Raw genomic sequence first — 57671 nt, forward strand, 5'->3', positions numbered from 1 at the left:
GACACGGAAACGTTACTCGCCAACGCCAGCGAAACCTTGAACAGTGCCCGTGAAATGGCCAGCAGCCTGGCTTTTGAGCTTGAGGGCCCACAGCGCAGTTTGCTTCTGGCGATCCATCAACTGCTCGAAATGAGTGGGTTATTGGTCGATCAGGCGTTGGATCAAGTCGCCCCGACCTGACCTAAATCACCCGGTCACCTGGATCGTTCCCACGCTCTGCGTGGGAATGCATACCGTGACGCTCCGCGTCACCCCTACCCGAAACCATAGGGCATGGGACGCGGAGCGTCCGGGGCGGCATTCCCACGCAGAGCGTGGGAACGATCATCAAGCAGCAAGATAAGTGCCTCATATCACCCCGCCACCATCTCACTTCCTGTTCCCTGGCCTTTTTTCTGCATGCAGAGAAACCGTCACGTCCAACCCGCATTATCCGGTCGAGCCGACCTAAGGAAGCATCATCGTGAAAATCAACTGGGCTGAAAACCTGCGCAAGACCGTGCACCAACTGGCCGAGTCCTTGGGAAATCTGTTCGTCGAGACGTTCCACTACCTGGCGTTGTTCGCCATTGGTGCGGTGACCGCCTATGCCGCGGTGATGGAATTTCTGGGGATGCTGGAGACGGGGCACATCAAGATCGATGACATCTTGCTGCTGTTCATCTACCTGGAACTGGGGGCGATGGTCGGGATTTATTTCAAGACCAACCACATGCCGGTGCGTTTCCTGATCTACGTGGCGATCACGGCGCTGACCCGTCTGCTGATTTCCAACGTGTCCCACCACAACCCGCCCGACATCGGCATCATCTACCTGTGCGGTGGGATTCTGCTGCTGGCGTTCGCGATTCTGGTGGTGCGGTATGCGTCGTCGGCATTTCCGTCGGTGAAGGTCGAAGGCCCGCGCCGCAAGGGTGAAGCGAGCCTTGAAACAGAGAAGGGCGAGCTCTAGAACCCTGCGTTGAGCGGCGGCCTGCTGACCGGCGGCCGCTGCAGTACCTGGTGGCTGTCCCCATCGGTCATCACCGCCAATATCTCCATCGCGCTGTGCCCCTGCTCGATCGCAATCCCGAATTGCACACTCTGCACCAGCCGTTTCAGGCGCTGGGGGTCGTTGCGTTGTTCGGCGCTGATCATGCGTTTGGCCACGACGCCGTCTTCATCGGACAGGGTCAGCATGATGCTGCCGTCCAGCCGCTGGATGCTTAAATTGACCCGGTATTTCGGGGCGAAGGTGTCGGTGATGATCTGAAAAGGGTTGTCCATGGTGCGTTACCGCCTGATAAGAACATGCAGTCATTGACGACCGGTGTCGGGATTAGTTCGCGTTTCCTGACCACCGGCCATTCGCTCGCTGAGGTTTTCACAAGGTCCGTTTTCCTCAAGTGCTGTACAGCAAGGGGCGTGCCGTACAGCAATCTGCCTGCCATCAAATTTCCACTGTGGGAGCGGGCTTGCTCGCGAATGCGGTGTGTCAGCCAATGATTACTCGGCTGAACGACCGCTTTCGCGAGCAAGCCCGCTCCCACAGTGGGTGGGTGGTGTTTTTGAGTTCGGTGATCCGTTTCAGGGCATGACCGAAAAAACGATCGCAGACAGCGCAATCAAACCGATCAACACCACAAACACGTTGGACGCCTGGCCCGAGTACTGGCGCAGGGATGGCACTCGGCGGATGGCGTACATCGGCATCAAGAACAACAGGCAGGCGATGATCGGCCCGCCCATGGTTTCGATCATGCCGAGGATGCTCGGGTTGAAGGTGGCCACGGCCCAGCAGGTGAGCACCATGAACAGCGCGGTGCAGCGCTCCAGCCACTTGGCCGACATGCTGCGGTTGCGCCCGCGCAGGGATTTGACGATCAGGCCCTGGAAGCCTTCGCTGGCGCCGATGTAGTGGCCCAGGAAGGATTTGGTGATCGCCACCAGCGCGATCAACGGTGCGGCGTAGGCGATGACCGGGGTCTGGAAGTGGTTCGCCAGGTACGACAGGATCGAGATGTTCTGCGCCTTGGCGGCGGCGAGGTCAGCCGGCGACAGGGCCAGCACGCAGCTGAAGCAGAAGAACATCACCGTCAGCACCATCATGCTGTGGGCCATGGCCAGGATGCCGCTGCTTTTGCGTTCGGCTTGCGGGCCGTACACGCGTTTCTGGTCGACGGCGAAGGCGGAGATGATCGGCGAGTGGTTGAAGGAAAACACCATCACCGGGATCGCCAGCCACAGGGTCTTGAAGAAGGCCGGCAGGGGCATGCCTTCGCTGGCGGAGGCGAAGAACGCACCGTTCCAGTTGGGGATCAGGCTCACCGCCAATAGCAGCAGAGCGGCGACGAAGGGGTACACCAGCACGCTCATGGCCTTGACGATCACGCCCTGGCCGCAGCGCACAATGGCCATCAGGCCGAGGATCAGCACCAGCGACAGGATTGCCCGGGGCGGTGCAGCCAGGTGCAGTTGGTGTTCCATAAAGCTGGTCAGGGTGTTGGTCAGCGCCACGCTGTACACCAGTAAAATCGGGAAGATCGCGAAGAAGTACAGCAGGGTGATCAGCTTGCCGGCGCCGATACCGAAGTGTTCTTCCACCACTTCGGTGATGTCGCCGGATTTGCCCGACAACACAAAGCGCGTCAGCCCACGGTGGGCGAAGAAGGTCATAGGGAAGGCCAGCAGCGCCAGCACGATCAACGGCCAGAAGCCGCCCACGCCAGCGTTGATCGGCAGGAACAAGGTGCCGGCACCGATGGCGGTGCCGTAGAGGCCGAGCATCCAGGTGGTGTCGTGTTTGTTCCAGCCTTGTGTAACGGTGGTCGGCGTCAGGTCTACAGCGGGATTTTCGGCAGCAGGTGTACGTACATCGGTCATCGTTATTGCCTCGTTATTATTTTTGCGCGGGCTCACGTTGGGGCGATCAGGGAATGCTCCTCAGCACTCCACCCAGCTAACGGCCAGGCCGCCCCGTGAAGTTTCTTTGTATTTGTCGTGCATGTCGGCGCCGGTGTCGCGCATGGTGCGGATCACCCGGTCCAGGGAGATGAAGTGTTTGCCGTCGCCGCGCAGGGCCATTTGCGTGGCGTTGATCGCCTTGACCGCGGCGATGGCGTTGCGCTCGATGCACGGCACCTGGACCAACCCGCCAACCGGGTCGCAGGTCAACCCCAGGTTATGTTCCAGGCCGATTTCGGCGGCGTTTTCCAGTTGCTCCGGGGATGCGCCGAGCACGTCTGCAAGGCCGGCAGCGGCCATGGCGCAGGCGGAACCGACTTCGCCCTGGCAGCCGACTTCGGCGCCGGAGATCGAGGCGTTTTTCTTGCAGAGGATGCCGACGGCGGCGGCAGCCAGGAAGAAATTCACCACGTCATCGTCGGACGCGTCCGGGTTGAACTTCATGTAGTAGTGCAGCACCGCCGGGATGATTCCCGCCGCGCCATTGGTCGGCGCGGTGACCATGCGCCCGCCGGCGGCGTTTTCTTCGTTGACGGCGAGGGCGAACAGGTTGACCCATTCCATGGCCGACAAGGTCGAGGTGATGACGTTGGGTTTGCCGATTTCCAGTAGGCTGCGGTGCAGTTTCGCCGCGCGCCGTGGCACATCCAGACCGCCGGGCAGGATGCCTTCGTGGCGCAGGCCTTGTTCGACGCATTCACGCATCACCGACCAGATATGCAGCAGGCCGCTGCGGATCTCGGCATCGCTGCGCCAGGCCCGCTCGTTGGCCATCATCAGCTCGGAAACCCGCAGGCCGTGCTTGTTGCACAAGGCCAGCAGTTCGACGGCGCTCGAAAAGTCGTAGGGCAATTGCACTTCGCTGGTAGGCGCGATACCGGACTCGGCTTCTGCCGCTTCGATGATGAAACCGCCGCCCACCGAGTAGTACGTTTGCTCGCTCAACGGGCCGTTTTCGCCGTAGGCATGCAGGGACATGGCGTTGGGGTGGTAGGGCAGGCTTTCGTCCAGCAGCAGGAGGTCGTGTTGCCAGTTGAAGGCAATCGACGTGCGGCCGCCGAGCAGCAATTGGCCGGACTCGCGCAGTTGCTGGATGCGTGGGCCGATGCTGGTGGGGTCGATGCTGTCTGGCCATTCGCCCATCAGGCCCATCACACAGGCGCGGTCGGTGGCGTGGCCGACACCGGTGGCGGACAGCGAGCCGTACAAACGCACCTCTACGCGACGGGTTTCGTCGAGCAATTGCTGGTCGATAAGCGCTTGGACGAAGGTCGCCGCGGCCCGCATCGGGCCGACGGTATGGGAGCTGGAAGGACCAATGCCCACTTTGAATAGATCGAAAACACTGATAGCCATGCTAAACCCTTACAAGCAATGGAGTAGGAATCGCTGCCATGTTTTGTAGGACAAGCGGAATTGGCGCGATACTGAGCCTCTGGATCGGCACTGACCAACGAATTATCCTAAGACACCCTTTAGCAGGACTAAACCCTATGGCTCGCCCGCTTCATGGCCAGACCTACGTCTGGTTGCACGTTTTTTCCTGCGCGGCACGGCATTTGTCGTTCACCCGTTGCGCCGAGGAACTGCACATCACCCCGGGCGCGGTCAGCCAGCAAATCCGTCAGTTGGAGGAGCGCCTGGGCTTTCGCCTGTTCCATCGGCGCGCACGCGGGGTTGAGCTGAGCGCAGAGGGCCAGCGGTTGGCGATCACCGTGGGCGAGGCCTATGGCAGCATCGATGCCGAGTTGCAGCGGCTGGACGCCGGGATGATCAGCGGCACCTTGCGCCTGCGCTCGATCCCGTCGTTTCTCGGCAAATGGCTGACCCCGCGTTTGCCGCGTTTGCAGCAGCGCTTCCCGGATATCCAGCTGCGCATGGTTGCCGAAGACAGCAGCGTCGCCCTGCACGAGGGCGACTTCGACCTGGCCATCGACCTTAACGACGGCAGCTATCCCGGCTTGTTATCCACAGCCTTGCTGGACGAGCAGATTTTCCCGGTGTGCGCACCGAGCCTGCTGCGGGGGCGACCGCCACTGCATGGCCCCGCTGACCTGGTGCATTTCCCGCTGCTGCACGACATCACTGCCTGGCGTGGGAGTTATGAGTACGCAGAGTGGGAGTTCTACCTGAACGCCATCGGCTATGACGCCGCCGACGTACGGCGCGGGCATACCTTCAACCGCAATCACCTGACCATCGAGGCGGCGATTGCGGGCATGGGCGTGGCGATTGCCCGGCGAACCTTGCTCAATGACGAACTGGAACGCGGCACCTTGATCGTGCCATTCGGCCTCGCCGTTCCCAACCACAAACGCTATGTGCTGCTGTACGCGCCGGGTGCGTTGAGCCATCCGGGCGTGCGGGCGGTGCATGACTGGCTGGTGGAGGAAGCGGAGATTTTTCGCGGATTGCACCCGTTGGGAGAGGGGCAATTGTAAGGAAGTTGGCGGTAAGAAGATGTAACCAACTCCCCACCCTAACAGCGTTTTTGGTTGTAGTCAGGGTTAATTTGTAATGTGGGATTTATCTTTGCAAAGGGGTTGAAATGTTCCTCTGTCTGCTCAATTGTGTAATCAGGAGGTCATGGTTTTCACCCATCCGGTGAAGCAGGAATGGCCTTCGGCGAGCTAGCTGAAATAAGGGAAAACTATGCAAATCCAAGTCAATAGCGATAACCATATTGAAAGCAGCATCCGACTGGAGGAGTGGGTACGTACCACCATTGAGAGCACGCTCGAACGTTACGAAGAAGATCTGACCCGCGTCGAGGTTTACCTGCGGGACGAGAACGGTGACAAGCCCGGCCCACACGATCTGAGTTGCCGACTGGAAGCACGGCCAAAAGGCCATCAACCGCTTTCGGTCCTCCATAAAGCCGATACGCTGGAACAGGCGATCGATGGCGCAGCGACCAAGCTGGAGCATGCCCTGGAGCATCTGTACGGCAAACTGCGCGGCAAACCACGCGCCGCGGGTCAAAGCCTGCCCAATACCAAGGCCGACGAGGCCGAGCTAGAAGAGGAATTCCTGGAAAACGAACAGGCTGCGCTTAACGGCTGATAGCTGATACTTTTTCAACCCCACTGAAAACGGGCCTGCAGATGCAGGCCCGTTTTTTTATGCGCAAAAGGTCAGCGCGGGCTGCGCCGGAAAAAACAGGCGCTCAAGGCCGCCAGTGCGCACGCTCCAACGCCGGCATACAACATGGCCCAGCCCGCACCGTTGCGCAGCGCGGCCTGGGCGATCAGTGGGCCCTGCGGCAACACGTCCAGCTTGCCGGCGGCGATGTCCTGACTGAGGGTGGCCAACTGTGCCGTGCCAGGCAATATGCCAGCCAGGTAATGAGCGATCCCGAGTATCAACACCAACCCCATCAACGCGATATTCAGCGCCAGGGTGATCAGCCGTGCACTGAAGTCGATGCCCGAGGCCATGCCCGCGCGGTCGGATGAAACTGATCCGGTAGTGGTGTTGGTGGTGGGCGAGTTGGTAAACGCCAAGCCGCTGCCGGCAATCCCACAGGCGATCAGGACCCATACCACACTGGGCTGGCCGCTATGATTGATCGCCGCCATTGTCACAAATCCCACGCCCATCAGGCCCAGGCCCAATGGAATGATGCGTTCGGCGCCATAGCGCAGGGCCAGGCGTTCAGCCAGCGGCGGCACCACCAACGTGGGCAGGGTATAGGCGAGCAGGGCGAGCCCGGTGAGCATGGTGTCGTAGCCCAGGCCGGCCTGGAAATACAGCGGCAGGTAGATCATGAAGGGCCAGAAGCTGAAGTTCATGCCGATCGAGCCCATCAGCGCGCCGTTGAAGCGCGGGATGCGAAACACCGAGAAGTCGAACATCGGGTGCGGGCTGCGCCGCTCGACAACCACGAACAACAGCAGGCTGGCCACCGACAACCCGGCCCAGCCGAGCATGGCCGGGGTGGCAAAGCCGCTCTCGGTGCCCTGGGTGATGAAATAGACCAGGGCGAACACTGCCAGGGTGAGGGTGGCCATACCGGCTATATCGAGGCGATGGGCCGCCGGGTCACGGGATTCCTGCACGCTGATGCGCAGCAACACCAGGGTGAACAAGGTCAACGGCACATGCACCAGGAACACCCAGCGCCAATCCGCCACCGCCAGGATCAATGCCCCCACCATCGGCCCGAAACCCAGGCCCACCCCGGCGATCACGCCCCACACCGCAAAGGCCCGGGCCCGGGCCGCCGGCTCGCGGAACTGGTGCGAAAGGATCGCGAACTGGCAGATCATCATCGCCCCGCCTCCCACGCCCTGGACAAAACGCGCCGCGATCAGCGTGGACGCATCGTTGGCCAGCCCGCAGGCCAGCGAAGCCAGCCCGAATACCCACAGGCACAGCACCAGCATGCGTCGGCGGCCAAAACGATCGGCCAATGTGCCGGCGGCCATCAGCACGCTGGTGCAGGCCAGGGTGTAGGCGTTCATGATCCATTGGGCGTCCTGGAAGCCGGTGCCCAGTTGCTGCTCAAGGGTGGGCAGGATGACCGGCACGCTGGAAATCTCCAGCCCGAACATCAGCGCCACCAGGCACACGGCGGTGAGCGCAAGGCCGTCCCGGGCGGTACGTGGCGGGTTGATGGCGGATACAACGGCGTCGGGTGGCATGGCCTCTTCCTTTCAATGGGGGAAGGTGTCATTTTCACGGGAATCTGATTCTTTATTAGCGATACTTCTTCCTGTGATAAGGGAATATAGGGCGACAAACGATCATGGCCACTCCGCGTTTTGATGGTGTTGAACTGTTTTTGCAGATCGTCGAGAGCGGCAATCTGACGGAGGCCGCCGAACGGCTGAACCTCACGCGCTCGGCGGTGGGCAAAGGCCTGGCGCGGCTGGAGGCGCGGTTGGGGACGTCGCTGTTGCAACGCTCCACCCGGCGCCAGCGTTTGACCGAGGACGGGCAGGCCTATTACGAGCATTGCCTGCGTGCACTGGCAGAGCTGGAAGCGGCTGAATCCGTGCTGGAAAGTGGCCGCCAGCAGCCACGAGGGCGGTTACGGGCGAGCCTGCCTTTGGCATTCGGCCACCACTATGCGGCGCCTGCGTTGTGGGGGCTGATGGACCGTTTTCCACAACTGGAGATTGAAATTTCCTTTTCCGACCGACTGATCGACCTGGTCCAGGAAGGCTTCGACCTGGCGGTGCGAATTGGCGTATTGCCTGACACCGACCGCTTGAGTGCACGTCGCCTCGGCGAACAGGCGATTGCCTTGGCGGCGTCACCCGCGTACTTGCAGCGCACACCTCGGATTGACTCCATCGACGACCTGGCCGGGCACCGGGGCATTGCCTATCGCAGCAATGCCCCGCACCGCGAGCGAGTCGCCTCGCCGTTGATCCTCGATGACCTGCAGGCCGTGGCCGATGCCGCCATCGCCGGGGTCGGCCTGGCCTGGTTGCCCAGTTGGCTGATCGCCCACTACGTGTTGCGCGGGCAATTGCAGGCGGTGCTGCCGGGCCACCGCGAGCAACCGATGCCGATCCATGTCATCTGGCCCACGGCGACGCACATGCCGGCCAAGACCCGGTGCGCCATCGACGCGTTGGTGGCCGGCACACCGTCGTGCCTGGCGGGCAGTTGATCAGAACGCGATGGACGTCTGCACATACAGCGTGCGCGGCTCGCCGACGTATTTGCCCTTGTTGTTATCGTCAAACGAGCGGGTGTAGTACTGTTTGTTGAAGATGTTTTTCACACCCACCGCCACGTTCAAATCCGACAGCTGCGGGCCAAAGTCGTACGCCGCGCGGCTGCTGAACAGCATGTAGCCAGGAATGCGTCCGGTGCTGCCATCAGCACTTTCTGCTTCAGTGTTGGCGTTGTCGGCAAACTGGCTGCTCTGGTAGCTGCTGTCCACGTTCAACTTCCAGCGACCTTCGGTGTAACCCACACCCAGGGTGCCCTTGTGCTTGGAGGAGAAGGGTACGCGGTTGCCTTTGTTCGGGCCGTCTTCGCGGATGGTGGCGTCGACGTAGGCGTAGGTGGCGTACACATCAAAACCGGCGAGCGCCGGGCTCAAGCCGTCGAGGGCGTAGTTGATGCTGGACTCGATGCCCTGATGGCGGGTTTCGCCGCGGGCGATCACGGTGTCGTTGGTCTGGTTGCTGTCGTACTGGTTGTCGAAGTTGATCAGGAACGCGCCGATTTCGGCCCGCAGGGTGCCATTGTCGTAACGGGTACCGAGTTCCCAGGTGCGGGCTTTTTCCGGCTTCACTTCGCCACTGGTCACGCGGTTGGGCATCTGGCTGTACTGCACGCTGCCGAACGAACCTTCGGTGTTGGCGTAGAGGTTCCAGTCGTCGGTCAGGTGGTAGAGCACGTTCAGCGCCGGCAGGGCGGTGTTGTAGTCGCCTTTGTATTTGACGTTGCTGAGGTTGTTGGTCTGCTGGGACTCGATCATCTCGTAGCGGATGCCCGGAGTGATGGTCCACTTGCCGATATCTATCCGGTCGTCGACGAAGAACGCATTGGCTTCGGTGCTGCCTCGGGTGTCGCGGTCGTTGCGGCTGTCGGTGGTCGGCAGTTGCTGATTGGCGGAAATCGGCGTGCGGTAGCGCAGTTCGTGGCCGGCCTCGTTGATGTAGCGGTAGCCCACGCCGACTTCGTGGCTGGTTGGGCCGAGGTCGAAGCCTTGGGCGAAACGGGTTTCCAGGCCGCGTACCCAATACTCGCGGGGCGACAGGGAGAGGAAGTTGCCCTGGTCCAGGTAACCGCTGCGCAGGGTGGTGGTGAAGAAGCTGTTGACCGTGAATTCCCGGCGATCTTCCTGGTAGCGATAGCCCGCGTTGAACATGGTACGCCGGCCCCAGAACTGGTCGTAGGGGCGGGTGGACTGATACGGGTCGGCCTTGTAGGCCGCAGTGCTCAAACCACCGGGCATATCGGCTTTGCCTTCGTAGTACTGCGCCATGGCGTTGAAGCTGTTGGCGTCGTCCAGCTGGTATTTGCCCTTGAGGATCAGGTCGTCGATGCGGGTGTCGCTGTTCTCGCGCCAATCACCACCACGGGTGCCGGAATACAGGATCGCGCCGCCCAGGCCGTTGTCCGCCGTGCCGCCGGCCAGCAGGTTGCCGGTGGTCTTGAAGCCATCGTGGCTGGAAGACGGGCTGGTTTCGGTTTGCAGGCCGCCTTTCACCGTTGGCGCATCGGGAATCGCGCGGGTGACGAAGTTGACGATGCCGCCGACGTTCTGCGGGCCATAACGCACTGCGCCGCCGCCGCGTACCACGTCCACGGCATCCATGTTGCCCATGCTGATGGGCGCGAACGACAACTGTGGCTGGCCATACGGTGCGAACGGCACCGGGATGCCGTCCATCAATACCGTGGAGCGTGAGGCCAGGCGTGGGTTGAGCCCGCGAATGCCGAAGTTCAGCGCCATGTCGTGGCTGCCGGTGCCGTTGTTTTCCGGGGCGTTGACCCCGGGAATGCGGTTGAGCACATCGCGAGCCTGGGTGGCGCCCTGGCGTTCGAATTCTTCGCGGCGGATCACGTCCCGCGCGCCCGGGTGTTCGAAGACGTTGGTTTGCGCCGCGTCCCCCAGCCAGTCGCCGACCACGTTGGAGGTGCCCAATTCGAGGGTGGCCGGAGCATTCGCCGGTTGCAGGCTGAAGGCGTTGTTGCCCTCGGCGCGGGCTTGCAGGCCGGTGCCTTTGAGCAACGCATTCAAGCCTTCTTCAGCGGTGTAGTTGCCCGACAGGCCTTGGCTTTGCACGCCGGCGGTCACGTCGGAGCCAAACGAAATCAGCACGCCGGCTTCACGGCCAAACTGGTTCAACGCCGCTTCAAGTGATGTAGGGGCGATGCGATAGGGTTTGGCATCGGCCGCCATCACGTAGGGCACGGCGCTGAAACTGAGGCTGGCCCCCAGCAACAAGTGGCGCAGGGTGCGGGCGAGGGGCGTCAGGCGAGTCGATTGCTGGGGCATGAAGTGCGGTCCTGAGAAGGTAGGATCAAGGTGGCTTTCCTTCTCTGTCACGCGAGGTGCGGAAAACGGCTCACGGGGTTTGAAAATATTTCAGGCACGGGCTTCGACAGTGACCCAGTAGCGGGTAAACCGCCGGACCCTGACCGGCAGGCTGACTTGCAGCAGGTCCAGGATTCGTTCGCTGTCGTCCAGCGGGTAGCTGCCGGAAATCAGCAGGTTGGCCACCTGCGGGTCGCAATTGAGCTGGCCACGGCGATAACGGCTCAATTCGGCGAGGAAATCTTCCAGGCGCATGTGGGCCGCCACCAGCATGCCGTCGGCCCAGGCGCCGCTGCCGGCGTCGGTGGGGCGGGCGGTGTCCCAGCCTTTGCGGGTGAAATTGACCTGATGGGCTTTCTCCACCGACAACGGCAAACCGCTATAGGTGTTGGGCATCACGTCAACGTGCCCATCAAACACCGCCAGTTGTGTGTGATCGTTGAATTGCCGCACGTTCAGCCGCGCGGCCTGGGCGCTGAGCAGGCCCTGGGAAGTGATGACCCGCAGCGGGGCGTTGCCGGGTTTGGCGGTCAGCAGGATTTCGCCTTCGAGCAGGCGGATCAAGCGTTGTTGACCCTCAAAATGCACATCCACCGCACTGCCGGTGTTGAGCTGCAACTGGCTGCCATCCGCCAGCTGGAACTTGCGCCGTTGGCCGATGGGGCTGCGGTAGTCGGCACTCAACGGCGGCAATATATGTTGCTGGCGCAAACCCCAGGCCGCTGCCGACCCGGCGCCGAGTATCAGCAACAACTTCAGGGCCTGACGACGACTGTTGGATTTCGGTGCATTCAAGGCGGCGTGGGCCAGGGGTGATGGCATCCCGCGCAAGCGCTGGTTCACTCGCTGGATGTGCTCCCAGGCCCGCTGATGTTCGCTGTGGGCGTCCAGCCACTGTTGCCAGGCCGCCTGTTTGCGTGGGTTGAGCGGGCCCTGCTGCATTTCCATCAGCCAGTGCACCGCTTGTTCGGCGACTTGCGTTGAGAAACTCATAGGGCGAAGTAGCAGCGCATCGCCGCTTTATTCAGATGGCGCTTGACCGTGGCGATGGAGATGCCCAGTTCCGCGCCGATTTGCGCATAGGTCAGGCCGTCGAGCTGGGACAGCAGGAACGCGCGTTTGACCAGGGGTGCCAGGCCATCCAGCAACTGGTCCAGCTCCATCAGGGTTTGCAGGATGATTGCCCGCTCTTCCTCCGACGGCGCCACGTGTTCGGGCATTTGCGCCAGGGCGTCGAGGTAGGCGCGCTCCAGGTCCTGGCGGCGGTAATGGTTGCACAGCACACGCTTGGCGATGGTGGTGAGGAAGGCGCGAGGTTCGATCAGTGTCGGTGTTTCCCGTGCGGTGAGCACGCGGATGAAGGTGTCCTGGGCCAGGTCGGCGGCGCTTTCCGGGCAGCCGAGCTTGCGTCGCAACCAGCCGGTGAGCCAGTGGTGATGGTCGTGGTACAGGACTTCGACGGTGTTGGACGGCTGCAACGCGCACACTCCGGCAGCATGGGCATGCTTTAGAGAACAAGAATTGTTCGCATTGTAGGGCGCGCAGGCGGGTTCGGCAATTGCCAGTGATGCGTTCTCTTTTGCTTATGAGAACCTTTATCATTAATATTGCGCACTGACGAACCTGGCGCCTTGTGCATGAAACGCAAAACCTCACTTCCCGTTTCCTACCGTCTTGCCGTGACTTCGCGGGTGCTGGCGGCTGTGGTCGGCGGTTACCTGCTGGCCTCGCTGGCCAGCGTGTGCATGACGCTGTGGCTGCCCACCAGCCGCGCCGATGCGGTGATCAGCGGCATGCTGAGTTCGTTTGTGTTCTACCTGTTGGCGGTCATCTGGTGCTTCGCCTGCCGCACGGCCTGGCGCGCCTGGTTTGGCGTGTTGCTGCCCAGCGCGATAATGGCCACGTTCGCCGGGTTGGCGTACTGGATGGCGCGCACATGAAAGAGGGCTTCCGCCAGGCCATGGCCTGGTTGCACACCTGGGCCGGGCTGATCTTTGGCTGGCTGCTGTTTGCGATTTTCCTGACGGGCACCCTGTCGTATTTCAAGGACGAAATTACCCACTGGATGCAGCTCGAAGTGCAGGCGCATCCCGTCGATGACGCCCGTAGCCTGGCCGCCGCCCAAACCTATCTGCAACACCAGGCGCCCAATGCCGCGCGCTGGTTTATCACCTTGCCGAGCAACCGTGAGCCGGGCCTGTCGGTGATGTGGCAAGACAAGGTCGACCCGGGCAAACGCGGCAATTTCGTCGAAAAACTCCTCGATCCCGTCAGCGGCCAGCAGGTCCAGGCCCGGGAAAGCATGGGCGGCGAATTCTTCTATCGTTTCCACTTCCAGCTGCAAATGCCCTATCCGTGGGGGCGCTGGCTGTCGACCATCGCCGCGATGGTGATGTTCGTGGCGTTGATCACCGGGATCATCACCCACAAGAAAATCTTCAAGGACTTCTTCACCTTCCGCCCGCGCAAGGGCCAGCGTTCCTGGCTCGACGGGCACAACGCCGTGGGCGTGCTGGTGTTGCCGTTCCACTTGATGATCACCTACAGCAGCCTGGTGATTTTCATGAGCATGGTGATGCCGGCGAGCATCCTCGCTTCCTACGGCAACGACACCCGTGCGTTCTTCAACGATGTGTTTCCGGCCACCGACAATGCGCCGGCCCTCGGCCAGCCGGGGCAATTGCTGCCACTGGGCCCGATGTACGAGCAGGCGCGCGAGCAATGGGCCGGCGGGCATGTCGGACGGCTGGTGGTGAATAATCCAAGCGATGTAAACGCCTCGGTCAATGTGTTCCGCGCCGGGTCGGATCGAGTGGTGCATGACTTTGGCAGCACCGTCTCATTCAACGGCACTACCGGCGAACTGTTGCGGGTGAGCGGCGAGCAGTCGCTGCCGGCGGCGATTGGTGGCAGCTTCTACGGTTTGCACATGGGCCATTTCGCCGGCCCGGTATTGCGCTGGCTGTATTTCATCTGCGGCCTCGCGGGCACGGCAATGATCGGCACCGGGCTGGTGATGTGGCTGGGCAAGCGTCAGCTCAAGCACACCAAAACCGGTGTGATGCCCTTTGAGCTGCGGCTGGTGGAAGTGCTGAACATCGCCAGCATGTCCGGCTTGATGATCGCCATCGCTGCATTCTTCTGGGCCAACCGCCTGTTGCCGGCCAGCTTTGCCGGGCGCTCGGACTGGGAAGTACAAGCCTTCTTTATTGCCTGGGGCTTGAGCGTCGTGCACGCGATTGTTCGCCAGGGGCGCCGCGGCTGGGTTGAGCAATTGAGTGTGGGCGCGCTGCTGTTTATCGGCGTGCCGGTGCTCAACGCGCTGACCACGACCCAGCATTTGGGTGTGACCCTGGCCAACGGCGACTGGGCCATGGCCGGCTTCGACCTGACGTGCCTGGGCAGCGGTGTGTTCCTCGCCTGGGCTGCCTGGAAAATGCAGCACCGCCGCGTCCCTCAGCCCAAGGCCGAACGTGCCCGGCCATTGACCCTCAAGGGCGAGGTGAACTGAATGCTCCTGGCGCTATTGCTGTGTTACGCAGGGTTTACCGCGTTGTGCCTGTCCATGGACCGGCACCATGGCGAACTGCTGCACAGTAAACCTTCGCCTCGTCGGCGCCTGGGTTTGCGCGTGGGCGGCTGGCTGCTGTTGATTGTCTCGATCTGGCCGGCGGTGCTCGCGACCGGGTGGAGCCAGGGGTTGGTGGAGTGGTGCGCGGTCTTGATGCTCAGCGGGTTGTTGCTGGTGTTGCTGTTGCCGTATCGGCCAAGGCTGGCCTTGATCCTGGCGGGCCTCGGCCTGCTGGCCAGCCCGGTTGCGGCCTTCGCGACCCTTTGAGTCCACCGTTGATGATCACCACGCCCCCCGAACACCCAGAGCAGCACGCAGACGCGGCGGGCGGACGGGCGCATTTCCTGCAGGTGTTCCTGTCCCAGCGCTCGCAGATGGAAGCGCTGGTCAGCCGCCGCGTGGGCTGCCGTGCGACGGCGGCGGACCTGGTGCAGGATTTGTTCCTGCGCTTCTGGCGCCGGCCGCTGGTGCAGGTCGAGGAACTCAGCACCTACCTGCTGCGCTGCGCCGGCAATATCGCCATCGACCACCTGCGCAGCGAAGGCGCCCGGGTGCGCAGCAGCGAAGGCTGGCTGCCGGAACAACAGGATAACCAGGGCTGCGAACCCCAGGCCGCGCTGGAGGCGGGCAATGATCTGCGTCACGTTGAAGCAGCCTTGCGCAGCCTGCCGGAACGTACCCGGCAGATTTTCCTGCTCAACCGCATCCATGGCCGCAAGTACGCGGAAATCGCCAAGGCCATGGGCCTGTCCCAAAGCGCCGTGGAAAAACATATGATGCGTGCCCTCGAAGCCTGCAAGGCCAGCCTTCGTGAACCATCGCCAAGGAAAGCCCCGTGAACGCCACTGCCCGCGTCACCCCGACGCCCGACCAGGAACAGGCCGCACTGGCCTGGTTGAGCCTGTTGCATGACCAACCCAGCAGTGGCGACCAGGCCACGTTCAGCCGTTGGCTGCGGGCCGATCCTGCGCATGTGGAAGCCTACGCCCAGGCCCAGGTGCTGTGGGAATTGAGTGAAGTACCGGCCAGAACGTTGGCGGATGAGGATGCCCTGGCGCTGCAGGGTTACTTGAACGCGATGAATACCTCGAAACGCTCCAGCGTGCGGCGCTGGTCTGGTGCCCTGGCCATGGCCGCCTGCCTGCTGGTGATGATCTCGATGGGCGCCGGCTGGCAGCCGTCACGCTGGGTCGATGACTTCGGCGCGGATTACGTCACCGCGCCGGGTGAGGTGAAGACCGTGACCCTGGCCGATCAAAGCCAGGTCACCCTGGACGCCGACAGTGCGATCGCAGTGGATTTCAAGCATGGCGAGCGCCATATCCAGCTACGCCGTGGCGCCGGTTTTTTCAGTGTGACCCACACTGGCGAATCCTTTGTGGTCGAGGCCGGCAGCGGCGAAGCACGGGTGCTCGGCACGCAGTTTGAGGTGCGCCTGCAACCGGCAGGTGCGCAGGTGACGGTGTTGTCCGGTCGGGTTGGGGTAACGCCGTCGAAGTATGCTCAGCAACAGATTCTGACGGCCGGCCAGCAAGTGGCCTACGCCGACGGTGTCGCCGATGAGCTGCACGCGGTCGACAGCGAGTCGCGCCTGGCCTGGCGCGATGGTTGGCTCAACTACTACAAGGCGCCGCTGGCCGATGTGGTGCAAGACCTCGGCCGCTACTATCCGGGGCGCATTCTGCTGCTCAACGAAGACCTCGGCGCCCGGCGTGTCAGCGGCAGTTTCCCGAGCAAGGACCCCCAGGCGGTGCTCAATGCGTTGCAGGCGGTCTTGGGGTTTGAACAACACTCGCTGCTCGGTCGGATGATCGTATTGCGCTAGATACAGAGCGCTACGCCGCAATGGCGTGGCGCTGTCATTACTTGCACCACCTTCCCTTGAAAATCCCCATGCCTTGGCACATCCGTGTGTGTGGACCTTTCATTTAACCTTCATCGCAATCGCCAAAACCTGTAACCAAATCGTTACGTGATGCACGGATGATCCTCGGATTCCTGAGCAGGTGGTCAGGAAGATTGGCGGCGCTGTTCACCCGGCCGAGATCGCCAATACCTCCCCCATAACAACAGATAGATGCATGTAAGGGATCTACTCGTGACCTACAACAAACTCTATGCCCTGCTTTTAGCATCGGGCCTGGGCGGCTTTGCGCCGCTGGTTCTGGCAGACGATTCCCAGGATGTCGGTTCGGTGCACGTCGCCGGCGAACGTACCCTGGGCACCGGCCACATGATTCAGGAAGAAAGTGCCAAGGCCCGGTCCACGGTGACCAAGGAAGCCATGGACGAAATGTCCCCGACGGCCAACGCCATCGACAAGCTCAAGTACACCCCGGGCATCAACGTTTCCAACGACGACGCCAGCGGCATGAGCGGCACCAGCTTCACCATGCGCGGCATGAACTCCGACCAGGTCGGGGTTTCCATGGACGGCGTGCCGATCAACGACTCCGGCAGCTACGGTGTTTACGCCAACCAATTGGGCGACCCGGAAAACGTCGGCGAAGTATTTGTCACCCAGGGCTCCTCGGAAGCGGACGGCCCGCACATTGGTTCCAGCGGCGGCAACATCGGCATGATCACCATTCGGCCGACCAAGGAGCCGGGGCTGTTCGTCAAGCAATCCATGGGTTCGAACAACCTGACAAAGTCCTTCGCCCGTATCAACACCGGCGACCTCGGCGGCTTCAAGACCTGGGTGTCGGCCTCTCACACCGAGGGCGACAAGTGGCGCGGCAAGGGCACCTTGCGGGGCGACAAGGTGGAGTGGAGCACGCTGTTCGAAGACGACAACGGCAACACCAGCAACTTCACCATGAAGTACAACACCCAGGAAAACTACAACTACAACACGCTGAGCAAGAGCCAGTTCCAGCAACAGGGCCGCCGCCTGGATTACGCGGAAACCCCGGTCTACAAAAACGGCTTGCTGTCGTCTTCCTACAAGCTCAACCGCAACCCATTTGAAAGTGTCATGACCACCTTCACCCAGCGCTGGCGCCTGCGTGATGACCTGGCCCTGACGGTTGCGCCTTACTACTACTGGGGCAACGGCGGCAGTTTCAGCGGCCAGACCGCGACCAACCTGGGGCCGAAGTCCGACAAGAGTGGCAACTACGACCTGAGCAACCTCAAGTCGGCCAACTACTATCGCCCCTCGTGGACCGAAACCTGGCGCCCTGGCGTGACGGTCAAAATGAAATGGGACATCAACGAGGAACACAGCCTGGATTACGGCTACTGGTACGAGCGCGCTCGCCAGCGCCAGACCCAGCCGTATATCGGGATCAACAGCGAAGGTGCACCGGACGACGTCTGGGGCGATTACAACAGCGGCGGCCAGGTGGTCGACAAGAACGGCAAGACCGTTCAGGGGCGTCATCAATACACCGTGACCCCGGCCCAGAAGCTGTGGGTGCAGGACAGCTGGCAAGCCACGCCAGACCTGAGCTTTGTCGGCGGGCTGGCGTACCAGTACGTCGAACGTGACGGCGACAACCTCGGTAGCCTGTACGACAAGCCGGAAAAGCGTAACGCCCGCTACCATCAGTTCCTGCCGAACTTCAGCGCCAAGTACCAGGTCGACGAGAGCAACCAGGCGTTCTACAACGTCACTCGCAACATGCGCACACCGCAGAACTACGTGCTGTACAACAAGGGTGATTCCCTCAACCTCAACCCCGAGCTGAGCTGGAACCAGGAACTGGGCTGGCGCTACACCGAAGAGAAAATGGCCCTCAGCGCCACCCTGTTCTACATCACCTTCAAGGACCGTCAGCTGTCGACCACCGACTTGAACGGTGACTACGTGATGGCCAACGTCGGTGACGTGACCAACAAAGGCCTGGAGTTGGAGTGGAGCGGCCTGCTGCCGTACAACTTCAACTACTACGCGTCGTACACCTATACCAAGTCCGAGCAGCAGGACGACTTTGTCAGCAAGAACGTGTTGTTGCCGACCAAGGGCAACCAGTTGGCCAACGTGCCGGAAAACATGCTCAACCTGGTGTTTGGTTACGACGACAAGCGCTACTACGGCAACATTGCCGGCAAGTATGTCGGGGCGTTCTACGGTGATTTGACCAACAACGAGAAAATCTCCGGGCGCACCGTGTTTGATCTCAACGCCGGTATCTACCTGCCGGTGGACAAGAAGGTCTTCAAGTCGGCCGCGCTGCGCTTCTCGATGCTCAATGTGTTTGATAAGGAATACTTGAGCTCGGCGCGCACCGTGTCGTTCAACTCGGCGCCGGTGAATGGCCTGGCGGCCAGCTCGGCGTATTACAACGTAGGTGAGGAGCGTACGGCGATGGTTTCCCTGGAGGCCAATTTCTAACGCGTACGCAAACTCAATGTGGGAGCGGGCTTGCTCGCGAAAGCGGTGGATCAGTCGCCAGATGTATTGACTGAACCAGCGCATTCGCGAGCAAGCCCGCTCCCACATTTGATCTGCGGTATTTTACAGAGTGAGTTACTTCAGCGCCGCCATGATCGCTTCCGGGTTGTAGTCGCGAATCAGCGTGCCGTTCACGTCCACAAACGGAATCCCGCCGCCCCCCAACGCCTCGTACGCCTTGCGCGCCTGGGCGTCCTTCTCGATATCGAACGCCTGGTAGGGAATCCCCTTGGAATCCAGAAAACGCCGGATCTGTTTGCAGTAGCCGCACCACTCGGTGGAATACAGCACCACGCGCGCTGCCGCGCGTGTCTGCTCCGGTACCACCTGGGAGGGGTTGAACAACCGCTCGATCTTGCCCCAGTTCTGGAAAACCACCACCACCAGCAACACCAGCAGGACTTTCTTCAGAACCCCGCCCAGCATCAGTTGCGACGCTTGAGCTGGTCGGTCAGTTGGGTCGGCAGGCCCTTGATGATCAAGGTGCCGGCGGCTTCGTCGTATTCGATCTTGTCGCCCAGCAGGTGCGCTTCAAAGCTGATGGACAAGCCTTCGGCACGCCCGGTGAAACGGCGGAACTGGTTGAGGGTGCGTTTATCCGCCGGGATTTCCGGCGACAGGCCGTAGTCCTTGTTGCGGATGTGATCGTAGAAGGCTTTTGGCCGATCTTCATCGATTAACCCGGACAGCTCTTCCAGGCCCATCGGCTCGCCGAGCTTGGCCTGGCTGCTGGCGTAGTCCACCAGGGTCTTGGTTTTCTCGCGGGCGGATTCGTCCGGCAGGTCTTCGCTCTCGACGAAATCGCTGAAGGCCTTGAGCAGGGTGCGGGTCTCGCCTGGGCCGTCGACGCCTTCCTGGCAGCCGATAAAGTCGCGGAAGTACTCCGAGACCTTCTTGCCGTTCTTGCCCTTGATAAACGAGATGTACTGCTTGGATTGCTTGTTGTTCTGCCACTCGGACACGTTGATGCGCGCGGCGAGGTGCAGTTGGCCAAGATCCAGATGGCGCGACGGCGTCACGTCCAGCTGGTCGGTCACGGCCACGCCTTCACTGTGGTGCAGCAGGGCGATCGCCAGGTAATCGGTCATGCCCTGTTGATAGTGGGCAAACAGTACGTGGCCGCCGGTGGAGAGGTTGGACTCCTCCATCAGCTTCTGCAGGTGTTCCACCGCAATGCGGCTGAAGGCGGTGAAATCCTTGCCGCCGTCGAAATACTCCTTCAACCAGCCGCTGAACGGGTGCGCGCCGGACTCGGCATGGAAAAAGCCCCAGGCCTTGCCTTGTTTGGCGTTGTAGCTCTCGTTGAGGTCGGCGAGCATGTTCTCGATCGCGGCCGACTCGGCAAGCTCGGAGTCGCGGGCGTGGAGAACTGCGGGTGTGCCGTCGGGTTTTTTGTCGATCAGGTGGACGATGCAATGACGGATCGGCATGGGCTTCTCGGCTGGTTGAAGGGGAGGGGTGGGGCTCCCGGAAAAAGTCGCCAGTGTACCGCACCCGCTGGGGATGGCGCTGTTCGGAGGGCGTTTTGAGCGCTATCCGACGGGCCATATGCCTTTTTTTCACGGTTTAGAGCGATAAAGCTGACCAAATGGGTATGTTGAGGCGGATATTTCCCCGTCTCTGTGCTAGTTTTGCCCCGTCTTACGCGCAGTCTGGGCGTTAAGCGTGCATTCAGCATTTGTCAGGTCGAACCAAACCCGGTTTCAGGTATCTATAAACCCGATCTTCGTGGTTATAGCCCTTGGGTGCCAGGCCTTGATGGCAGGGCTCGATGGCTGACACTGCACTCTGCAATCCAAATGAATTTGATAGGGAAGGAACACCACAATGGCTATTACTAAAGACCAACTGATCGCTGATCTGGCTGAAGCTGTAGACGCACCGAAAACCACCGTGCGTGCTCTGCTGGACCAACTGAGCCAGATCGTTGCTGATCAGCTGGAAAACGGCGGCGAAATCACTCTGCCAGGCGTTGGCAAACTGAAAGTGACCGAGCGTCCTGCCCGTACTGGCCGTAACCCTTCGACTGGCGCTGCCATCGAAATCGCTGCCAAGAAAGTTATCAAGCTGGTTGTGGCCAAAGGCCTGACCGACGCTGTTAACAAGTAAGACGCAGCAAAAAAAACCGTGCTCCGGAGCGATCCGGGCACGGTTTTTTGTTGCCTGCGATTTATCAGTCTTTACGGGCCCAACGCTGGCGCCACACCTGTTGCTCGCTCGGGGTCTGGAACGTCCAGGCGACGAAGCGGCTCTGCTTCTGGCCCTGGGACATCTCCACTACCTGGCTTTCCAGCACACCGGCCTTTTTCAGCGCTGTCTGGATCGCCGGCAAGTTCGACGCTTTCGACACCAGCGTGCTGAACCACAGCACCTTGTGCTGGAAATGCGCGCTTTCAGCGATCAGTTGCGTCACGAACCGCGCTTCACCGCCTTCACACCACAATTCCGCCGACTGGCCACCGAAGTTCAGCACCGGCAACTTGCGTTTCGGATCAGCCTTGCCCAGTGCGCGCCATTTACGTTCGCTGCCCTTGGTCGCTTCATCCATGGACGCGTGGAAGGGCGGGTTGCACATGGTCAGGTCAAACCGCTCGCCTGGCTCCAGCAAGCCCAGCAGGATCTGCTTGGGGTTGGTTTGCTGGCGCAGCTGGATGGCCTTGTTCAGCCCGTTGGACTGCACGATCGCCTTGGCGGCGGCCACGGCCGTCGGGTCGACTTCCGAGCCGAGGAAATTCCAGCGGTACTCGCTGTAGCCAATCAACGGATAGACGCAGTTGGCGCCCATGCCGATGTCCAGCACCTTCACCGGCGCGCCACGGGGGATCACGCCTTCGTTGACGCTCGCCAGCAGGTCGGCGAGGAAGTGCACGTAGTCGGCACGCCCCGGTACCGGTGGGCACAGGTAGTCAGCCGGGATATCCCAGTGATTGATGCCGTAGAACGCCTTGAGCAACGCCCGGTTGAACACCCGCACCGCGTCTGGGCTGGCAAAGTCGATGCTTTCCTTGCCGTACGGGTTGATGATCACGAATTGCGCCAGTTCGGGCGTGGTCTTGATCAGCGCCTGGAAGTCGTAACGGCCCTGGTGGCGGTTACGCGGGTGCAAGGTGGCCTCTTTGCGCGGAACGACGGGCTTGGCCGGCGTACTGGATTTTGGCTTCTTGCGCGGTGCTTTGGGTGTGCTGGGGGCGGTCATGGGCTGCGTCGATTCTGCGTTTGTTTCAAAAGTGGCGGGTATTGTCACACATTCCTTGGTCGAACTCGGTCAAATGTGGGAGCTGGCTTGCCTGCGATGCAGGCGACTCGGTGTATCTGCCAGACCGAGGCGATGCCATCGCAGGCAAGCCAGCTCCCACATTGATCGGGTTTCCAAAGAGAAATAGCGGTGTTTTTCCAAGCAAAAAAAAGAGACCCGAAGGTCTCTTTTTCCGCACGGGCAGCCCCTTACAGGCTGGAAATCCGCGCGTGTTGCTCCGCCAGCTTGCCCAAAGCCTGTTCAGCCTCAGCCAGTTTGGCGCGTTCTTTCTCGATCACTTCAGCCGGAGCCTTGTCGACGAACGCCGCGTTGGACAGCTTGCCGCCCACCCGCTGCACTTCGCCTTGCAGGCGCAGGATTTCCTTGTCCAGGCGCGCCAGTTCGGCACCCTTGTCGATCAGGCCGGCCATCGGCACCAGCACTTCCATCTCGCCCACCAGTGCAGTGGCGGACAGCGGTGCTTCTTCGCCAGCGGCCAATACGGTGATCGACTCCAGCTTCGCCAGCTTCTTGAGCAGCGCGTCGTTCTCGGTGAGGCGACGCAGGTCTTCGCTGCTGGCGTTCTTCACGAACACGGCCAGTGGCTTGCCCGGACCGATATTCATCTCGGCGCGGATGTTGCGCGTACCCATCATCAGGGTCTTGAGCCACTCGATATCGCTTTCGGCTGCCTCGTCAATGCGGGCTTCGTTGGCCACCGGCCAAGGTTGCAGCATGATGGTCTTGCCGTCTTTGCCCGCCAGCGGCGCGATGCGCTGCCAGATTTCTTCGGTGATGAACGGCATGAACGGATGCGCCAGGCGCAACGCCACTTCCAGTACGCGCACCAGGGTTTGACGGGTGCCGCGCTGACGTTCGATCGGCGAGTTCTCGTCCCACAGCACGGGCTTGGACAGTTCCAGGTACCAGTCGCAATACTGGTTCCAGATGAACTCGTACAGGGCCTGTGCCGCCAGGTCGAAGCGGAACTGGTCGAGTTGACGGGTCACTTCGGCTTCGGTGCGCTGCAGCTGGGAGATGATCCAGCGGTCTGCCAGGGTCAGCTCGATGGCCTCGCCGTTCTGGCCGCAGTCTTCGCCTTTATCCAGCACGTAGCGCGCGGCATTCCAGATCTTGTTGCAGAAGTTGCGATAGCCTTCGACGCGGCCCATGTCGAACTTGATGTCGCGACCGGTGGACGCCAGCGAGCAGAAGGTAAAGCGCAGGGCATCGGTGCCGTAGCTGGCGATGCCATCGGCGAACTCGTCGCGGGTCTGCTTCTCGATCTTCTTCGCCAGTTTCGGCTGCATCAGGCCCGAGGTGCGTTTCTGCACCAGGGTTTCCAGGTCGATGCCGTCGATGATGTCCAGCGGGTCCAGGACGTTGCCCTTGGACTTGGACATCTTCTGGCCCTGGCCATCACGCACCAGGCCGTGCACGTACACGGTCTTGAACGGTACCTGCGGGGTGCCGTCTTCGTTCTTCACCAAGTGCATGGTGAGCATGATCATCCGGGCAACCCAGAAGAAAATGATGTCGAAGCCGGTGACCAGCACGTCGGTGGAATGGAATTTCTTCAGGAATTCGGTCTGTTGCGGCCAGCCGAGGGTGGAGAACGTCCACAGCCCCGAGCTGAACCAGGTGTCCAGTACGTCGTTGTCCTGTTGCAGCGCCACGTCCGCGCCAAGGTTGTGCTTGGCACGGACTTCGGCTTCGTCGCGGCCCACGTAGACCTTGCCGGACTCGTCGTACCAGGCCGGAATCCGGTGGCCCCACCACAGCTGGCGGCTGATGCACCAATCCTGGATGTCACGCATCCACGAGAAGTACATGTTTTCGTACTGTTTCGGCACGAACGCGATGCGGCCGTCTTCCACGGCAGCGATCGCGGGCTCAGCCAGCGGCTTGGTGGACACGTACCACTGGTCGGTCAGCCAGGGCTCGATGATGGTGCCGGAGCGGTCGCCTTTCGGCACCTTCAGGGCGTGGTCATCAACGCTTACCAGCAGGCCGGCGGCGTCGAAGGCTGCAACGATTTGCTTGCGCGCCTCAAAACGGTCGAGGCCGGCGTATTCAGCCGGGATCTTGCCGTCGATGCTCTCGTTCAGCGTGCCGTCGAGGTTGAACACCTGGCAGGCTGGCAGAACAGCGGCGTTTTTGTCGAAGATGTTCAGCAGCGGCAGGTTGTGGCGCTTGCCGACTTCGTAGTCGTTGAAATCGTGGGCCGGGGTGATTTTCACGCAGCCGGTGCCGAATTCAGGGTCGCAGTAGTCATCCGCGATAATCGGGATGCGACGGCCAACCAGCGGCAGCTCGACGAACTTGCCGATCAGCGCCTGGTAGCGTTCGTCGTTCGGGTTAACCGCGACGGCGGCATCACCAAGCATGGTTTCCGGACGGGTGGTGGCGACGATCAGGTAATCATTGCCTTCGGCGGTCTTGGCGCCGTCAGCCAACGGGTACTTGAGGTTCCACAGGAAACCTTTCTCGTCGTGGTTTTCCACTTCAAGGTCGGAAATCGCCGTGTGCAGCTTGGTGTCCCAGTTGACCAGGCGCTTGCCGCGGTAGATCAGGCCGTCTTCATGCAGGCGCACGAAGGCTTCCTTCACGGCTTCCGACAGGCCGTCGTCCATGGTGAAGCGCTCGCGGCTCCAGTCGACGGAGGAGCCCAGGCGACGGATCTGACGGCTGATATTGCCGCCGGACTGATCCTTCCATTCCCAGATTTTCTCGAGGAATTTCTCGCGGCCCAGGTCGTGACGGTTCTGGCCGGTGGCTTCCAGTTGGCGTTCCACCAGCATCTGGGTGGCGATACCGGCGTGGTCTGTACCTGGTTGCCATAGGGTATTGCGACCCTGCATGCGGCGGAAACGAATCAGGGCATCCATGATCGCATTGTTGAAGCCATGGCCCATGTGCAGGCTGCCAGTGACGTTCGGTGGCGGAATCATGATGGTGTAGGCATCGCCCGCGCCTTGCGGAGCGAAATAATTCTCGGACTCCCAGGTCTGGTACCAGGAAGTTTCAATAGCGTGCGGCTGGTAGGTCTTATCCATGCGCGGCGGGACCCTAGTTGGCATTAATTCAGGAAAGCCAACAAGTATAACGGGGGATAGGGGAGAGGGGTAGGAGCGAGCTTGCTCGCGAAAAACCTGAGGGCGGCGCGTTCATTCAGGATGTACGCGTTATCGTTCACGCCCTTCGCGAGCAAGCCCGCTCCCACAGGGGATATGTGTCAGCCTTAGTTCTGGTACTGGCTCAACAACCGTTCCATGCGCGCATCCAGCCGGCGCTTGATCTCGGTTTCGATATGCGGGGCAAAATCGTCGATCACGTCTTGCATGATCAGTTGCGCGGCGGCGCGCAGTTCGTTGTCCAGGTGCAGCAGCAGGGCGTCGGGGGCTTTTTCGGCGGCCGGTCCGGCAACAGCCGCAGCCGGCGCAGCTTGTACCACGGGCGTTTCGACAGGTTCCGGCGTAACCGGCTTGCCACCCACCATATCGAACAGCAGGGGAATTTGTACGTCACCGTTGACCGCATCGGTCAGCAATGGCGGTTGCAGGTCATCATCACCGAGCAGCTTGCGGATCGACTCAAGGTCGTCCAGCAGGTGGTCAGAGTCTTTTAGCGGGTTTGGAGTGTCCATCGTGTGCTCAAAGTCGTTGTAGCCGGTGATCTTGCAGAGAATAGCCCTGTTCGCGGTAGAAACGGAAACTCTCCCGCGCGGCCTGACGAATAGCCGGGTCTTCCACCACCACTTCCGCCACGCGGGCGAAACCCTTGGCGAAGGCCGGTACTTTCAGGTCAAGGTTGACCAGCAGGTCTGTGTGATCGCCGCAGCTGTCGCCCAAACCCAGTACCACCAGGCCTTCCGGTTCTGATTCGGCGGGACCGTGGGGCACGAAGCTTTCGCCCTTGAAGCGCCACAGGCGGGCGTCGAGGTCGTCACGCTGGGCGGCATCGCTGCAATGCAGGTAGATACGGTGGCCCATGCGCCAGGCTTTTTCGGTGAGCTTGCAGGCAAAGTCCAGGCGCGCGGAAGGATCGGCGCTGGGCAATATATAGAAGTCGACTTGGGTCATTGCGGTTCCTGAGCCCCGGGCGGCTTTACAGGCGCCCGGGGATCTTCATTTTCAGGCTTTGGCGCGGTCCAGCAGGTACTGGGTCAGCAATGGAACCGGACGGCCAGTGGCGCCCTTGTCCTTGCCGCCGCTGGTCCAGGCGGTGCCGGCGATGTCCAGGTGGGCCCAGTTGAAGTTCTTGGCGAAACGCGACAGGAAGCACGCCGCAGTGATGGTGCCGGCTTTCGGGCCACCAATGTTGGCGATGTCGGCGAACGGGCTGTCCAGCTGTTCCTGATACTCATCGAACAGCGGCAGTTGCCAGGCGCGGTCGTCGGCAGCCTGGCCGGCGCTGAGCAGTTGGCCGATCAGTTCGTCGCTGTTGCCCAGCAGGCCCGACGTGTGGGCGCCCAGGGCAACCACGCAGGCACCGGTCAGGGTGGCGATGTCGATCACGGCTTGCGGCTTGAAGCGCTCGGCGTAGGTCAGGGCGTCGCACAGCACCAGGCGGCCTTCGGCGTCGGTGTTGAGGATTTCCACGGTCTGGCCGCTGAGGGTGGTGACGATATCGCCCGGACGGGTCGCGCCGCCGCTCGGCATGTTCTCGGCGCAGGCCAGGATGCACACCAGGTTGATCGGCAGCTTGAGTTCCAGCACGGCACGCAGGGTGCCGAACACGCTGGCGGCGCCGCCCATGTCGTACTTCATCTCGTCCATGCCCAGGCCCGGCTTGAGGCTGATGCCGCCGGTGTCGAAGGTGATGCCTTTGCCGACCAGGGCAAATGGCTTCTCGGACTTCTTGCCGCCGTTGTATTGCATCACGATCAGGCGTGGCGGCTGGTCGCTGCCCTGGCCCACGGCATAGAACGAGCCCATGCCCAGTTCCTTGATCTTCTTCTCATCCAGGACTTCGACTTTCAGGCCCTTGAATTCCTTGCCCAGCGCCTTGGCTTGCTCGCCCAGGTAGGTTGGGTGGCAGATGTTCGGTGGCAGGTTGCCCAGGTCACGGGTGAACGCCATGCCGCCGGCGATGGCCTGGGCGTGGGTCACGGCGCGTTCGACTTCAGCCTGGGCCGCCTTGATGGTCAGCAGGGTGACTTTCTTCAGGGCGCGGGGTTCGGCCTTGGTGCTCTTGAACTGGTCGAAGACGTAGCCGCCGTCCAGCAGGCTTTCGGCCAGCAGGCGGGTCTTGCCGTAGCTGTCGCGGCCCTTGACCACGACTTCGTCCAGCGCCAGGGCCGCGTCGGTGCCGCCCAGGCCCTTGAGGGTGTTGAGGATGCCGGCGATGATCTTGCGGAACGGACGGTCGCCCAGTTCGGCGTCTTTACCAACGCCCACCAGCAATACACGGTCGGCTTTAAGGTTAGGCAGGCTTTGCAGCAGCAGGCTTTGGCCAACCTTGCCGGCCAGGTCACCGCGCTTGAGGACTGCGCTGATGGCGCCGCCGCTCAGTTCGTCCAGTTGCTTGGCGGCAACGCCCAGCTTGCGGCCTTCGCCGACAGCGACCACGAGGGTGGCGGTTTTCAACGTTTCGGGGCTAACGCTTTTTACAACCAGTTCCATTTTCGGGTCCCTTATAAAGGTCAGTGAGCCAGGAGTCTGTACTCCGGCTTGTAAGCTTGGCAGCCTGTAGGCCGCCCGCGACAAAGGCCGCAGTTTGAACCTCGCCGCCCGAGCCTGACAACCCTTGCGGGCAGCTTTGTGCACGCGTATGAGCAAGCTCCGTGACAGGTGCGGTCAATCACAGGATAATGCGCCATCTTTTTAGCCGGCCTGCAGCAATGGGTCGACTCGATATGCTTGCTTGTTTGGCCGCCTTAGCCTGACAACCCTGGAGTGTCTGGTTTGATCGTCTTCCGTTATCTATCCCGCGAAGTCCTGTTGACCCTGAGTGCCGTGAGTGCGGTATTGCTGGTCATCATCATGAGTGGTCGCTTCGTCAAATACCTCGCCCAGGCTGCCTCGGGTGCCCTGGATCCGGGTTCGCTGTTCCTGATCATGGGCTTTCGCCTGCCGGGCTTCCTGCAGTTGATCCTGCCATTGGGCCTGTTTCTCGGGATTCTGCTGGCCTACGGCCGCTTGTACCTTGAAAGCGAAATGACCGTGTTGTCGGCCACCGGCATGAGCCAGCAACGTTTGCTGGCCATGACCATGGTTCCGGCCACCGGTATCGCGCTGGTGGTGGCCTGGCTGAGCTTGAGCCTGGCACCCCAGGGCGCCATGCAGTTCCAGCTGGTGCTGAACAAACAGGACGCCATGACCGAATTCGACACCCTGGAGCCGGGCCGCTTCCAAGCGCTCAACGACGGCACCCGGGTGACCTATACCGAGCAAATGTCGGATGACCGTGCCAACCTGGGAGGGGTGTTCATCTCCCAGAAAAACCTCGGCCAGAACCAGAAAGACCGTGGTATTTCGATTCTGGTGGCCGACAAGGGGCGCCAGGAAGTGCGCCCGGATGGAAGCCGTTACCTGATCCTGGAAGATGGCTATCGCTATGACGGCAGCCCCGGTCAGGCCGATTACCGCGCAATCAAGTACGACACCTATGGCGTGATGCTGGCCCGGCCGGATGTCAGCGATGAGGTCACCGACCGCGACGCGATCCCGACCCCAGACCTGATCGGCAGCAAGGAACTGCGTTCGATCGCCGAGCTGCAATGGCGGATTTCCCTGCCGTTGCTGGTGTTTATCGTGACCTTGATGGCAGTGCCGCTGTCCCGGGTCAACCCGCGCCAGGGCCGCTTCCTCAAGCTGCTGCCGGCGATCCTGCTTTATATGGCTTACCTGACCATCCTGATTTCCGCCCGCGGCTCCCTGGAGAAGGGCAAACTGCCGCCGGCCCTTGGGTTGTGGTGGGTCCACGGGGTCTTCCTGGCCATTGGCCTGGGGCTGCTTTATTGGGAACCGATGCGGTTGAAGATGCGGAGTCGTCGCAGCGTGAAGGAGATGGCCCGTGGTTAAGCTCGACCGCTACATTGGTAGCAGCGTCCTGGTCGCAATCCTTGCGGTATTGGGCATTATTCTGGGGCTGGCCTCGTTGTTCGCCTTCATTGATGAAGTCGGCAACGTCAGCGATACCTACACCGTCACCGACGTCCTGAGCTACGTGGCGCTGACGGCGCCCCGTCGCCTGTACGACATGATGCCGATGGCTGCGCTGATCGGCTGCCTGATCGGCCTGGGCAGCCTGGCCAGCAACAGCGAGCTGACCATCATGCGCGCGGCGGGTGTTTCCATCGGTCGCATCGTGTGGGCGGTCATGAAGCCCATGCTGTTGCTGATGGTGGTCAGCGTGCTGATCGGTGAATACGTGGCGCCTCCAGCCGAGTCCACGGCCCAGGCCAATCGTGCCCTGGCCCAGGGTTCGGGCGATGCCCAGAGCTCCAAGCATGGCCTGTGGCACCGCCAGGGTGAGGAGTTTATCCACATCAACGCCGTGCAGCCGGGTGGCTTGCTGGTGGGTGTCACCCGCTACCACTTCGACAAGGAACGTCACCTGCTGTCGTCGAGCTTCGCCAAACGTGCGCAGTACGCCGACGAAAAGTGGCAACTGAGCGATGTGACCACCACCTATTTCCGTGATATCGGCAAGGGTGCGGCATCGACCACCGAAGTGATCAATGTGCCGACGGAGCAGTGGGATATTTCCCTCAAGCCCGAATTGCTGAATACCGTGGTGATGATCCCGGAAAGCCTGCCGATCTCCGGCCTGTGGGGGTATATCCATTACCTCAAGGACCAGGGCTTGAACAACGGCCGTTACTGGCTGGCGTTTTGGGTCAAGGTGTTGCAGCCGGTGGTGACGGCTGCGCTGGTGCTGATGGCGATCTCGTTCATCTTTGGCCCGTTGCGTTCCGTGACCCTCGGCCAGCGCGTGTTTACCGGCGTACTGGTGGGTTTCACCTTCCGTATCGCCCAGGACCTGCTGGGGCCGTCCAGCCTGGTATTCGGTTTCTCGCCGCTGTTTGCGGTGCTGGTGCCGACCGCCATCTGCGCCGTGGCCGGCTTCTGGCTGTTGCGTCGGGCCGGTTGAGCCCGCGCTTATGAACAAAAAATGCCCCGTTCGAACGACCGGGGCATTTTTGTTCTTGGTCGCCATGGATGACGTCTGGTCTGCGCATCAGGTACAATTCCCGGCTATTTTTCAGCGGGCAGTCTGCCTGCAGCCTTTTTGAGTGTTGATCCGTGAGTGATTTGAGTCATATCCGCAATTTCTCCATCATCGCCCACATTGACCATGGCAAGTCGACGCTGGCCGATCGATTCATCCAGATGTGCGGCGGCCTTGCCGAGCGTGAAATGGAAGCCCAGGTGCTGGACTCCATGGACCTCGAGCGCGAGCGCGGGATCACCATCAAGGCCCACAGCGTAACCCTGTATTACACCGCCAAAGACGGTATCAAGTACCAGCTCAACTTCATCGACACCCCGGGCCACGTCGACTTCACCTATGAAGTCAGCCGTTCCCTGGCGGCCTGCGAAGGTGCGTTGCTGGTAGTGGATGCGGGCCAGGGCGTTGAAGCCCAGTCCGTGGCCAACTGCTACACCGCCATCGAGCAAGGCCTGGAGGTGATGCCGGTGCTGAACAAGATCGACCTGCCACAGGCCGATCCGGACCGCGTCAAGGAAGAGATCGAGAAGATCATCGGCATTGACGCCACCGACGCCGTCGAGTGCAGCGCCAAGACCGGCCTGGGCGTCGACGAGGTGCTCGAGCGCCTGGTCAAGACCATTCCAGCCCCCACCGGCAACTACGAAGATCCGCTGCAAGCGTTGATCATCGACTCCTGGTTCGACAACTACCTGGGTGTTGTTTCCCTGGTACGCGTACGCCACGGCCGTGTGAAGAAGGGCGACAAGATCCTGGTCAAGTCCACCGGCAAGATCCACCTGGTGGACAGCGTCGGTGTATTCAACCCGAAGCACACGGCTACCACTGATCTGAAAGCCGGCGAAGTAGGCTTCATCATCGCCGGTATCAAGGACATCCACGGTGCACCGGTAGGTGACACCCTGACCTTGAGCTCCACCCCTGACGTCGACGTGCTGCCGGGCTTCAAACGCATCCAGCCGCAGGTTTACGCCGGCCTGTTCCCGGTCAGCTCCGACGACTTCGAGGATTTCCGCGAAGCCCTGCAGAAGCTGACCCTCAACGACTCGTCGTTGCAGTACACCCCGGAAAGCTCCGACGCCCTGGGCTTCGGTTTCCGCTGCGGTTTCCTGGGCATGCTGCACATGGAAATCATCCAGGAGCGCCTCGAGCGCGAATACGACCTGGACCTGATCACCACCGCGCCGACGGTTATTTTTGAACTGGCGCTGAAAACCGGTGAAACGATTTACGTCGACAACCCGTCCAAGCTTCCGGATCTGTCTTCCATCGAAGACATGCGCGAACCGATCGTGCGGGCCAATATTCTTGTGCCGCAAGAGCATCTGGGCAACGTCATTACCCTGTGTATCGAAAAGCGTGGCGTACAACACGACATGCTGTTCCTCGGTACCCAGGTGCAAGTGACCTACGATTTGCCGATGAACGAAGTGGTCCTGGACTTCTTCGACCGTCTCAAATCCACCAGCCGCGGCTATGCTTCGCTGGATTACCATTTTGACCGTTACCAATCAGCTAATCTGGTGAAGCTGGATGTACTGATCAACGGCGACAAGGTGGATGCCCTGGCGCTGATCGTGCACAAGGACAACGCGCACTACAAAGGTCGCCAGTTGACCGAAAAGATGAAAGAACTGATTCCGCGCCAGATGTTCGACGTCGCGATCCAGGCCGCCATCGGCGGGCAGATCATTGCACGGACTTCCGTCAAGGCACTCAGAAAGAACGTACTGGCCAAATGCTATGGCGGCGACGTCAGCCGTAAGCGCAAGCTGCTCGAGAAGCAAAAGGCCGGTAAAAAACGCATGAAGCAAGTGGGTAACGTGGAAATTCCACAAGAAGCCTTCCTTGCGGTGCTCAGGTTGGATAGTTAGGTCCTATGTCACTAAATTTCCCGCTGTTGCTGGTCATCGCCGTTGCCGTTTGCGGTCTATTGGCGTTGCTCGATCTGGTGTTCTTCGCCCCGCGTCGCCGGGCAGCCATCGCGTCCTATCAGGGCAGCGTCAGCCAGCCCGATGTGGCGGTGATCGAGAAACTGAACAAAGAGCCGATGCTGGTTGAATACGGCAAGTCGTTCTTCCCGGTGTTGTTCATCGTGCTGGTGCTGCGTTCGTTCCTGGTGGAACCGTTTCAGATCCCTTCGGGCTCGATGAAACCTACCCTGGACGTGGGCGACTTCATCCTGGTGAACAAGTTTTCCTACGGGATCCGCTTGCCGGTGATCGACAAGAAAGTGATCGAGATCGGTGACCCGCAGCGCGGCGATGTGATGGTGTTTCGCTACCCAAGCGACCCGAACGTCAACTACATCAAGCGTGTAGTGGGCCTGCCGGGCGACGTGATTCGCTACACCAGCGACAAGCGCCTGTTCGTCAACGGCGAGTCGGTGGCAGAAAAACTGATCGGCTCCGAGCCGAACACCCTGGGCAGCGCCGAGCTGTACCAGGAAAAACTCGGGGCGGTAGAGCACGAAATCCGCAAGGAGATGAGCCGCTACCGTTCGCCGCCTGACAACCAGTGGACAGTGCCTGCCGGGCACTACTTCATGATGGGCGACAACCGCGACAACTCCAACGACAGCCGCTACTGGGATGACCCGAATATTCCCAAGGACCTGCTGGGCATGGTCCCCGACCAGAATATCGTCGGCAAGGCCTTCGCGGTCTGGATGAGTTGGCCGGAACCCAAGCTCAGCCACCTGCCGAACTTCTCGCGGGTCGGGCTGATCAAGTAATCCATGCGGCGCTGTGAACACAGCGCCGAATGCTTTTCTGGGGCTTGGACAAAACCAGGCTCCATGCAGCAACCACCAGGATTTGAATTTGAACACAGCGTTAATCGTCGCAGGCCACCGGTGCCTCGAACTGAATGTGGGTAAACCGTGAGCGTTTCTCTAAGCCGTCTCGAGCGCCAGCTCGGCTACACCTTCAAGGATCAGGAATTGATGATCCTTGCCCTCACACACCGCAGTTTTGCCGGGCGTAACAACGAGCGCCTGGAATTCCTCGGTGATGCCATCCTCAATTTCGTCGCCGGCGAAGCCCTGTTCAATCGCTTCCCGCTGGCCCGCGAAGGCCAGTTGTCGCGCCTGCGTGCGCGCCTGGTGAAAGGCGAGACCCTGGCTGTACTGGCCCGTGGTTTCGACCTGGGTGATTACCTGCGCCTGGGCTCCGGCGAGCTGAAGAGCGGCGGTTTCCGTCGCGAGTCGATCCTGGCCGACGCCCTTGAGGCACTGATCGGCGCGATCTACCTCGACGCGGGCATGGAAGCGGCCAAGGAGCGCGTCGTCGCCTGGCTGTCGACCGAAATCGAAAGCCTGACGCTGGTAGACACCAACAAAGATCCAAAGACCCGCCTGCAGGAATTCCTGCAGTCCCGTGGTTGCGACCTGCCGCGTTACGAAGTGGTGGATATCCAGGGTGAGCCGCATTGCCGAGTGTTCTTCGTCGAATGCGAAATCACCTTACTGAATGAAAAAAGCCGAGGTCAGGGTGTGAGCCGTCGTATTGCCGAACAGGTAGCGGCCGCTGCAGCACTGATTGCCCTGGGCGTGGAGAATGGCCATGACTGATTCAACCGCAACTCGCTGTGGCTATGTTGCCATCGTCGGCCGTCCGAACGTGGGCAAGTCCACGTTGCTGAACCACATCCTGGGACAGAAGCTGGCGATCACCTCGCGCAAGCCCCAGACCACCCGCCACAACATGCTGGGCATCAAGACCGAAGGCGCCGTACAGGCTGTCTACGTTGATACCCCGGGCATGCACAAAGGCGGCGAAAAGGCCCTCAACCGCTACATGAACAAAACCGCTTCGGCCGCGTTGAAAGACGTCGACGTGGTGATCTTCGTGGTCGACCGTACCAAGTGGACCGACGAAGACCAGATGGTTCTGGAGCGCGTGCAGTATGTCACCGGCCCGTTGATCGTCGCGTTGAACAAGACCGACCGCATCGAAGACAAGGCCGAGCTGATGCCGCACCTGAGCTGGCTGCAGGAACAACTGCCGAACGCCCAGATCATGCCGATCTCGGCCCAGCACGGGCACAACCTTGAAGCCCTGGAACGTGTGATTGCTGGCTACCTGCCGGAGAACGAACACTTCTTCCCGGAAGACCAGATCACCGACCGCAGCAGCCGTTTCCTCGCCGCCGAACTGGTACGCGAGAAAATCATGCGCCAGATGGGTGCCGAGCTGCCGTACCAGATCACCGTCGAAATCGAAGAGTTCAAGCAGCAGGGCAAGACCCTGCATATCCATGCGTTGATCCTCGTCGAGCGTGACGGCCAGAAGAAAATCATCATTGGCGACAAGGGCGAGCGCATCAAGCGCATCGGCACCGAAGCGCGCAAGGACATGGAATTGCTGTTTGATTCCAAGATCATGCTCAACCTGTGGGTGAAGGTTAAGGGTGGTTGGTCCGATGATGAGCGTGCGTTGCGTTCGTTGGGTTACGGCGACCTGTAACAGGTCTCCGGAACACCGCAGGACAAATGTGGGAGCGGGCTTGCTCGCGAATGCAGGGTGTCAGTCACCAGATGTGTTGACTGACACCCTGCATTCGCGAGCAAGCCCGCTCCCACATTGGATAGTCGTTGTTTTCCAGACCGTGTTCCCGCAGCGAGAACCCCATGTCTCAAACCCCACCCACCGGCCAACCCGCCTACGTCTTGCACAGCCGCGCCTACCGCGAGACCAGCGCCCTGGTGGACTTCCTCACGCCCCAAGGCCGCCTGCGCGCGGTCTTGCGCAGTGCACGCGGCAAGGCCGGCACCCTGGCGCGGCCCTTCGTGGCCCTGGAAGTGGAGTTTCGTGGACGCGGCGAGCTGAAGAACGTCGGCCGCATGGAAGCTGCCGGCGCCTCCAACTGGCTCAACGGTGAGGCGCTGTTCAGCGGCCTTTACCTCAACGAATTGCTGATCCGCCTGCTCCCCGCCGAAGACCCGCACCCCGGCGTCTTCGATCATTATGCCGCCACCTTGCTCGCCCTCGCCGAAGGCCGTCCCCTGGAACCGCTGCTGCGCGCATTCGAATGGCGCCTGCTGGATGACTTGGGCTACGGCTTCGAACTGAGCAACGACCTGCACGGCGAGCCCATCGCCGCCGACGGCATGTATCGCCTGCAAGTGGACGCAGGCCTGGAGCGGGTCTACCTGCTGCAACCCGGCCTGTTCCAGGGCACCGAATTGCTCGCCATGAGCGAAGCCGACTGGACCGCCCCCGGCGCCCTGTCCGCCGCCAAGCGCCTGATGCGCCAAGCCCTGGCCGTGCATCTGGGCGGTCGACCACTGGTCAGCCGCGAGTTGTTTCGAAAGCCCTGACATCCCCGTGTATGCTGTGCAGCGATTCCTTCCCTCTTCAGGAGCGCTTTTCGTGACCACCAGCAATCGCATTCTTCTCGGCGTGAACATCGACCACGTAGCCACCCTGCGCCAGGCCCGGGGCACCCGTTACCCGGACCCGGTCAAGGCCGCGCTGGACGCCGAAGAAGCGGGCGCCGACGGCATCACCGTGCACCTGCGCGAAGACCGGCGCCACATCCAGGAGCGCGACGTGCTGCTGCTCAAGGACGTGCTGCAAACCCGCATGAACTTCGAAATGGGCGTCACCGAGGAAATGATGGCGTTCGCCGAGCGCATTCGCCCGGCGCATATCTGCCTGGTGCCGGAAACCCGCCAGGAACTGACCACCGAAGGCGGCCTCGATGTGGCTGGCCAGGAAGCGCGGATCAAGGCTGCCGTGGAGCGCCTGTCGAAGATCGGCAGTGAAGTCTCGCTGTTCATTGATGCCGATGAGCGCCAGATCGAAGCTTCGCGCCGTGTCGGTGCCCCGGCCATCGAACTGCACACCGGCCGTTATGCCGACGCGACCACGCCGACCGAAGTTGCCGACGAATTGCAGCGCATCATCGACGGCGTCAACTGCGGCCTGGGCGAAGGCCTGATCGTCAACGCCGGCCACGGCCTGCACTACCATAACGTCGAAGCCGTGGCTGCGATCAAGGGCATCAACGAGCTGAACATCGGCCATGCACTGGTGGCTCATGCGCTGTTCGTCGGCTTCAAAGGCGCCGTCGCCGAGATGAAAGCCTTGATTCTGGCCGCCGCCAAACATTAAAAGAGCGCTGAAGATCCAATGTGGGAGCGGGCTTGCTCGCGAAGGCGGTGGGTCTGTTACTCATGCATCGTCTGACACGCCGCTTTCGCGAGCAAGCCCGCTCCCACACAAGCCCGCTCCCACATGTGGCAATGCGAACCCTTACTGTTTAGGTGATGCCGGTGTATGGTATCTGCCCTTTGCGGGTCTCGGACCCGCGGCAGATACGTGAGGTTGTTGTGTCCCAATCGTTTTCCCGTCGACAAATCCTGGGTGGTCTTGCCGGTCTCGCGGTGGTGGGCGTCGGTGCCGGTGGCGCCTATCGCTACTGGCTCGGGAAGGTGGCCGAGGCCGAGGCGGGGCACGATTACGAGCTGATCGCCGCGCCGCTGGACGTGGAGCTGGTGCCGGGGCACAAGACCCAGGCCTGGGCCTTCGGCCCTTCGGCGCCGGGCACCGAGTTGCGAGTGCGCCAGGGTGAATGGCTGCGGGTACGCTTTATCAACCACCTGCCGGTCGCCACCACCATCCACTGGCATGGCATACGCCTGCCGCTGGAAATGGACGGCGTGCCGTATGTCTCGCAATTGCCGGTACTGCCGGGCGAATACTTCGACTACAAATTCCGCGTGCCCGATGCCGGCAGCTATTGGTATCACCCCCACGTGAACAGCAGCGAAGAACTGGGCCGTGGCCTGGTGGGCCCGCTGATCATCGAGGAGCGCGAACCCACCGGTTTCAAGCACGAACGCACCCTGAGCCTGAAAAGCTGGCACGTGGACGAAGAGGGCGCTTTTGTCGCCTTCAGCATTCCCCGCGAAGCGGCCCGGGGCGGCACCGCCGGACGCCTGTCGACCATCAATGGCGTGTCCCAGGCGGTGATTGATTTGCCGGCCGGGCAGATCACCCGTGTGCGCCTGCTCAACCTCGATAACACCCTGACCTATCGCATCAACATCCCCGACGTTGAAGCGCAGATCTATGCCCTGGACGGCAACCCCATCGAACCGCGCCCGCTGGGCAAGGAATACTGGCTCGGCCCTGGCATGCGCATCTGCCTGGCGATCAAGGCGCCGCCCGCCGGTGAAGAATTGTCGATCCGCAACGGCCCGGTACGCCTGGGCACCTTCCGCTCGGTGGCCAGCACCGACACGGCGACCGAATGGCCGCCTGCGTTGCCGGCGAACCCGATTGCCGAGCCGGACCTGGCCAATGCCGAGAAACTCAACTTCAATTTCGAATGGGTTGGATCGGTCTCGGTGAACGTGGACAATAAGCCACCGAGCCTGTGGCAGATCAACGGCCAGGCCTGGGACATCACCGACAAGACCTGCGCCGACCGCCCGATTGCCAAGCTTGCAAAGGGCAAGAGCTACATTTTCGAATTGAAGAACATGACCCAGTACCAACACCCGATCCACCTGCACGGCATGAGTTTCAAGGTCATCGCCTCGAACCGCCACAAGGTGATTCCGTACTTCACCGACACCTACCTGCTGGGCAAGAACGAGCGTGCCCGCGTGGCGCTGGTGGCGGATAACCCGGGTGTCTGGATGTTCCACTGCCATGTGATCGACCACATGGAAACCGGCCTGATGGCCGCCATCGAGGTGGCGTGATGCGCCAGTTTCGCCCCACGGCGATTATCGACCGCAGCCGCGACCAGGACTTCATGCGTGAAGCGCTGGCCCTGGCTGCCCAGGGGGCCGCGCTGGGCGAAGTGCCGGTGGGCGCGGTGCTGGTGCAGGATGGCGAAGTGATCGGGCGCGGCTTCAACTGCCCCATCAGCGGCAACGACCCCAGTGCGCATGCCGAGATGGTCGCGATTCGGGCCGCTGCTCAGGCTGTCAGCAATTACCGGCTGCCGGGCAGCACGCTCTACGTCACGCTGGAGCCGTGCAGCATGTGCGCCGGGCTGATCGTGCATTCACGGATTGCCCGGGTGGTGTACGGCGCGCTGGAGCCCAAAGCCGGGATTGTGCAAAGCCAGGGGCAGTTTTTTACCCAGGGCTTTCTCAACCATCGGGTGCTGTATGAGGGCGGGGTGTTGGCCGAGGAGTGCGGGACGGTGTTGAGCGAGTTCTTCAAGGCGCGAAGAGCCAAAGGCTGACGCGATACCCTGTGGCGAGGGAGCTTGCTCCCGCTGGGCTGCGTAGCGGCCCCAAAATCTGGGGAGCGCTGCGCACTCCAGCGGGAGCAAGCTCCCTCGCCACAACAGCAGTCTTATTTCTTCAACACAACAGCAGTCTTATTTCTTCGCGACAATCACCGCCCGCATCGGCGCCGGCAGCCCTTCGATGGTCTTGCTGTGATCTTCTGGGTCCAGGAAGTCGCTGAGGGACTGATACTTCATCCACTCCGTGCCGCGCTGTTCCTCGACCGTGGTCACGCTCACGTCCACACAGTGCACCTCACTGAAGCCCGCACGCCGCAGCCACAGCATCAGCGCCGGCACCGACGGTAGGAACCAAACGTTGCGCATCTGCGCGTAGCGGTCTTCCGGCACCAGCACTTGCTGCTGATCGCCTTCAACCACCAGCGTCTCCAGCACCAGCTCCCCACCCTTGACCAGGCAATCCTTCAGCGCCAGCAAATGCTCGATGGGCGAGCGGCGATGGTAGAACACACCCATGGAAAATACCGTGTCGAAGCCTTCCATGTTCGACGGCAGGTCTTCAAACGGGAACGGCAGGTGCCAGGCCTTGGGCGTCGGCAGATAACGCTGCACCGCCTGGAACTGGCAGAAGAACAACCAGTTCGGGTCGACGCCAATCACACTGTCGGCGCCGGCGCCGAGCATGCGCCACATGTAATAGCCGTTGCCGCAGCCCACATCGAGGATGCGTTTGCCCTTGAGGTCCAGGTGCGGCGCGACCCGTGACCACTTCCAGTCCGAGCGCCATTCGGTGTCCACGTGCACGCCGAACAGATCGAACGGCCCCTTGCGCCACGGGCAAAGGCCCATCAGCGCAGTACGCATTTGCGCACGGGTGTCGTCGTCGCAGTCGGTATCGAGCACGAGGCCGTTCAGCAGGTCGATTTCACTGGGCATGATCTTCGGCAGCGCATCCAGCGCGCTCTGCCAGCGTTCCAGGTCGCCATGGCCTTTTTCCATCTTTGCATCGAGTTGCGCTTGCAGGCCCTGGGCCCATACGGCCAGGGGAGTGCCGACCAGATGGCGGGCGAGGGGAGACAGATCAATCATGGCAAGGCAATCAACGAAGCAAAGTTAAGACACTGGAACCACGGCACGACTTTCGAGAACCCGGCCGCCAGCAGGCGTTCGCGGTGTTCTTCGAGGCTGTCGGGCTTCATGACGTTTTCGATGGCGCTGCGCTTCTGGGCGATTTCCAGTTCGCTGTAGCCGTTGGCACGCTTGAAGGCGATGTGCAAATCGGTGAGCAGCGCATGTTCTTCCGGGTCATTGAAGCGCAGCTTTTCCGAAAGGATCAGCGCGCCGCTCGGCAGCAGCGATTGGCGAATGCGCGAGAGCAACGCCTGGCGTTGTTCGGGGGCGATAAATTGCAGGGTGAAGTTCAGCGCCACTACCGAAGCCGGCTGGAATTGCAGGGCGAGGATATCGCCCTCGATCACCTCCACCGGCAGCAACTCCTGGAACATCGAGTCCTGGCCGTTGAGGTATTCGCGGCAACGCTCGACCATCGCCGCCGAGTTATCCACCGCGATCACCCGGCAACCGTCGGTGCGCACGTGACGGCGCAGGGCCTGGGTCACCGCGCCGAGGGATGAACCGAGGTCGTAGAGCACACTATTGGGCTGGGCAAACTGCGCCGCGAGTACGCCGAGGTTCTCGACGATGGTCGGGTAGCCGGGCACCGAGCGCTTGATCATGTCCGGGAAAACCCGCACCACGTCTTCGTTGAAGGCGAAGTCCGGCACCTGGGGCAGGGGCTGGGCGAATAGGCGATCGGGTTCTTTGCTCACGGCTGTTCCGGCGACGAAGGGGGAAAGCCGGGCATTTTAGCGTAGGAGCTGGCTTGCCGGCGATGTTCGTTAACGATGACGCGGACTTTCTGGATGAACGCGGCAACTGTGGGTTTTTTCGCTGGCAAGCCAGCTCCTACAGGTTGACGGTTTTTTTCTGAGGAAAGGAAGAGGCCGTAATGCCCCACTGCCCCAGCCAGTAGCTGACAATCAGCAAATACGGCGCCGCTTCAAACGCCACCACAAACCGATTGATCCCGATCAGCGTGTCGGAAAACACGAACGACGCCGCACCTGCGGCCGCCAGGTATGCCGAGCGCTTGGGCACGCCGCTGCCCAACCGCGCAAGCGCTCGCCACAGCATCGCGCTGATCACCAGCGCATACACCACCACCGGCACCAGCAATGGGCCCAGGCCATGGGAAATCAGAATGCTCAGCAAGATCGCGCCCACCACCAGCGCCAGTACCAGCGGCAAAATCGCCGGGCGGCGGCAGTCGCTCAAGTAGGCTTTCAGGTACGCCAGGTGTGCGAACAAAAACGCACCGAGGCCGAAGATGAACAGGTCGCCGGGCCAGGCCAGCAGCACGTCGCCCACCAGGGAAAAAATCAGCCCCAGGCTGATCCAGCGTCGATAGTCAGTGGGCGGCGCATCATGCAGCCAGCCCAGCAGCGCCAGTACCGGCAATGGCTTTACCAACAGGCAGAGCAGGGTGGCGTGGGTGCTCAGGCCGTAGATAAAGGTTACCGCCCCCATCAACGCAAGGATCATCCATGGCATATCAGTTCACCGTAATGGCGCAGTCGAAGGTTTCGGCCGGTTCAGCTTCCGGCTCCCAGGGTTGTTGTGAGGTGAGGCGCAAACGGCCCTGGCCGGCGTTGAAGGCCTGGAAGCGCCAGGTGGATTGGCCGCCACTGCCGACCACGCCGGTGTCGTCGGTGTTGCTGTAGACCTCGGGGCTCAGGCTGCGCAGCACGCCGCCGGCCGAGTCCTGGATGGCCCAGCGGTAACCGGTGGTGGGATTGCTGGGCAGGGTCAGGATCAGGTTTTGCCCGGTCTTGAGTTGCAGCGGGCAGGCGCTCTGTTTTTCCACGGTGACGTTTTGCTTCGGCGCACTGGCGCAGGCGGCGAGCAGGCAAAGGCTCAGGGGGAGAAGCAGACGGGCAGCGGTCATGGGGGCTCCGTTGTTTGGCGACGAAGGGCGAGCATAACCGAAGATGAGACAAGGTGTGACAGATGGCGTTGTGTTGGCTGCACCGGCCTCTTCGCGAGCAAGCCCGCTCCCACATTCGACCGCATTCCAAAGCATGGACTCGGTCAAGTGTGGGAGCGGGCTTGCTCGCGAAGAGGCCAGCTCAGGCGCTACATAACTATCAGAACAACACCTTCGCCACATCCGCAAAGCGCTTGGCAAAGTGCACCGTCATCCCTTCCTTCAGGTACTCCGGCAGCTCTTCAAAGCTCCCCCGGTTAGGCTCCGGCAAGATCAACTCGTGAATCTTCTGGCGCCGCGCCGCAATCACCTTCTCGCGCACCCCGCCAATCGGCAGCACATGCCCGGTCAGCGTCAGTTCACCGGTCATGGCCACGCCTTTTTTCGGCGGCTGGTTACGCGCCAGCGACAGCAGCGCACTGGCCATGGTCACGCCCGCGCTCGGGCCGTCTTTCGGCGTGGCGCCTTCCGGCACGTGCAGGTGCACGAAGGCTTCATCGAAGAACTTCGGGTCACCGCCAAACGACTTCAGGTTCGAGCTGATGTAGCTGTAGGCAATCTCGGCCGACTCCTTCATCACTTCACCCAGTTGCCCGGTGAGCTTGAAGCCACGGTTCAGCGTGTGGATGCGCGTCGCCTCGATCGGCAGGGTCGCGCCGCCCATGCTGGTCCAGGCCAGGCCGGTGATCACACCGGTGCCCGACAGCACTTGCTCGTTACGGAACACCGGCATGCCCAGGGAGGCTTCCAGGTCCTTGTTGCCGATCTTGATCACCGAGTCCGGCTCATCCAGCAGCTTGACCACCGCCTTGCGCACCAGTTTGCCCAGCTGTTTCTCCAACTGACGCACCCCGGCTTCGCGAGCGTAACCATCGATCAGGGCGCGCAGGGCGCCGTCGCTGATGGACAGGCTGTTTTTCGACACGCCGGCTTTTTCCAGCTGCTTTGGCCACAGGTGACGCTTGGCAATCGCGACCTTTTCTTCGGTGATGTAGCCCGACAGGCGAATCACTTCCATCCGGTCCAGCAACGGGCCGGGGATCGAATCCAGGGTGTTGGCGGTGCACACGAACAGCACTTTGGACAGGTCCAGGCGCAGGTCCAGGTAGTGGTCGAGGAATTCGACGTTCTGTTCCGGGTCGAGGGTTTCGAGCAGGGCCGAGGCCGGGTCGCCCTGGTAGCTCTGGCCCATCTTGTCGATCTCGTCGAGCATGATCACCGGGTTCATCACTTCCACATCTTTGAGGGCTTGCACCAGCTTGCCCGGCATCGCACCGATGTAGGTGCGGCGATGGCCCTTGATCTCGGCCTCGTCGCGCATGCCGCCGACGCTGAAGCGGTAGAACGGCCGGCCGAGGGATTCGGCAATCGATTTGCCGACACTGGTCTTGCCCACGCCCGGCGGGCCCACCAGCAACACGATGGAGCCGGCGACTTCGCCCTTATAGGCGCCCACGGCGAGGAACTCGAGGATGCGACTCTTGATGTCATCCAGGCCGGCGTGGTGTTTGTCGAGTACCTTGCGGGCGTGCTTGAGGTCGAGTTTGTCCTCGCCATACACGCCCCACGGCACCGAGGTGGCCCAGTCCAGGTAGTTGCGGGTGACCGCGTACTCCGGCGAACCGGTTTCCAGGATCGACAGCTTGTTCATTTCTTCGCTGATGCGTTTCTGCGCCTGGGTCGGCAGGACCTTGTCCACCAGGCGCTGTTCGAATTGCTCGACGTCGGCGCTGCGATCGTCCTTGGTCAGCCCCAGCTCTTGCTGGATGACCTTGAGTTGTTCCTTGAGGAAGAACTCGCGCTGGTGCTCGCCGATCTTGCGGTTCACTTCGGCGGAGATTTCTTTTTGCAGGCGCGCGACTTCGACTTCCTTGCGCAGCATCGGCAGGACTTTTTCCATGCGCTTGAGCATGGGCACGCAGTCCAGCACTTGCTGCAGTTCAGTGCCGGTGGCCGAGGTGAGGGCGGCGGCGAAGTCGGTCAGCGGCGACGGGTCGTTGGGGCTGAAGCGGTTGAGGTAGTTCTTCAGTTCTTCGCTGTACAGCGGGTTGAGCGGCAGCAGTTCCTTGATCGCATTGATCAGCGCCATGCCGTAGGCCTTGACCTCGTCGGTCGGCTGGGTCGGCTGGTGCGGGTATTCGACTTCCACCAGGTACGGTGGGCGGTGGTGCTTGAGCCAGGTCTTGATCCGCACGCGGGTCAGGCCCTGGGCGACGAATTGCAGCTTGCCGTTTTCGCGGCTGGCGTGGTGCACCTTCACCAGGGTGCCGTACAGCGGCAGGCTGGAGGTGTCGAAGTGGCGCGGATCTTCGGGCGGGGTTTCCATGAAGAACAGGGCAAGGGAGTGGTGGTCGGACTTGCTCACCAGCTCCAGGGTTTCGGCCCACGGCTCTTCATTGACGATCACCGGCAACACTTGCGCCGGGAAGAAAGGCCGATTGTGGATCGGGATGATGTAGACCTTGTCGGGCAGGTTTTGCCCTGGGAGGGCCAAGCCAGTGTTTGCGGAAGTGTGTTCAGCGTTTTCCGGGTCGGCGTAGTCGTTGAGGTCGATGTCCGGGAATTCTTGCTGGTCGCTCATGGGGCACCTGCATAGGGAAGTATGCAAGTTAGATGGGGCGGGTCGGCAGTGGTTTCAATGGGGGGGGTGAGATAGCAACATATTGCACAATATTTTCAAAAGCACCGCTGAACAAATGTGGGAGCGGGCTTGCTCGCGAAGGCGGTCTGTCAGTCGATGCATCTGTGACTGATGCGCCGCCTTCGCGAGCAAGCCCGCTCCCACATTTTCGATTGCATTTCGTCAGCTGAGTTTGTGCAAGTAGGCCGGTAAAGGTTGTTCAGGCAGCACCGACAGCACCTTCAAACGCTGCAACATCCGCTGCCGGGCCCGTTGCAGGTGCTCGCGCAGGTTCAGTGCGGCGGCGTCGAAGGCGCCATGCAGCAACAGCTCAAGGATCAGCCGGTGCTCGGCCAGCATCGCCGGATCGGCACCGATGCCCAGCAGCCGGTAGAAAATCCGGCTGATGATCATCGGGCTCTGCCCCTGGCGGATCAGCGCGGCGATCTTGCGATTTTGCAGGCCGGCGAGGCAGTGCTGGTGCAGGTCTTCCTCGATCTGCTCGATCTCTTCCAGGCTGCAATGGGCGCTGTTTTGCGCATCGAGCACGCGCTGCAACATGGCGTGCAGCAGGTCGCGGTCGAGGTTCGGCGCGCTCTGGCGCAGGGCTTCGGGCTCCAGGCAGGCGCGCAGTTCGTAGTCTTCGGTGACTTCCCGGGCAGTCAGTGGCCCGGCCAGCCATTGGGAATAGGGTTCCTTTTCCACCAGGCCACGGTCCCGCAGGCGCATCAGCGCTTCACGCACCACCGCGCGGCTGACGTTGTAGTGCTCGGCGGCGGCCTGTTCATCGAGGCGATAATGCCCGAAGGCGATACAGGTCGAGAGCGCCGCGCCGATTTCCTCGACGATGCGCTCCCCCAGTGGCCGGGTGTCCACCAATTCATCTTCACCGTTGAGGCCCAGGTGCGCATGGCTCAGGGGCAGGCGCAGCGGCTCCATGTCCAGGCCGTCGGGGTTGATCAGGTAACCCCGGCCATCGAAGCGGCAGATCAACCCTTCGTCATGCAACAGGTTCAGCGCCTTGCGCACCGGCACCCGGCTGGTGCCGAACAATTCGGCCAGCGGCGCTTCCAGCAACACCAGGCCATGGCGGGCGGTGCCGTGGGTGATGGCGTCGCGCAGAACCTGGTGAATCATCGCGTAACGGGAAGCCGAGGCTGACACTGCTTTCATCGGGCTCTCTGGAGCAAACGGGTCGGTGGCCGGGGATTCTCTCATAGTTGCGCCTGTCACTCTGCGCCACGTCGGTGGCACTTTTTTGGGGCCTTCAGAGGGTTGATGTTACTTTTCTGCACCAAAATGTATTTATTAATAAAAGATACATTATTTCATTCCTGGCGAGCCTTAAACACCAGCCGATATTTCTTTTAATGCCTGAAACCCATCTAGCCCGTGGATCTGCTCCAAAGTGCCAGGTGTGGCAACCGAGCTGTCCACAAGACTGGCACGAAAGCTGCCTTTGTAAAATGTACATTTTATTAATATGTACATTTTTTAAAGGTCGTTCCCATGTCAGACGCCACTTCAATGGCCGAGGATTTCGCCAGCGGTCGCAGCGACCCGGTGCAGGTCCTGGAACAGGCAATTGCCCACGCGAGCATGGCCCCCGGCGTGTTCATCTCCCTGACCGCCGAGCGCGCTCGCCGTGAGGCCGAAGCGTCGGCCGCCCGTTGGCGTGCCGGCCAGCCGTTGAGCGTGTTCGACGGGGTGCCACTGGCCTGGAAAGATCTGTTCGATGTGGCCGGCAGCATTACCACGGCGGGCGCGGCCTATCGCCGTAATGCGCCGGCCGCCTTGCTGGACGCGCCAAGTGTGGGCCTGTTGTGCCGCGCCGGAATGGTCAGCGTCGGCAAGACCAACCTCAGCGAGCTGGCCTATTCCGGCCTGGGCCTGAACCCGCATTTCGGCACGCCGCACAACCCGGCCAGCGTCGATCAACCGCGGATTCCCGGCGGCTCGTCGTCGGGCTCGGCGGTCGCCGTGGCAGCCGGCATCGTGCCGATCGCCATGGGTACCGACACCGCCGGCTCCATCCGTATTCCGGCTGCGCTGAATGGCGTGGTCGGTTATCGCAGCAGTTGCCGGCGCTACAGCCGCGACGGCGTTTTTCCGCTGGCTCACACCCTCGACAGCCTCGGCCCGCTGACCCGCAGCGTGCGCGATGCACTGGCCATCGACGACCTGCTCAATGGTCGCGACCAGCGCCCACCACGCCCGCCCCGCAGCCTCAATGGCCAGCGGTTCTGGGTCGAGCAAAGTGTGCTGGAAGACGCACGGGTTGAACCTGCGGTGCGCGATAACCTGCAACGTTGTGTGGACCGATTGAAGGCAGATGGCGCGCTGATTGACGTGCGCCCCTCGAAGACCTTCCAGGCCACCCTCGACCTGATCCTGCACCAGGGCTGGCTCGGCGCCTTCGAAGCCTTCGCCCTCCACGAAGCCCTGCTCGACAGCCCTGATGCCGAGCAACTCGACCCCCGCGTTCGCCGTCGCCTTGAAGCGGCCCGCACACTGCCGGCCAGCCAACTGCTGGCGCTGTACGACGCCCGTCGCCGCCTGCAACAGCAGCTTGTCGACGAACTCGACGGCGCGATCCTCATCACCCCCACCGTGGCCCATGTGGCCCCGGCCCTGGCGCCGTTGGAAGTCGACTTTGAACTGTTCGTCAGCACCAACCTCGCCACCCTGCGCCTGACCATGCCCGGCAGCCTGCTGGACATGCCCGGCGTCAGCCTGCCCAGCGGCCGTGATGCCCTGGGCCTGCCCACCGGCCTGTTGCTCAGCGCCCCCAGCGGCGAAGACGCGCGCCTGCTTCGGGCCGCGCTGTCAGTAGAAACCGCACTCACTTTTTAAGGAGACACATCATGGCTAAAGACATCCTCTGTGCATTTGGCGTCGACGTCGACGCGGTCGCCGGCTGGCTCGGTTCCTATGGCGGCGAAGATTCCCCGGACGACATTTCCCGCGGCCTGTTCGCCGGTGAAATCGGTGCGCCACGCCTGCTCAAATTGTTCGAGCGCTACGGCCTGCGCACCACCTGGTTTATTCCCGGCCACTCGATGGAAACCTTCCCCGAGCAGATGAAGGCGGTGGCCGACGCCGGTCACGAAATCGGTGTGCACGGCTACAGCCACGAAAACCCGATTGCGATGACGGCCGAGCAGGAAGAAATCGTCCTCGACAAGTCCATCGAGCTGATCACCCAGGTCACCGGCAAACGCCCCACCGGCTACGTCGCGCCGTGGTGGGAATTCAGCAAGGTCACCAACGAACTGCTGCTGAAAAAAGGCATCAAGTACGACCACAGCCTGATGCACAACGACTTCCACCCGTACTACGTGCGCAAGGGCGACACCTGGACCAAGATCGACTACAGCCAGCACCCCGACACCTGGATGAAACCCCTTGTGCGCGGCGAAGAAACCGACCTGGTGGAGATCCCGGCCAACTGGTACCTAGACGACCTGCCGCCGATGATGTTCATCAAGAAAGCCCCGAACAGCCATGGCTTCGTCAACCCGCGTCACCTCGAAGAAATGTGGCGCGACCAGTTCGACTGGGTCTACCGCGAGCACGAACACGCGGTGTTCACCATGACTATCCACCCCGACGTGTCCGGCCGCCCGCAAGTGCTGCTGATGCTTGAGCGGCTGATCGAACACATCCAGAGCCATGCCGGCGTGCGCTTCGTCACCTTCGACGAAATCGCCGATGACTTTATCCGCCGCCAACCACGTACCTGACACCTGTACCTAAACCCTGGCCAACCTCCCGAGGCGCGATTCATGTCTATCTACAACAAGCTTGATCTGACTGGCTGGAAACCCCGGCAACTGACGCCCAAGGAAGTGCGTTTCGCCACCTGGATCGCGTTTTTCGCCTGGGTGTTTGCGGTGTATGACTTCATCCTTTTCGGCACCTTGCTGCCGGAAATCGGGCGGCACTTTAATTGGGGTGAAGTGGAGCAGGCGGAGATTGCGACATGGGTGGCGGTAGGCACCGCCGTGGTCGCGCTGGCCATCGGTCCGATCGTGGACAAACTGGGTCGGCGCAAAGGGATTATTTTCACCGTGGCCGGTTCGGCGATCTGCTCGGCGCTCACCGCCATTGGTGGTGCGTGGGGCAAGTCTTCGCTGATCCTGATCCGTTCGCTGGGCGGCCTGGGGTATGCCGAGGAAACCGTCAACGCGACTTACTTGAGCGAACTGTACGCGGCTTCCGATGATCCAAAACTGGCCAAGCGTCGCGGCTTTATCTACAGCCTGGTGCAGGGCGGCTGGCCGGTGGGCGCGTTGATCGCGGCGGGTTTGACCGCGCTGCTGCTGCCGGTGATTGGCTGGCAGGGGTGCTTCGTGTTTGCGGCGATCCCGGCGATTGTGATCGCGGTCATGGCGCGCAAGCTCAAGGAAAGCCCGCAGTTCCAGATTCACCAGCGCATCAGCGAGCTGCGTAAAAGCGGCGCGGTGAAAGAAGCGCAAAACGTCGCCGTGACCTACGGCGTGGACTATGACGAACACAGCAAGGCCGGCCTCAAGGCCGCATTCCGTGGCCCGGCCCGCCGTGCAACCCTGGTGATCGGTGCGGCGCTGCTGCTCAACTGGGCGGCGATCCAGGTGTTCAGCGTGCTGGGTACGTCGGTGATCGTCAGCGTGCACCACATCTCGTTCGAGAACTCGCTGATCATCCTCGTGCTGTCGAACCTGGTGGGTTACTGCGGCTACCTCAGCCACGGCTGGATGGGCGACAAGATCGGCCGGCGCAATGTCATCGGCCTGGGCTGGATGCTCGGCGGGCTGTCGTTTGCCGGGATGCTGTTTGGCCCGAGCAACATGGCGATGGTGGTGGGGCTGTACAGCCTGGGCCTGTTCTTCCTGATCGGGCCGTACTCGGCGGCGCTGTTTTTCATCAGTGAAAGTTTCCCCACCAGCATCCGTGCCACCGGCGGCGCGATCATCCATGCCATGGGGCCGATTGGTGCGGTGGTTGCCGGGTTCGGCGCGACCCAGGTGTTGTCGGCCGGGAGTGACTGGCAGACCGCTGCGCTGTGGTTTGGCGCAGTGCCGTGCTTCCTCTCCGGTGCGTTGATGTTTGCCGCGCGCCACGTGCGTCCGGAAACCGTCCAGTAAGGAGTTGATTCGATGAGTCGTAAAGTTGCATTGATTACCGGTGCCGCCAGCGGCATCGGCCAGGCCCTCGCGGTGGCGTATGCCCGCAGCGGCGTGGCGGTGGTGGGTGGGTATTACCCGGCCGATCCCCATGACCCGCATCACACGGTTGCGCTGGTGGAAGAGGCGGGCGGTGAATGCCTGATGTTGCCGCTGGACGTGGGCGATACAACCTCGGTGGATAACCTGGCGGCGCAGGCGGTCCAGCACTTCGGTCGCCTCGATTACGCGGTGGCCAACGCCGGTTTGTTACGCCGTGCGCCACTGCTGGAGATGACCGACGAGCTGTGGAACGAGATGCTCAACGTCGACCTGACCGGGGTGATGCGCACCTTCCGGGCTGCAACCCGGCACATGCATGAAGGCGGTGCGCTGGTGGCGATTTCGTCGATTGCCGGTGGCGTGTATGGCTGGCAGGAGCACGCGCACTATGCGGCGGCCAAGGCCGGCGTGCCGGGGTTGTGTCGGTCGCTGGCGGTGGAATTGGCGTCGTTGGGGATTCGTTGCAATGCGGTGATTCCGGGGTTGATCGAGACGCCGCAGTCGCTGGACGCGAAGAACTCCCTCGGGCCGGAAGGGCTGGCGAAAGCGGCGCGGGCGATTCCGTTGGGCCGGGTCGGGCGGGCGGATGAAGTGGCGTCCCTGGTGCGGTTTTTGACCAGTGAGGAGTCGAGCTACCTGACCGGGCAGAGCATTGTGATTGATGGTGGCTTGACCGTGCGCTGGCCGGACTAACCCCCAGTTTTAAGCCGGACTCGCTCCAAATGTGGGAGCGGGCTTGCTCGCGAAAGCGGAGTGCCAGCCAATACATGCGGAACTGATCCACCGCATTCGCGAGCAAGTCGAATCGTCGCACCGCCGCTCCCACATTKTTGACCGCGTTCGCCGTTTGATTATTTGAGGAGTTCACCATGCCCCAACTCGCTAACCGCCGTGCTGTGATCACCGGCGCCGGCAGCGGCATCGGCGCCGCCATCGCCCGCGCCTACGCCGTCGAAGGCGCGCGTCTGTTGCTGGCCGACCGCGATGCCGCCACCCTCGCCGAAACCGCCATCACCTGCCGCAACCTCGGCGCCGAAGTCCTCGAGTGCGTGGCCGATGTCGGCACCGTCGACGGCGCCCAGGCCAGCGTCGATGCCTGCGTCACCCACTACGGCGGCATCGACATCCTGGTCAACAACGCCGGCATGCTGACCCAGGCCCGTTGCGTCGACCTGACCCTGGACATGTGGAACGACATGCTGCGCGTCGACCTCACCAGCGTGTTCGTCGCCAGCCAGCGCGCCTTGCCTCACATGATCGCGCAGCGCTGGGGCCGGATCATCAACGTCGCCTCGCAACTGGGGATCAAGGGCGGCGCCGAGTTGACGCACTATGCGGCGGCAAAGGCCGGCGTGATCGGCTTCACTAAATCCCTGGCCCTGGAAGTGGCCAAGGACAACGTACTGGTCAACGCCATCGCACCCGGGCCCATCGAAACGCCATTGGTAGGCGGCATCAGCGACACCTGGAAACGCGCCAAGGCCGCCGAGTTGCCCCTGGGTCGTTTCGGCCTGGCGGACGAAGTCGCGCCGACTGCCGTGCTGCTGGCCAGCGAGCCGGGCGGCAATCTGTTCGTCGGCCAGACCCTTGGCCCGAACTCCGGCGACGTCATGCCATGAGCGGGTACTAAGCATGTGCGGACTTTGCGGCCTGCTGGGCGAAGACCTGCACTGGAGCGACCCTTTGGGCGATGAATTGCCGCGCCGACGTGAACGCCTGCGCCGCATCGCGGCGATCAACCAGGTGCTGGCGGTGTTCCGGCTCAAGGTCGAAGACTTTCAGGGCGCGTCCTATCTGCTGCTGGGCGCCACCGGCAAACAGGAACTGGCCAGCGGCCTGGATCAACTGTGGCAGGCGGCAGAGACCATGCTCGGTCGACCGCTGGACCCGTTGGACCCGCGCCTGCTCGATCATCTGGAACTGTAGGAGCCCGGCTTGTCGGCGATGGCGTCCTTGATATCGCCATCGCCGGCAAGCCGGACTCCTGCAGGGGCATCATTGAGGTAGAACTATGAGCATCGCGCTAAACGTCATCACCGGCTTCCTCGGCAGCGGCAAGACCACCTTGCTCAAGCGCCTGCTGCAAGGTGAAAGCCTGGGCGACACGGCGTTGCTGATCAATGAGTTCGGCGACGTCGGCATCGACCACCTGCTGGTGGAGGAAGTCGCGCCGGACACGGTGCTGCTGCCCAGCGGCTGCGTGTGCTGTTCGATTCGCGGCGAGTTGAAAGACGCCTTGCTCGGCCTGTTGCAGCGTCGTGAGCGGGGTGAGATTCCGGCTTTCAAGCGGGTGATCCTGGAAACCACCGGCCTGGCCGACCCGGCGCCAATCCTCGCGACCTTGAACAACGACGTGCAACTGCGCGGGCGCTTTCATATCGGCCTGGTGGTGACGCTGGTGGACGCCAGCCACGCCGCTTTGCAAGAGCGCCTGCACCCGGAATGGCTGGCGCAAGTGGCCGCTGCCGATCGCCTGCTGTTGAGCAAGACCGACCTCGTCGAAGACTGTGGCCCGTTGCGCTTGCACTTGCAGGCACTGAACGCCGGCACGCCGATCCTCAATACCTGCGATATCGACAGCGGTGAACAACTGCTGCTTGGCGAAGGCCTGCGCAGTGCCGAGCCCGCTGCAGAAGTCCGCCGCTGGAAACTCCATCAAACCACCGCCGCCAACCACGGCGCTGCGCAAGTCTGTTGCCTGACCTTCGATCAGCCGCTGGATTGGGTCGGTTTCGGGGTCTGGTTATCGATGCTGTTAAGATGCCACGGCGAACGTATTCTTCGCGTCAAAGGACTGCTCAACGTGAACGCCAGTAACGCTCCCATCGTCATTCATGGCGTGCAGCATTGCCTGCATGCCCCGGTTCACCTGCCTGCCTGGCCGGGGACCGATCGGCAATCGCGCCTGGTGTTTATCCTGCGCGGGCTCGACCCGGCTCTGCTGCGGCGCTCCTTTGAAGTGTTCTCCAGAAGGTTCGCCGCATGATCACGCTTCGCGTCCTCGGCACCTCGGTGACCTTGCTCGAAACCTTGCGTGTGCGAGCGGAAAAAGAGCTGGGCATTCGCCTGGTGTACCAGGTGCATGATGTCGAGCAGGCTCAGCGCATTGCGGTGATGCAGCCTGACAGCTACGACCTCTACGACCAGTGGTTTCACAACGTCGACTTCGTGTGGCCGGCGCGGGCGATCCAGCCGATCGACACCCGGCGCATTGCGCTGTGGCACGAGATCAACGACCTGCCCAAGCGCGGACGCTTGTCCGCCAACGACCGTCTGGGCAGCGGCAGTGTGCCCAGCGAGCGCCTCTTCGTGCAGCACGACGGCAGCCTCGGCAGCACCGTCACCGAACGCATCAGCATGCTGCCCCTGACCCACAACGCCGACAGTTTCGCCTACCGCCCCGAGCGCTTGCCCGAAGGGTTCAACCGCGGCAACGAGAGTTGGGGCTGGTTGCTGGACCCGGCCTGGGGCGCACGCACTGCGTTGCAGAGCGACGCCGCCATCGGCGCCCTGGACGCGGCGCTGGCCGTGCAAGGCGCGGGCCTCGCGAGCTTCAAGGACATCGGCAACATGAGCATCGAAGAGATCGATGTACTGGCCGATATCCTGGTGCGTAAACAGAAGGAAGGCCACTTCGCGGCGTTCTGGTCCGATGACGAGGAAGCCGCGCAACTGATGCTCAGCCCGAGCATCGATATCCAGAGCCTGTGGTCACCGACCCTGATGCGCCTGCATCGGGCCGGGGTCAAATACCGCCTGGCGGTGCCCCGTGAAGGCTATCGCGCCTGGTTCGGCGGGTTGTCGCTGTCGCGTCATGCCAAGGGCCCGGTGCTGGATGCGGCCTATGCCTACCTCAACTGGTGGCTGTCCGGCTGGCCGGGTGCGGTGATGGCGCGCCAGGGTTATTACATCGGCAACCCGGCTCGCAGCCGAGATCACCTGAGCAGCGCCGAATGGGACTACTGGTACGCCGGGCTGCCCGCCCGGGAAGAGCTGTTGGGCAGCGATGGCTTGCCGCTGATCGATGTGGGTGACGTGCGCGACGGCGGTTCCTATGAACAGCGCATGGGGCATATCGCGGTGTGGAACTCGGTGATGGATGAGCACAACTATCTCGTGCGGCGTTGGGGGGACTTCATGCGGGCGCGAACGTCGTAACGCCAGCCTGTCGCCAAATTAATGACATATAAACTCCCGTATTTATTGGGTGCACTTCTTCTCTTGCGCAGCTAATCTGGATAATTCAAATATCCCTGTAAAAAGGATATTTATTTGACGCCGGTTCAGCTATCGCGAGGGACGCGTATGACGAAGGGACGTTTCGGCTGGAGGGGGCAGGCGCTGCCAGAGGGCAACAGAATGAGGTGGCGCCATACGTTTCAAACCCGGATTGCCGGGGTGCTGGCGCTGCTGTTGCTGGTGGTCGTGGCGGCGGTGTATTTCGCGGTGAAGACCGCCACCAATCGCGCCGTGGAAAACCAGGCTCAGGTGCAGCTGGAAACCGGCAGCCAGGTGTTCGAACGCCTGCTCGACCTGCGTGGCCGGCGCCTGCAATACGGCTTGAACTGGCTGACGGCGGACCTGCCGTTTCGCCAGGCTGTCGCCGATGGCGAACCCGACGCGATTCTCGCGACCCTGCGCCGGCATGGCACCGGCCTGAGTTCCAGCGAGGTATTTGTGCTGGGGCTCGACGGCCGCGTGATGGTCAGCACGTTACCGGCGCTGACGTCCGGCCAGGCCTTTCCCTATAACGATGCCTTGCGCCAGGCCCGGCGCAGCGGCCTGCAAATGTTGATCGTGGCCCTGGATGGCCGGCCTTTCCTGCTGGTGCAACAGGAAGTCGTCGACCCCGCGCCGATCGCCCGTGTCGCCATGGGCTTTCCGATGGACGAAATCTTTGCCAGTGAATTGCGCTCCATGAGCAACCTGGAAGTGTCGTTCATCAGCGCGCAGCATGGTCAGCCCGGCGAATTGTTCAGTACTCAGCCCGAGGCGCTACAGGCGTCGATTGCCAGCGACCTGCAGGGCGCGTACATCACTCCGGTGGCGCAATTAAACCTGTTCCACGGCCAGCGCTATCTCAGCCAGGTGCTGCCGTTGGGCAACACGGCAGACGGTGGCGAGGTCCGGGTGCTGCTGCAAAGCCCGCTGGACCACGCCCTTGAATCCTTCGCGCCGCTGGACCGGCAATTTCTCGCGATCGCCCTGGTGGTGCTGCTGGTGTCGCTCGCGGGTGCGTTGTTTCTGGCGCGGCGGGTTTCACGCCCACTCAATGCGTTGGTGCAGGCGGCCGAACGCATCGGGGCCGGTGACTACCGCACACCGGTAGAGGTGCGCAGCCACGATGAGTTCGGCCTGCTGGCCCAGGCCTTCAACGCCATGCAAAACGGGATTGCGGTACGCGAGCGACAACTGGCCCACAACGCCTTGCACGACCCGCTCACCGGCCTGCCTAACCGCGCGCTGGCCATGGAGCGCCTGGGCAGCGCCATCAGCGCTGGCCGGCCGGTGGTGTTGCTGTACTTGGGGATTGAAAACTACCGGGTGATCAACGAAGGCTACGGCCCGGAAGGCGTGGAAGAAATGCTCCGCGAAGCCAGCCGCTGCCTGCTGTCGAGCCTGTCGGCCAGCGACACCGCCGCGCGCATCACCGGCAGCGAGTTTTTGCTGCTGCTGGAAAACACCGCGATCGACCGCGCGGTGGCCCTGGCTGACCGCTTGTATGGGCTGCTCACCGAACCCCAGCGCATTGGTGGCGATGAATTGCGCCACGAAGTGAGCATCGGCATCGCCGCCTACCCGGCCGACGGCCAGCAGGTTGAAGAGCTGATCAGCCGCGCCGCGATTGCCCGCCACGATGCGGCAGCGTTCCCGGGTTACTTACAGATCTACCAGCAGGACCGCGACCTCGCCCATCAACGCCAGATCAGCCTGATTCGTGACCTGCGCCGGGCGCCGACGGAGGGCGAGTTGTACCTGTGTTACCAGCCCAAGCTCGACCTGCACCATGGCCATGTGCGCCAGGCCGAAGCGCTGTTGCGCTGGCAGCACCCGACCCTGGGCCTGGTGTCGCCGGCCGAGTTCATTCCCCTGGCCGAGCGCACCGGCAGCATGGGCAGCCTGACCCAGTGGGTGATCGAAGAAGCCATTCGCCAACTGGCCGAGTGGGCGGTGCGCGGGTTGGAGGTGCAGTTGTCGGTGAACATCTCGGTGGATGACCTCGCCGATGACGGCCTGGCCCCGCGGGTGACCGAGTTGCTGGCGCACTACCGGGTATCGGCCCGGCAACTGATTTTCGAAATCACCGAAAGCGCGATCATGCACAACCCGGCCCAGGCCCTCAGCGTGCTGGAGCAACTGCGCGCTTGTGGCATCAGCCTGTCGGTGGATGACTTCGGCACCGGCTATTCATCCCTGGCGCAACTGCAACGCCTGCCGGTGCAGGAATTGAAGATCGACCAATCGTTTGTGCGCAACCTCGACAGCACTTCCGGCGACGGCGTGATCGTGCGCTCGACCATCGAAATGAGCCACAACCTGGGGCTCAAGGTGGTGGCCGAAGGGGTGGAGTTCGAGCCCAGCCTCAAGCTGCTCAAGCTCTGGAAGTGCGACACGGCCCAGGGCTATCTGATCAGCCGGCCGTTGAATGCCATGGCGTTTGAGATGTGGATGCGCCGCGAGCGCGTGCCGGTCTAGGGCGTCGGTGGCTGCACCGACGCCGGTCTTTCAGTGTTCCACCGTTGCATCGACCAGGCTTTGCAACCGTTCCCACAAGCCTTCGACGTGGTGGCGCTCCGTCCCCAGCGCGCCAATGGACACGCGTACCATCCAGCGCTCGTCGAGCACGGCGGGAGTGACGTAGGCGCTGCCTGAATGGTTGAGCTTTTCCGCCCAGGCCCGGGTGTAGTTATCCAGCGCCTCACCATCAAGGCCTGGTGGCTCGTGGCGAATGCACAAGGTTTGCAGGGTGACGGCGGCTACCAGTTTCCAGTGTTTGCTGCCTTCAATCTGTTCTGCCAGCCAGCGGGCATTCGCCAGGTCACGCCGCAGCCGGGCCTGCAGGCCGCTGACGCCTTGCTCGCGGATCAGGAACCACAGCTTCAGCGCGCGGAACCGGCTGCCCAGGGAGATCCGCCAGTCGCGGTAGTTCCTGACCTGGCCGTCAGCCTTGGACTGTAGATAGCTGGGGTTGGTGGTCATGATGCGAATCAAGTGCTCGGGGTCGCGTACAAAGTACACCGAGCAATCAAACGCCGCCCCCAGCCATTTGTGAGGGTTGAGGACCAGCGAGTCGGCGTTCTCGATGCCGTGCCACAGCGCGCGGCATTCCGGGAGGATCATCGCGGCCCCGGCCATGGCTGAGTCGACATGCAACCACAGGCCGTGGCGTTGCGTCAGGGCGCCGATGGCTTCCAGGGGGTCGATGGCCATGGCTGCCGTTGTGCCGGTGGTCGCAATCACCACACAGGGTCTGTTCCCGGCAGCCAGGTCTTGTTCGATTGCCCGCTCCAATGCATGCGGTGACATTGCATTGTGTTCGTCGGTTGCCACGGTACGGATATTGTTCTGGCCGAACCCCGCCAGGATCGCGGCCTTGTTCACTGAACTATGGGCGTGGGCCGAGGTGTAGACGATCAAGGGGGCGCCGCTGTTTTGCAGGCCATCGTGCATCAGCGCGTAGTGGGAGCTGCGTTCGCGGGCGCTGATCAGCGCCACCAGGGTGGAGGTCGAGGCCGAGTCCTGGATCACTCCGCTCCAGTTGGCGCTCAGGCCGATCATGTCGCGCAGCCAATCGGTGGTGACTTCCTCGATTTCGGTCAGGGCCGGGCTCGATTGCCACGACAATCCCACTACGCCCAGGCCGGTACTCAAGCAATCGCCGAGGACGGAGGACAGTTCCACATTCGACGGGAAGAACCCGAAGAAACTTGGATGCTGCCAATGCAACAGACCGGGCATGATCAGTGTTTCGACGTCGCCCATGATCTGTTCGAACGGTTCGGCTGTCTCAGGCGGGCTGGCCGGCAATGCGGACCTGATTTCGCCCGGGGCCGTGGTGGGTTGCACACCGCGTTGCTCGATGTTTTGTCGATAGTCTGCAATCAGGTCGATCATGGCGTGGCCATGTCGGCGGAATTCTTCAGGTGTCATATCAGGGTGTCCGTCAGGAAGAGAAATAAAGGCGTTAGCACCAGAAGTAAAACGGCTGGCCAGTGGTATAGCCGATAAACGACTGGATGCTGATGCGCTTGCCTGAATCGA

General features: G+C 61.9%; 53 protein-coding genes (1 of these 53 cut by a window edge). 31 read left to right on the forward strand and 22 right to left on the reverse strand.

Annotated features, from left to right (window positions below; genetic code table 11):
• Positions 1–180 (forward strand): DUF6124 family protein (locus tag JV201_RS04460; RefSeq protein WP_219406566.1); only part of this gene is annotated, 180 nt, incomplete at its 5' end.
• 283 nt (positions 181–463) lie between these two features.
• On the forward strand, positions 464–952 hold the full coding sequence (locus tag JV201_RS04465) for a phosphate-starvation-inducible protein PsiE (protein ID WP_003212783.1): 489 nt from the start codon (positions 464–466) through the stop codon (positions 950–952).
• Here the strand turns inward: JV201_RS04465 and JV201_RS04470 are convergent.
• From JV201_RS04470 to JV201_RS04480, 3 genes are all read right to left on the reverse strand, one after another.
• On the reverse strand, positions 949–1266 hold the full coding sequence (locus tag JV201_RS04470) for a DUF3509 domain-containing protein (protein WP_003212781.1): 318 nt from the start codon (positions 1264–1266) through the stop codon (positions 949–951). The genes JV201_RS04465 and JV201_RS04470 overlap by 4 nt on opposite strands.
• Before the next feature lie 300 nt (positions 1267–1566).
• Entirely contained in the window at positions 1567–2862 is a 1296-nt protein-coding gene (locus JV201_RS04475) for a serine/threonine transporter (RefSeq protein ID WP_177020374.1), read from the reverse strand.
• A 60-nt stretch (positions 2863–2922) separates the two neighbouring features.
• Entirely contained in the window at positions 2923–4299 is a 1377-nt protein-coding gene (locus JV201_RS04480; RefSeq protein WP_008438553.1) for an L-serine ammonia-lyase, read from the reverse strand.
• A gap of 137 nt (positions 4300–4436) precedes the next feature.
• Between JV201_RS04480 and JV201_RS04485 the strand changes: the two genes are divergently transcribed.
• Both JV201_RS04485 and JV201_RS04490 read left to right on the forward strand, forming a co-directional pair.
• Positions 4437–5384 carry a LysR substrate-binding domain-containing protein gene (locus JV201_RS04485; protein WP_003212775.1) on the forward strand — a complete coding sequence of 316 codons (948 nt, stop codon included), beginning with the start codon at positions 4437–4439 and terminating at the stop codon, positions 5382–5384.
• A gap of 211 nt (positions 5385–5595) precedes the next feature.
• Positions 5596–6006, forward strand: a complete 411-nt coding sequence (locus JV201_RS04490) for an HPF/RaiA family ribosome-associated protein (protein WP_003212772.1) — start codon at positions 5596–5598, stop codon at positions 6004–6006.
• A gap of 71 nt (positions 6007–6077) precedes the next feature.
• Here JV201_RS04490 and JV201_RS04495 read toward each other — a convergent pair whose 3' ends face one another.
• The gene (locus JV201_RS04495; RefSeq protein ID WP_219406567.1) at positions 6078–7586 is read right to left on the reverse strand and encodes an MFS transporter; all 1509 of its coding nucleotides are present in this window, start codon (positions 7584–7586) and stop codon (positions 6078–6080) included.
• Between the two features lie 104 nt (positions 7587–7690).
• Between JV201_RS04495 and JV201_RS04500 the strand changes: the two genes are divergently transcribed.
• Complete coding sequence (locus tag JV201_RS04500; protein WP_219406568.1) at positions 7691–8563, forward strand: LysR family transcriptional regulator; 873 nt, start codon at positions 7691–7693, stop codon at positions 8561–8563.
• On the opposite strand, the gene fecA is transcribed toward JV201_RS04500, so the two are convergent.
• From fecA to JV201_RS04515, 3 genes are all read right to left on the reverse strand, one after another.
• Positions 8564–10909, reverse strand: coding sequence for a TonB-dependent Fe(3+) dicitrate receptor FecA (gene fecA / locus JV201_RS04505; RefSeq protein WP_219406569.1), 2346 nt, complete (start codon positions 10907–10909; stop codon positions 8564–8566).
• A 90-nt stretch (positions 10910–10999) separates the two neighbouring features.
• Complete coding sequence (locus tag JV201_RS04510; protein WP_177008186.1) at positions 11000–11941, reverse strand: FecR domain-containing protein; 942 nt, start codon at positions 11939–11941, stop codon at positions 11000–11002.
• Entirely contained in the window at positions 11938–12426 is a 489-nt protein-coding gene (locus tag JV201_RS04515) for a sigma-70 family RNA polymerase sigma factor (protein ID WP_177035647.1), read from the reverse strand. Before JV201_RS04515 ends, JV201_RS04510 begins: the two co-directional genes overlap by 4 nt.
• A gap of 159 nt (positions 12427–12585) precedes the next feature.
• Between JV201_RS04515 and JV201_RS04520 the strand changes: the two genes are divergently transcribed.
• The 6 genes from JV201_RS04520 to JV201_RS04545 all read left to right on the forward strand — a co-directional run bounded on the left by JV201_RS04520 (position 12586) and on the right by JV201_RS04545 (position 18858).
• Positions 12586–12888 carry a DUF3649 domain-containing protein gene (locus JV201_RS04520; protein WP_003212759.1) on the forward strand — a complete coding sequence of 101 codons (303 nt, stop codon included), beginning with the start codon at positions 12586–12588 and terminating at the stop codon, positions 12886–12888.
• Positions 12885–14459, forward strand: a complete 1575-nt coding sequence (locus JV201_RS04525; protein ID WP_219406570.1) for a PepSY domain-containing protein — start codon at positions 12885–12887, stop codon at positions 14457–14459. The genes JV201_RS04520 and JV201_RS04525 overlap by 4 nt, the downstream gene beginning before the upstream one ends.
• A complete protein-coding gene (locus JV201_RS04530; protein WP_003212755.1) occupies positions 14460–14786 on the forward strand; it encodes a DUF3325 domain-containing protein in 327 nt (108 codons plus the stop codon). It begins immediately after the preceding gene.
• 11 nt (positions 14787–14797) lie between these two features.
• Positions 14798–15358 carry an RNA polymerase sigma factor gene (locus JV201_RS04535; RefSeq protein ID WP_003212753.1) on the forward strand — a complete coding sequence of 187 codons (561 nt, stop codon included), beginning with the start codon at positions 14798–14800 and terminating at the stop codon, positions 15356–15358.
• On the forward strand, positions 15355–16344 hold the full coding sequence (locus tag JV201_RS04540) for a FecR family protein (protein WP_003212751.1): 990 nt from the start codon (positions 15355–15357) through the stop codon (positions 16342–16344). The genes JV201_RS04535 and JV201_RS04540 overlap by 4 nt, the downstream gene beginning before the upstream one ends.
• Before the next feature lie 273 nt (positions 16345–16617).
• Positions 16618–18858 (forward strand): TonB-dependent receptor, encoded by a 2241-nt coding sequence (locus tag JV201_RS04545; RefSeq protein WP_219406571.1) that lies wholly within the window; start codon positions 16618–16620, stop codon positions 18856–18858.
• Between the two features lie 135 nt (positions 18859–18993).
• Here the strand turns inward: JV201_RS04545 and JV201_RS04550 are convergent, their stop codons facing one another.
• Together JV201_RS04550 and yejK are read right to left on the reverse strand one after the other, a co-directional pair.
• Complete coding sequence (locus tag JV201_RS04550) at positions 18994–19344, reverse strand: glutaredoxin family protein (protein ID WP_003212747.1); 351 nt, start codon at positions 19342–19344, stop codon at positions 18994–18996.
• Positions 19344–20348, reverse strand: coding sequence for a nucleoid-associated protein YejK (gene yejK / locus JV201_RS04555; RefSeq protein WP_003212745.1), 1005 nt, complete (start codon positions 20346–20348; stop codon positions 19344–19346). The genes JV201_RS04550 and yejK overlap by 1 nt, the downstream gene beginning before the upstream one ends.
• A gap of 397 nt (positions 20349–20745) precedes the next feature.
• Here yejK and JV201_RS04560 point away from each other — a divergent pair, with 397 nt between their 5' ends.
• Positions 20746–21027, forward strand: a complete 282-nt coding sequence (locus JV201_RS04560; protein ID WP_003212743.1) for an HU family DNA-binding protein — start codon at positions 20746–20748, stop codon at positions 21025–21027.
• 64 nt (positions 21028–21091) lie between these two features.
• On the opposite strand, the gene rlmF is transcribed toward JV201_RS04560, so the two are convergent.
• From rlmF to JV201_RS04585, 5 genes are all read right to left on the reverse strand, one after another.
• Positions 21092–22114 carry a 23S rRNA (adenine(1618)-N(6))-methyltransferase RlmF gene (rlmF, locus tag JV201_RS04565; RefSeq protein ID WP_003212741.1) on the reverse strand — a complete coding sequence of 341 codons (1023 nt, stop codon included), beginning with the start codon at positions 22112–22114 and terminating at the stop codon, positions 21092–21094.
• Between the two features lie 248 nt (positions 22115–22362).
• Positions 22363–25209 carry a valine--tRNA ligase gene (locus JV201_RS04570; RefSeq protein ID WP_219406572.1) on the reverse strand — a complete coding sequence of 949 codons (2847 nt, stop codon included), beginning with the start codon at positions 25207–25209 and terminating at the stop codon, positions 22363–22365.
• 185 nt (positions 25210–25394) lie between these two features.
• The gene (locus tag JV201_RS04575) at positions 25395–25799 is read right to left on the reverse strand and encodes a DNA polymerase III subunit chi (protein ID WP_219406573.1); all 405 of its coding nucleotides are present in this window, start codon (positions 25797–25799) and stop codon (positions 25395–25397) included.
• 7 nt (positions 25800–25806) lie between these two features.
• Positions 25807–26235 carry a DNA polymerase III subunit chi gene (locus JV201_RS04580; protein ID WP_102605183.1) on the reverse strand — a complete coding sequence of 143 codons (429 nt, stop codon included), beginning with the start codon at positions 26233–26235 and terminating at the stop codon, positions 25807–25809.
• 51 nt (positions 26236–26286) lie between these two features.
• Positions 26287–27777, reverse strand: coding sequence for a leucyl aminopeptidase (locus JV201_RS04585; protein ID WP_003210444.1), 1491 nt, complete (start codon positions 27775–27777; stop codon positions 26287–26289).
• 282 nt (positions 27778–28059) lie between these two features.
• Between JV201_RS04585 and lptF the strand changes: the two genes are divergently transcribed.
• From lptF to tadA, 10 genes are all read left to right on the forward strand, one after another.
• Complete coding sequence (gene lptF / locus JV201_RS04590; protein WP_003210442.1) at positions 28060–29178, forward strand: LPS export ABC transporter permease LptF; 1119 nt, start codon at positions 28060–28062, stop codon at positions 29176–29178.
• On the forward strand, positions 29171–30250 hold the full coding sequence (lptG, locus tag JV201_RS04595) for an LPS export ABC transporter permease LptG (protein WP_003210440.1): 1080 nt from the start codon (positions 29171–29173) through the stop codon (positions 30248–30250). Before lptF ends, lptG begins: the two co-directional genes overlap by 8 nt.
• Positions 30251–30402: 152 nt before the next feature.
• Positions 30403–32202 carry a translation elongation factor 4 gene (gene lepA / locus JV201_RS04600; RefSeq protein WP_003210439.1) on the forward strand — a complete coding sequence of 600 codons (1800 nt, stop codon included), beginning with the start codon at positions 30403–30405 and terminating at the stop codon, positions 32200–32202.
• A gap of 5 nt (positions 32203–32207) precedes the next feature.
• Positions 32208–33062 (forward strand): signal peptidase I, encoded by an 855-nt coding sequence (gene lepB, locus JV201_RS04605; RefSeq protein WP_003210437.1) that lies wholly within the window; start codon positions 32208–32210, stop codon positions 33060–33062.
• A 147-nt stretch (positions 33063–33209) separates the two neighbouring features.
• Positions 33210–33899: a ribonuclease III gene (gene rnc / locus JV201_RS04610; protein ID WP_003210434.1), complete on the forward strand. Its 690-nt coding sequence runs from the start codon at positions 33210–33212 to the stop codon at positions 33897–33899.
• A complete protein-coding gene (gene era, locus JV201_RS04615) occupies positions 33892–34794 on the forward strand; it encodes a GTPase Era (protein WP_003210432.1) in 903 nt (300 codons plus the stop codon). The genes rnc and era overlap by 8 nt, the downstream gene beginning before the upstream one ends.
• A 164-nt stretch (positions 34795–34958) precedes the next feature.
• Entirely contained in the window at positions 34959–35648 is a 690-nt protein-coding gene (gene recO / locus JV201_RS04620) for a DNA repair protein RecO (protein ID WP_003210428.1), read from the forward strand.
• Between the two features lie 52 nt (positions 35649–35700).
• Positions 35701–36444, forward strand: a complete 744-nt coding sequence (pdxJ, locus tag JV201_RS04625; protein ID WP_003210427.1) for a pyridoxine 5'-phosphate synthase — start codon at positions 35701–35703, stop codon at positions 36442–36444.
• Between the two features lie 218 nt (positions 36445–36662).
• The gene (locus JV201_RS04630) at positions 36663–38042 is read left to right on the forward strand and encodes a multicopper oxidase family protein (RefSeq protein WP_087695164.1); all 1380 of its coding nucleotides are present in this window, start codon (positions 36663–36665) and stop codon (positions 38040–38042) included.
• The gene (gene tadA, locus JV201_RS04635; RefSeq protein ID WP_003210422.1) at positions 38042–38533 is read left to right on the forward strand and encodes a tRNA adenosine(34) deaminase TadA; all 492 of its coding nucleotides are present in this window, start codon (positions 38042–38044) and stop codon (positions 38531–38533) included. The genes JV201_RS04630 and tadA overlap by 1 nt, the downstream gene beginning before the upstream one ends.
• Before the next feature lie 138 nt (positions 38534–38671).
• On the opposite strand, the gene cmoB is transcribed toward tadA, so the two are convergent.
• The 6 genes from cmoB to JV201_RS04665 form a co-directional block, all read right to left on the reverse strand.
• Positions 38672–39628, reverse strand: a complete 957-nt coding sequence (cmoB, locus tag JV201_RS04640) for a tRNA 5-methoxyuridine(34)/uridine 5-oxyacetic acid(34) synthase CmoB (protein ID WP_219406574.1) — start codon at positions 39626–39628, stop codon at positions 38672–38674.
• Positions 39625–40368, reverse strand: a complete 744-nt coding sequence (cmoA, locus tag JV201_RS04645; protein WP_219406575.1) for a carboxy-S-adenosyl-L-methionine synthase CmoA — start codon at positions 40366–40368, stop codon at positions 39625–39627. The genes cmoB and cmoA overlap by 4 nt, the downstream gene beginning before the upstream one ends.
• Before the next feature lie 136 nt (positions 40369–40504).
• Positions 40505–41149 carry a lysoplasmalogenase gene (locus tag JV201_RS04650; RefSeq protein ID WP_003210415.1) on the reverse strand — a complete coding sequence of 215 codons (645 nt, stop codon included), beginning with the start codon at positions 41147–41149 and terminating at the stop codon, positions 40505–40507.
• A 1-nt stretch (position 41150) separates the two neighbouring features.
• Positions 41151–41543, reverse strand: a complete 393-nt coding sequence (locus JV201_RS04655; RefSeq protein WP_003210413.1) for a protease inhibitor I42 family protein — start codon at positions 41541–41543, stop codon at positions 41151–41153.
• 199 nt (positions 41544–41742) lie between these two features.
• Entirely contained in the window at positions 41743–44163 is a 2421-nt protein-coding gene (lon, locus tag JV201_RS04660) for an endopeptidase La (protein WP_003210412.1), read from the reverse strand.
• Between the two features lie 222 nt (positions 44164–44385).
• Positions 44386–45375, reverse strand: a complete 990-nt coding sequence (locus tag JV201_RS04665; RefSeq protein WP_003210410.1) for a GntR family transcriptional regulator — start codon at positions 45373–45375, stop codon at positions 44386–44388.
• Between the two features lie 336 nt (positions 45376–45711).
• Between JV201_RS04665 and JV201_RS04670 the strand changes: the two genes are divergently transcribed.
• The 9 genes from JV201_RS04670 to JV201_RS04710 all read left to right on the forward strand — a co-directional run bounded on the left by JV201_RS04670 (position 45712) and on the right by JV201_RS04710 (position 56105).
• A complete protein-coding gene (locus tag JV201_RS04670) occupies positions 45712–47055 on the forward strand; it encodes an amidase (RefSeq protein ID WP_177020384.1) in 1344 nt (447 codons plus the stop codon).
• Between the two features lie 11 nt (positions 47056–47066).
• A complete protein-coding gene (locus tag JV201_RS04675) occupies positions 47067–47945 on the forward strand; it encodes a polysaccharide deacetylase (RefSeq protein WP_003210406.1) in 879 nt (292 codons plus the stop codon).
• A 42-nt stretch (positions 47946–47987) separates the two neighbouring features.
• Positions 47988–49328, forward strand: a complete 1341-nt coding sequence (locus JV201_RS04680) for an MFS transporter (protein WP_003210404.1) — start codon at positions 47988–47990, stop codon at positions 49326–49328.
• Between the two features lie 12 nt (positions 49329–49340).
• Positions 49341–50102, forward strand: coding sequence for an SDR family NAD(P)-dependent oxidoreductase (locus JV201_RS04685; RefSeq protein WP_219406576.1), 762 nt, complete (start codon positions 49341–49343; stop codon positions 50100–50102).
• A 176-nt stretch (positions 50103–50278) separates the two neighbouring features.
• Positions 50279–51028, forward strand: a complete 750-nt coding sequence (locus tag JV201_RS04690; RefSeq protein ID WP_008438505.1) for an SDR family NAD(P)-dependent oxidoreductase — start codon at positions 50279–50281, stop codon at positions 51026–51028.
• A 13-nt stretch (positions 51029–51041) separates the two neighbouring features.
• Complete coding sequence (locus tag JV201_RS04695) at positions 51042–51335, forward strand: hypothetical protein (protein ID WP_003210398.1); 294 nt, start codon at positions 51042–51044, stop codon at positions 51333–51335.
• Between the two features lie 85 nt (positions 51336–51420).
• Positions 51421–52395 (forward strand): GTP-binding protein, encoded by a 975-nt coding sequence (locus tag JV201_RS04700; protein ID WP_177021380.1) that lies wholly within the window; start codon positions 51421–51423, stop codon positions 52393–52395.
• Positions 52392–53567, forward strand: coding sequence for a PotD/PotF family extracellular solute-binding protein (locus JV201_RS04705; protein ID WP_102368164.1), 1176 nt, complete (start codon positions 52392–52394; stop codon positions 53565–53567). Before JV201_RS04700 ends, JV201_RS04705 begins: the two co-directional genes overlap by 4 nt.
• Positions 53568–53768: 201 nt before the next feature.
• On the forward strand, positions 53769–56105 hold the full coding sequence (locus JV201_RS04710; RefSeq protein WP_219406577.1) for a bifunctional diguanylate cyclase/phosphodiesterase: 2337 nt from the start codon (positions 53769–53771) through the stop codon (positions 56103–56105).
• 30 nt (positions 56106–56135) lie between these two features.
• Here JV201_RS04710 and JV201_RS04715 read toward each other — a convergent pair whose 3' ends face one another.
• Positions 56136–57560 (reverse strand): pyridoxal-dependent decarboxylase, encoded by a 1425-nt coding sequence (locus JV201_RS04715; protein ID WP_008438501.1) that lies wholly within the window; start codon positions 57558–57560, stop codon positions 56136–56138.
• A 34-nt stretch (positions 57561–57594) separates the two neighbouring features.
• Positions 57595–57671, reverse strand: partial view of a 2OG-Fe(II) oxygenase gene (locus tag JV201_RS04720; RefSeq protein ID WP_219406578.1) — the 3' end only. It continues 781 nt past the right edge of the window; 77 of the gene's 858 nt are visible here — the last part of the coding sequence; its start codon lies off the right edge, out of view; the stop codon is at positions 57595–57597.

Origin of the sequence: Pseudomonas sp. Colony2 (assembly GCF_019382755.1) — a bacterium.
Lineage (GTDB): Bacteria > Pseudomonadota > Gammaproteobacteria > Pseudomonadales > Pseudomonadaceae > Aquipseudomonas.

Excerpts from the sequence above, each read along its gene's own strand:
- tadA (WP_003210422.1), top strand. The coding sequence starts at position 38,042 with ATGCGCCAGTTTCGCCCCACGGCGATTATCGACCGCAGCCGCGACCAG.
- JV201_RS04560 (WP_003212743.1), top strand. The coding sequence starts at position 20,746 with ATGGCTATTACTAAAGACCAACTGATCGCTGATCTGGCTGAAGCTGTA.
- JV201_RS04570 (WP_219406572.1), bottom strand. The coding sequence starts at position 25,209 with ATGGATAAGACCTACCAGCCGCACGCTATTGAAACTTCCTGGTACCAG.
- JV201_RS04520 (WP_003212759.1), top strand. The coding sequence starts at position 12,586 with ATGAAACGCAAAACCTCACTTCCCGTTTCCTACCGTCTTGCCGTGACT.
- JV201_RS04585 (WP_003210444.1), bottom strand. The coding sequence starts at position 27,777 with ATGGAACTGGTTGTAAAAAGCGTTAGCCCCGAAACGTTGAAAACCGCC.
- JV201_RS04710 (WP_219406577.1), top strand. The coding sequence starts at position 53,769 with ATGAGGTGGCGCCATACGTTTCAAACCCGGATTGCCGGGGTGCTGGCG.
- cmoB (WP_219406574.1), bottom strand. The coding sequence starts at position 39,628 with ATGATTGATCTGTCTCCCCTCGCCCGCCATCTGGTCGGCACTCCCCTG.
- JV201_RS04690 (WP_008438505.1), top strand. The coding sequence starts at position 50,279 with ATGCCCCAACTCGCTAACCGCCGTGCTGTGATCACCGGCGCCGGCAGC.
- lepB (WP_003210437.1), top strand. The coding sequence starts at position 32,208 with ATGTCACTAAATTTCCCGCTGTTGCTGGTCATCGCCGTTGCCGTTTGC.
- JV201_RS04470 (WP_003212781.1), bottom strand. The coding sequence starts at position 1,266 with ATGGACAACCCTTTTCAGATCATCACCGACACCTTCGCCCCGAAATAC.
- JV201_RS04575 (WP_219406573.1), bottom strand. The coding sequence starts at position 25,799 with ATGGACACTCCAAACCCGCTAAAAGACTCTGACCACCTGCTGGACGAC.
- JV201_RS04485 (WP_003212775.1), top strand. The coding sequence starts at position 4,437 with ATGGCTCGCCCGCTTCATGGCCAGACCTACGTCTGGTTGCACGTTTTT.
- JV201_RS04670 (WP_177020384.1), top strand. The coding sequence starts at position 45,712 with ATGTCAGACGCCACTTCAATGGCCGAGGATTTCGCCAGCGGTCGCAGC.
- JV201_RS04495 (WP_219406567.1), bottom strand. The coding sequence starts at position 7,586 with ATGCCACCCGACGCCGTTGTATCCGCCATCAACCCGCCACGTACCGCC.
- JV201_RS04695 (WP_003210398.1), top strand. The coding sequence starts at position 51,042 with ATGTGCGGACTTTGCGGCCTGCTGGGCGAAGACCTGCACTGGAGCGAC.
- lon (WP_003210412.1), bottom strand. The coding sequence starts at position 44,163 with ATGAGCGACCAGCAAGAATTCCCGGACATCGACCTCAACGACTACGCC.
- JV201_RS04525 (WP_219406570.1), top strand. The coding sequence starts at position 12,885 with ATGAAAGAGGGCTTCCGCCAGGCCATGGCCTGGTTGCACACCTGGGCC.
- JV201_RS04550 (WP_003212747.1), bottom strand. The coding sequence starts at position 19,344 with ATGCTGGGCGGGGTTCTGAAGAAAGTCCTGCTGGTGTTGCTGGTGGTG.
- JV201_RS04675 (WP_003210406.1), top strand. The coding sequence starts at position 47,067 with ATGGCTAAAGACATCCTCTGTGCATTTGGCGTCGACGTCGACGCGGTC.
- JV201_RS04685 (WP_219406576.1), top strand. The coding sequence starts at position 49,341 with ATGAGTCGTAAAGTTGCATTGATTACCGGTGCCGCCAGCGGCATCGGC.
- yejK (WP_003212745.1), bottom strand. The coding sequence starts at position 20,348 with ATGCCGATCCGTCATTGCATCGTCCACCTGATCGACAAAAAACCCGAC.
- JV201_RS04480 (WP_008438553.1), bottom strand. The coding sequence starts at position 4,299 with ATGGCTATCAGTGTTTTCGATCTATTCAAAGTGGGCATTGGTCCTTCC.
- JV201_RS04535 (WP_003212753.1), top strand. The coding sequence starts at position 14,798 with ATGATCACCACGCCCCCCGAACACCCAGAGCAGCACGCAGACGCGGCG.
- fecA (WP_219406569.1), bottom strand. The coding sequence starts at position 10,909 with ATGCCCCAGCAATCGACTCGCCTGACGCCCCTCGCCCGCACCCTGCGC.
- JV201_RS04500 (WP_219406568.1), top strand. The coding sequence starts at position 7,691 with ATGGCCACTCCGCGTTTTGATGGTGTTGAACTGTTTTTGCAGATCGTC.
- JV201_RS04680 (WP_003210404.1), top strand. The coding sequence starts at position 47,988 with ATGTCTATCTACAACAAGCTTGATCTGACTGGCTGGAAACCCCGGCAA.
- JV201_RS04665 (WP_003210410.1), bottom strand. The coding sequence starts at position 45,375 with ATGAAAGCAGTGTCAGCCTCGGCTTCCCGTTACGCGATGATTCACCAG.
- rlmF (WP_003212741.1), bottom strand. The coding sequence starts at position 22,114 with ATGACCGCCCCCAGCACACCCAAAGCACCGCGCAAGAAGCCAAAATCC.
- JV201_RS04650 (WP_003210415.1), bottom strand. The coding sequence starts at position 41,149 with ATGCCATGGATGATCCTTGCGTTGATGGGGGCGGTAACCTTTATCTAC.
- JV201_RS04490 (WP_003212772.1), top strand. The coding sequence starts at position 5,596 with ATGCAAATCCAAGTCAATAGCGATAACCATATTGAAAGCAGCATCCGA.
- JV201_RS04530 (WP_003212755.1), top strand. The coding sequence starts at position 14,460 with ATGCTCCTGGCGCTATTGCTGTGTTACGCAGGGTTTACCGCGTTGTGC.
- JV201_RS04700 (WP_177021380.1), top strand. The coding sequence starts at position 51,421 with ATGAGCATCGCGCTAAACGTCATCACCGGCTTCCTCGGCAGCGGCAAG.
- JV201_RS04655 (WP_003210413.1), bottom strand. The coding sequence starts at position 41,543 with ATGACCGCTGCCCGTCTGCTTCTCCCCCTGAGCCTTTGCCTGCTCGCC.
- era (WP_003210432.1), top strand. The coding sequence starts at position 33,892 with ATGACTGATTCAACCGCAACTCGCTGTGGCTATGTTGCCATCGTCGGC.
- JV201_RS04580 (WP_102605183.1), bottom strand. The coding sequence starts at position 26,235 with ATGACCCAAGTCGACTTCTATATATTGCCCAGCGCCGATCCTTCCGCG.
- JV201_RS04705 (WP_102368164.1), top strand. The coding sequence starts at position 52,392 with ATGATCACGCTTCGCGTCCTCGGCACCTCGGTGACCTTGCTCGAAACC.
- JV201_RS04510 (WP_177008186.1), bottom strand. The coding sequence starts at position 11,941 with ATGAGTTTCTCAACGCAAGTCGCCGAACAAGCGGTGCACTGGCTGATG.
- JV201_RS04475 (WP_177020374.1), bottom strand. The coding sequence starts at position 2,862 with ATGACCGATGTACGTACACCTGCTGCCGAAAATCCCGCTGTAGACCTG.
- recO (WP_003210428.1), top strand. The coding sequence starts at position 34,959 with ATGTCTCAAACCCCACCCACCGGCCAACCCGCCTACGTCTTGCACAGC.
- JV201_RS04715 (WP_008438501.1), bottom strand. The coding sequence starts at position 57,560 with ATGACACCTGAAGAATTCCGCCGACATGGCCACGCCATGATCGACCTG.